The organism is Kitasatospora sp. NPDC049258 (genome assembly GCF_040678895.1).
GTDB lineage: Bacteria > Actinomycetota > Actinomycetes > Streptomycetales > Streptomycetaceae > Kitasatospora.
The window spans coordinates 57,080-114,750 of sequence record NZ_JBFAQT010000019.1 but is presented as its reverse complement, the minus strand read 5'-3'; the positions used below and the strand labels follow the sequence as shown (position 1 = coordinate 114,750).

Annotated in this window: 47 protein-coding genes and 3 tRNA genes (2 of these 50 running past the window's edge); 10 read left to right on the top strand and 40 right to left on the bottom strand. The window is 73.3% G+C overall.

Translation table 11 applies throughout. The annotated features are described in order from the left end of the window. Positions 1–908: the 3' portion of an FAD-dependent oxidoreductase gene (locus tag AB0K43_RS18535; RefSeq protein WP_363640935.1), read on the top strand. Its footprint begins 163 nt before the window's first position; 908 of the gene's 1,071 nt are visible here — the last part of the coding sequence; its start codon lies off the left edge, out of view; it ends in the stop codon at positions 906–908. 492 nt (positions 909–1,400) lie between these two features. On the opposite strand, the gene lepA is transcribed toward AB0K43_RS18535, so the two are convergent. Then, positions 1,401–3,269, bottom strand: coding sequence for a translation elongation factor 4 (gene lepA / locus AB0K43_RS18530; RefSeq protein ID WP_363640933.1), 1,869 nt, complete (start codon positions 3,267–3,269; stop codon positions 1,401–1,403). Positions 3,270–3,459: 190 nt separating this feature from the next. Here lepA and AB0K43_RS18525 point away from each other — a divergent pair, with 190 nt between their 5' ends. From AB0K43_RS18525 to AB0K43_RS18515, 3 genes are all read left to right on the top strand, one after another. Beyond that, positions 3,460–3,765, top strand: a complete 306-nt coding sequence (locus AB0K43_RS18525; protein ID WP_363640931.1) for an antibiotic biosynthesis monooxygenase — start codon at positions 3,460–3,462, stop codon at positions 3,763–3,765. 171 nt (positions 3,766–3,936) lie between these two features. Further along, the gene (gene rpsT / locus AB0K43_RS18520; protein WP_350640779.1) at positions 3,937–4,203 is read left to right on the top strand and encodes a 30S ribosomal protein S20; all 267 of its coding nucleotides are present in this window, start codon (positions 3,937–3,939) and stop codon (positions 4,201–4,203) included. Positions 4,204–4,609: 406 nt separating this feature from the next. Further along, positions 4,610–5,326, top strand: a complete 717-nt coding sequence (locus AB0K43_RS18515) for a hypothetical protein (protein WP_363640929.1) — start codon at positions 4,610–4,612, stop codon at positions 5,324–5,326. Between the two features lie 50 nt (positions 5,327–5,376). Here AB0K43_RS18515 and holA read toward each other — a convergent pair whose 3' ends face one another. After that, positions 5,377–6,372: a DNA polymerase III subunit delta gene (holA, locus tag AB0K43_RS18510; RefSeq protein WP_363640927.1), complete on the bottom strand. Its 996-nt coding sequence runs from the start codon at positions 6,370–6,372 to the stop codon at positions 5,377–5,379. An 81-nt stretch (positions 6,373–6,453) separates the two neighbouring features. Here holA and AB0K43_RS18505 point away from each other — a divergent pair, with 81 nt between their 5' ends. Continuing rightward, positions 6,454–6,717, top strand: a complete 264-nt coding sequence (locus tag AB0K43_RS18505; protein WP_363640924.1) for a hypothetical protein — start codon at positions 6,454–6,456, stop codon at positions 6,715–6,717. A 122-nt stretch (positions 6,718–6,839) separates the two neighbouring features. Continuing rightward, positions 6,840–7,709, top strand: coding sequence for a helix-turn-helix transcriptional regulator (locus AB0K43_RS18500; RefSeq protein ID WP_363640922.1), 870 nt, complete (start codon positions 6,840–6,842; stop codon positions 7,707–7,709). 64 nt (positions 7,710–7,773) lie between these two features. Here the strand turns inward: AB0K43_RS18500 and AB0K43_RS18495 are convergent, their stop codons facing one another. From AB0K43_RS18495 to AB0K43_RS18480, 4 genes are all read right to left on the bottom strand, one after another. Beyond that, a complete protein-coding gene (locus tag AB0K43_RS18495; RefSeq protein ID WP_363640920.1) occupies positions 7,774–10,344 on the bottom strand; it encodes a ComEC/Rec2 family competence protein in 2,571 nt (856 codons plus the stop codon). Between the two features lie 137 nt (positions 10,345–10,481). Continuing rightward, positions 10,482–11,402, bottom strand: coding sequence for a ComEA family DNA-binding protein (locus tag AB0K43_RS18490; RefSeq protein ID WP_363640918.1), 921 nt, complete (start codon positions 11,400–11,402; stop codon positions 10,482–10,484). A 211-nt stretch (positions 11,403–11,613) separates the two neighbouring features. Further along, complete coding sequence (locus AB0K43_RS18485; protein WP_363640916.1) at positions 11,614–12,459, bottom strand: DegV family protein; 846 nt, start codon at positions 12,457–12,459, stop codon at positions 11,614–11,616. A gap of 116 nt (positions 12,460–12,575) precedes the next feature. Beyond that, positions 12,576–13,367 carry a hypothetical protein gene (locus AB0K43_RS18480; protein WP_363640914.1) on the bottom strand — a complete coding sequence of 264 codons (792 nt, stop codon included), beginning with the start codon at positions 13,365–13,367 and terminating at the stop codon, positions 12,576–12,578. 204 nt (positions 13,368–13,571) lie between these two features. Between AB0K43_RS18480 and AB0K43_RS18475 the strand changes: the two genes are divergently transcribed. Continuing rightward, positions 13,572–14,102, top strand: a complete 531-nt coding sequence (locus tag AB0K43_RS18475; RefSeq protein ID WP_363640912.1) for a WYL domain-containing protein — start codon at positions 13,572–13,574, stop codon at positions 14,100–14,102. 151 nt (positions 14,103–14,253) lie between these two features. Here AB0K43_RS18475 and leuS read toward each other — a convergent pair whose 3' ends face one another. From leuS to AB0K43_RS18420, 11 genes are all read right to left on the bottom strand, one after another. Further along, complete coding sequence (leuS, locus tag AB0K43_RS18470) at positions 14,254–17,136, bottom strand: leucine--tRNA ligase (RefSeq protein WP_363640910.1); 2,883 nt, start codon at positions 17,134–17,136, stop codon at positions 14,254–14,256. Between the two features lie 234 nt (positions 17,137–17,370). Then, positions 17,371–18,660 (bottom strand): hypothetical protein, encoded by a 1,290-nt coding sequence (locus tag AB0K43_RS18465; RefSeq protein ID WP_363640908.1) that lies wholly within the window; start codon positions 18,658–18,660, stop codon positions 17,371–17,373. A 193-nt stretch (positions 18,661–18,853) separates the two neighbouring features. Continuing rightward, positions 18,854–18,926, bottom strand: a tRNA-Ala gene (locus tag AB0K43_RS18460). 223 nt (positions 18,927–19,149) lie between these two features. Then, a tRNA-Ala gene (locus AB0K43_RS18455) sits at positions 19,150–19,222 on the bottom strand. Between the two features lie 37 nt (positions 19,223–19,259). Next, positions 19,260–19,332, bottom strand: a tRNA-Ala gene (locus AB0K43_RS18450). A gap of 106 nt (positions 19,333–19,438) precedes the next feature. After that, entirely contained in the window at positions 19,439–20,086 is a 648-nt protein-coding gene (locus tag AB0K43_RS18445) for a histidine phosphatase family protein (RefSeq protein ID WP_363640980.1), read from the bottom strand. Further along, positions 20,083–20,520, bottom strand: coding sequence for a ribosome silencing factor (gene rsfS, locus AB0K43_RS18440; RefSeq protein ID WP_363640906.1), 438 nt, complete (start codon positions 20,518–20,520; stop codon positions 20,083–20,085). Before rsfS ends, AB0K43_RS18445 begins: the two co-directional genes overlap by 4 nt. A 108-nt stretch (positions 20,521–20,628) precedes the next feature. Further along, positions 20,629–22,386, bottom strand: coding sequence for a LytR C-terminal domain-containing protein (locus AB0K43_RS18435; RefSeq protein ID WP_363640904.1), 1,758 nt, complete (start codon positions 22,384–22,386; stop codon positions 20,629–20,631). A 16-nt stretch (positions 22,387–22,402) separates the two neighbouring features. Continuing rightward, positions 22,403–23,029, bottom strand: coding sequence for a nicotinate-nucleotide adenylyltransferase (gene nadD, locus AB0K43_RS18430; RefSeq protein WP_363640902.1), 627 nt, complete (start codon positions 23,027–23,029; stop codon positions 22,403–22,405). A gap of 97 nt (positions 23,030–23,126) precedes the next feature. After that, positions 23,127–23,279: a hypothetical protein gene (locus AB0K43_RS18425; RefSeq protein WP_350640765.1), complete on the bottom strand. Its 153-nt coding sequence runs from the start codon at positions 23,277–23,279 to the stop codon at positions 23,127–23,129. Between the two features lie 182 nt (positions 23,280–23,461). Further along, positions 23,462–23,608, bottom strand: coding sequence for a hypothetical protein (locus tag AB0K43_RS18420; RefSeq protein WP_363640900.1), 147 nt, complete (start codon positions 23,606–23,608; stop codon positions 23,462–23,464). A gap of 204 nt (positions 23,609–23,812) precedes the next feature. Between AB0K43_RS18420 and AB0K43_RS18415 the strand changes: the two genes are divergently transcribed. Next, complete coding sequence (locus tag AB0K43_RS18415; RefSeq protein ID WP_363640898.1) at positions 23,813–24,895, top strand: M48 family metallopeptidase; 1,083 nt, start codon at positions 23,813–23,815, stop codon at positions 24,893–24,895. A 31-nt stretch (positions 24,896–24,926) separates the two neighbouring features. Here AB0K43_RS18415 and AB0K43_RS18410 read toward each other — a convergent pair whose 3' ends face one another. From AB0K43_RS18410 to AB0K43_RS18300, 23 genes are all read right to left on the bottom strand, one after another. Continuing rightward, complete coding sequence (locus AB0K43_RS18410; RefSeq protein WP_363640896.1) at positions 24,927–25,982, bottom strand: hypothetical protein; 1,056 nt, start codon at positions 25,980–25,982, stop codon at positions 24,927–24,929. A 64-nt stretch (positions 25,983–26,046) separates the two neighbouring features. After that, a complete protein-coding gene (locus AB0K43_RS18405) occupies positions 26,047–26,622 on the bottom strand; it encodes a hypothetical protein (RefSeq protein ID WP_363640894.1) in 576 nt (191 codons plus the stop codon). Positions 26,623–26,728: 106 nt separating this feature from the next. Then, positions 26,729–28,033: a glutamate-5-semialdehyde dehydrogenase gene (locus AB0K43_RS18400; RefSeq protein WP_363640892.1), complete on the bottom strand. Its 1,305-nt coding sequence runs from the start codon at positions 28,031–28,033 to the stop codon at positions 26,729–26,731. Between the two features lie 102 nt (positions 28,034–28,135). Next, entirely contained in the window at positions 28,136–28,639 is a 504-nt protein-coding gene (locus AB0K43_RS18395) for a hypothetical protein (protein ID WP_363640890.1), read from the bottom strand. A 78-nt stretch (positions 28,640–28,717) separates the two neighbouring features. Next, a complete protein-coding gene (gene proB, locus AB0K43_RS18390; RefSeq protein ID WP_363640888.1) occupies positions 28,718–29,854 on the bottom strand; it encodes a glutamate 5-kinase in 1,137 nt (378 codons plus the stop codon). 166 nt (positions 29,855–30,020) lie between these two features. After that, positions 30,021–31,496 (bottom strand): GTPase ObgE, encoded by a 1,476-nt coding sequence (gene obgE, locus AB0K43_RS18385; protein WP_363640886.1) that lies wholly within the window; start codon positions 31,494–31,496, stop codon positions 30,021–30,023. A gap of 110 nt (positions 31,497–31,606) precedes the next feature. Continuing rightward, on the bottom strand, positions 31,607–31,864 hold the full coding sequence (rpmA, locus tag AB0K43_RS18380; RefSeq protein ID WP_030233756.1) for a 50S ribosomal protein L27: 258 nt from the start codon (positions 31,862–31,864) through the stop codon (positions 31,607–31,609). Positions 31,865–31,876: 12 nt separating this feature from the next. Then, the gene (gene rplU / locus AB0K43_RS18375; protein ID WP_350640756.1) at positions 31,877–32,194 is read right to left on the bottom strand and encodes a 50S ribosomal protein L21; all 318 of its coding nucleotides are present in this window, start codon (positions 32,192–32,194) and stop codon (positions 31,877–31,879) included. A 235-nt stretch (positions 32,195–32,429) separates the two neighbouring features. Next, positions 32,430–35,981, bottom strand: a complete 3,552-nt coding sequence (locus AB0K43_RS18370; protein WP_363640884.1) for an Rne/Rng family ribonuclease — start codon at positions 35,979–35,981, stop codon at positions 32,430–32,432. A 453-nt stretch (positions 35,982–36,434) separates the two neighbouring features. After that, positions 36,435–37,199 carry a TIGR03936 family radical SAM-associated protein gene (locus AB0K43_RS18365; RefSeq protein WP_363640882.1) on the bottom strand — a complete coding sequence of 255 codons (765 nt, stop codon included), beginning with the start codon at positions 37,197–37,199 and terminating at the stop codon, positions 36,435–36,437. A 155-nt stretch (positions 37,200–37,354) separates the two neighbouring features. Next, a complete protein-coding gene (locus AB0K43_RS18360) occupies positions 37,355–38,509 on the bottom strand; it encodes a hypothetical protein (protein ID WP_363640880.1) in 1,155 nt (384 codons plus the stop codon). Positions 38,510–38,580: 71 nt separating this feature from the next. Continuing rightward, positions 38,581–40,506 carry a TIGR03960 family B12-binding radical SAM protein gene (locus AB0K43_RS18355; protein WP_363640878.1) on the bottom strand — a complete coding sequence of 642 codons (1,926 nt, stop codon included), beginning with the start codon at positions 40,504–40,506 and terminating at the stop codon, positions 38,581–38,583. Positions 40,507–40,618: 112 nt separating this feature from the next. Then, on the bottom strand, positions 40,619–41,818 hold the full coding sequence (gene rodA, locus AB0K43_RS18350; protein WP_363640876.1) for a rod shape-determining protein RodA: 1,200 nt from the start codon (positions 41,816–41,818) through the stop codon (positions 40,619–40,621). Then, positions 41,815–44,058, bottom strand: coding sequence for a penicillin-binding protein 2 (gene mrdA, locus AB0K43_RS18345; protein WP_363640874.1), 2,244 nt, complete (start codon positions 44,056–44,058; stop codon positions 41,815–41,817). Before mrdA ends, rodA begins: the two co-directional genes overlap by 4 nt. Before the next feature lie 28 nt (positions 44,059–44,086). Then, complete coding sequence (gene mreD, locus AB0K43_RS18340; protein ID WP_363640872.1) at positions 44,087–44,734, bottom strand: rod shape-determining protein MreD; 648 nt, start codon at positions 44,732–44,734, stop codon at positions 44,087–44,089. Between the two features lie 2 nt (positions 44,735–44,736). Further along, the gene (mreC, locus tag AB0K43_RS18335) at positions 44,737–45,675 is read right to left on the bottom strand and encodes a rod shape-determining protein MreC (RefSeq protein ID WP_363640870.1); all 939 of its coding nucleotides are present in this window, start codon (positions 45,673–45,675) and stop codon (positions 44,737–44,739) included. A 121-nt stretch (positions 45,676–45,796) separates the two neighbouring features. After that, positions 45,797–46,822 (bottom strand): rod shape-determining protein, encoded by a 1,026-nt coding sequence (locus AB0K43_RS18330; protein ID WP_363640978.1) that lies wholly within the window; start codon positions 46,820–46,822, stop codon positions 45,797–45,799. A gap of 361 nt (positions 46,823–47,183) precedes the next feature. Then, positions 47,184–47,597 (bottom strand): nucleoside-diphosphate kinase, encoded by a 414-nt coding sequence (gene ndk / locus AB0K43_RS18325; RefSeq protein WP_363640868.1) that lies wholly within the window; start codon positions 47,595–47,597, stop codon positions 47,184–47,186. A gap of 111 nt (positions 47,598–47,708) precedes the next feature. After that, positions 47,709–48,044: a DUF4233 domain-containing protein gene (locus AB0K43_RS18320; protein ID WP_363640866.1), complete on the bottom strand. Its 336-nt coding sequence runs from the start codon at positions 48,042–48,044 to the stop codon at positions 47,709–47,711. Positions 48,045–48,046: 2 nt separating this feature from the next. After that, positions 48,047–49,450 carry a folylpolyglutamate synthase/dihydrofolate synthase family protein gene (locus AB0K43_RS18315; protein WP_363640864.1) on the bottom strand — a complete coding sequence of 468 codons (1,404 nt, stop codon included), beginning with the start codon at positions 49,448–49,450 and terminating at the stop codon, positions 48,047–48,049. Positions 49,451–49,580: 130 nt separating this feature from the next. Continuing rightward, complete coding sequence (locus AB0K43_RS18310) at positions 49,581–52,379, bottom strand: penicillin acylase family protein (RefSeq protein ID WP_363640862.1); 2,799 nt, start codon at positions 52,377–52,379, stop codon at positions 49,581–49,583. Positions 52,380–52,488: 109 nt separating this feature from the next. Then, the gene (locus tag AB0K43_RS18305; protein WP_363640860.1) at positions 52,489–53,016 is read right to left on the bottom strand and encodes a hypothetical protein; all 528 of its coding nucleotides are present in this window, start codon (positions 53,014–53,016) and stop codon (positions 52,489–52,491) included. Between the two features lie 628 nt (positions 53,017–53,644). Next, the gene (locus AB0K43_RS18300; protein WP_363640858.1) at positions 53,645–56,299 is read right to left on the bottom strand and encodes a valine--tRNA ligase; all 2,655 of its coding nucleotides are present in this window, start codon (positions 56,297–56,299) and stop codon (positions 53,645–53,647) included. 185 nt (positions 56,300–56,484) lie between these two features. Between AB0K43_RS18300 and AB0K43_RS18295 the strand changes: the two genes are divergently transcribed. Both AB0K43_RS18295 and AB0K43_RS18290 read left to right on the top strand, forming a co-directional pair. After that, positions 56,485–57,354: a hypothetical protein gene (locus AB0K43_RS18295; protein WP_363640856.1), complete on the top strand. Its 870-nt coding sequence runs from the start codon at positions 56,485–56,487 to the stop codon at positions 57,352–57,354. Between the two features lie 74 nt (positions 57,355–57,428). Further along, positions 57,429–57,671 carry the 5' end (the start) of a hypothetical protein gene (locus tag AB0K43_RS18290; RefSeq protein WP_363640854.1) on the top strand. 567 nt of this gene lie beyond the right edge of the window, so the window shows 243 of its 810 coding nt (coding positions 1–243); its start codon is at positions 57,429–57,431; the stop codon falls past the right edge of the window.

The following is a 57,671-nucleotide window of genomic DNA, read 5'->3' as shown; positions in this document are numbered from 1 at the left end:
GGCCCGCGATCGAGCGGGTGATCCGCGGCCGCCGGATCACCCACCTGCGGGCCCGGGCCACCGAGCTGGACCTGGCGGGCCGCAAGGTCCTGCTGGATTCGGGCGAACGGGTCGGCTACGACACCCTGGTGTACGCGCTGGGCAGCCGAACCGCCCGGCAGAGTGTCCCCGGGGTCGCCGAGCACGCGCTGACCACGGAGCGGGCCGCCGAGATCCGCCGCAGGATCGCCGCGGCGCCCCGGCCCGGCACCCTCGCGGTGGTCGGCGGCGGTGCCACCGGCATCGAGCTGGCGGCCGAGCTGGCCGAGGCGCACCCCGCCTGGCGGATCCGGATCGTCGCCGCCGGAGCGGTCGGCGGCTGGTTCTCCGCCAAGGGCCGGGCCCACGTGCTGCGGGTGCTGGAGCGGCTGGGCGTCGAGGTGCACGAGCACACCGAGGTCACCGCCGTCACCGCGGACGGGCTGAGCACCGCCGGCGGCCCGGTGGCGGCCGACCTGGTCGCCTGGGCCGCCTCGCTGGAGCCGCACCCGCTGGCGGCCGAGGCCGGCCTGACCGTCACCGAGCGGGGGCAGGCCGTGGTCGACGGCTACCTGCGCTCGGTCTCGCACCCGGAGGTGTACGTGATCGGCGACGCCGCGGCCGTCACCGTCCCGGGCACCGGCGCCCTGCGGATGGGCTGCGCCACCGCCCAGCCGATGGGCCTCTACCTGGGCAAGCGGCTGGCGGGGAAGACCTCCGAGCCGTTCGCCTTCCGGTACGGCGTGCAGTGCCTGAGCCTCGGGCGGCGGGAGGCCCTGATCCAGCTGATCCACGGGGACGACTCGATGCGGCCGGCCGCCGTCACCGGGGCGCCGGCCCGGCTGACCAAGGCCGCCATCGTCAACGGCGTGGTGCTGGCGCTGCGTTGAGGCCGGCCCGCCCCACCGGAAGATCTTGCCGAAGTCCGACCTGCTGGCACAGTCCGGCACATGATGATCACCGAAGACGCCTACGAGGTCCGCTACGGCTGGACCACCCGGGCCGCGCTGCCGGCCGGCGCCGGCCTGCTCCTCGTCCCACTGGTCCTGTTCGTCGGCCTGTCCGGCAGGTACGAGATCGCCGGGTACTCGTTCCGCGGGTGCCTGCTCCACCCGGTCCTGCCGGCCGTGGGGGTGCTCTGCCCGCTGGTCCTCGGCTTCCGGGCGTTCTCCGGCAAGGTGGCACTGCGGGTGGATGCCGAGGGCATCACGCTCGGCGGCCGGCCCGGGCGCTACGCGGCGACCACGGCGCACCTGCCGTGGAGCGAGGTGGCCGGCGTGTCGCTGTGGCTGGCCCGGTCCCCGGCTCCGAGCGGCCCGGGAACGGGCCTGGGCCGCCCACCGTCTCGCGACGGTGGGCGGCCCAGGGCCTGCTCCGGAGTGCTACTTCTTCTCCTTCGGGGCATCCGCGTCGGTGGACAGCGCGGCGATGAAGGCCTCCTGCGGGACCTCCACGCGGCCGACCATCTTCATCCGCTTCTTGCCCTCCTTCTGCTTCTCCAGCAGCTTGCGCTTACGCGAGATGTCACCGCCGTAGCACTTGGCGAGGACGTCCTTGCGGATCGCGCGGACCGTCTCACGGGCGATCACCCGGGAGCCGATGGCGGCCTGGATCGGCACCTCGAACTGCTGGCGCGGGATCAGCTTCTGCAGCTTGCCGGCCATCATCACGCCGTAGTTGTAGGCCTTGTCCTTGTGCACGATCGCGGAGAAGGCGTCCACCGCGTCGCCGTGCAGCAGGATGTCGACCTTCACCAGGCTGGCGCTCTGCTCACCGATCGGCTCGTAGTCGAAGGAGCCGTAGCCGCGGGTCTTGGACTTCAGCTGGTCGAAGAAGTCGAAGACGATCTCGGCCAGCGGCAGCGTGTAGCGCAGCTCGACCCGGTCCTCGGAGAGGTAGTCCATGCCCTGCAGGTTGCCGCGGCGGGTCTGGCACAGCTCCATGATGGCGCCGACGAACTCGTTCGGGGCCAGGATGGTGCCGCGCACGACCGGCTCGTACACCTCGGCGATCTTGCCGGTCGGGAACTCGCTCGGGTTGGTGACGGTGTGCTCCGAGCCGTCCTCCATCACCACCCGGTAGATCACGTTGGGCGCGGTGGAGATCAGGTCGAGGTTGAACTCGCGCTCCAGCCGCTCCCGGATGATCTCCAGGTGCAGCAGGCCGAGGAAGCCGCAGCGGTAGCCGAAGCCGAGCGCGACCGAGGTCTCCGGCTCGTAGACCAGCGCGGCGTCGTTCAGGCGCAGCTTGTCGAGGGCGTCGCGCAGCAGCGGGTAGTCGCTGCCGTCCAGCGGGTAGAGGCCGGAGAACACCATCGGACGCGGGTCCTTGTAGCCGCCCAGCGCCTCGGTCGCACCCTTGTGCATCGAGGTGATGGTGTCACCGACCTTGGACTGCCGGACGTCCTTCACACCGGTGATGATGTAGCCGACCTCGCCGACGCCGAGGCCGTCGGCGACCTTCGGCTCGGGCGAGATGACGCCGATCTCCAGCAGCTCGTGGGTGGCGCCGGTGGACATCATCGCGATCCGCTCACGCTTGGTGAGCTGGCCGTCGACCACCCGGACGTAGGTGACCACGCCGCGGTAGGAGTCGTAGACCGAGTCGAAGATCATCGCGCGGGCGGGGGCGGCCTTGACGCCGACCGGGGCCGGGATCTGGTCGACCACGTGGTCGAGCAGGTCCTCGACGCCGAGGCCGGTCTTGGCGCTGACCTTGAGGACGTCCGCCGGGTCGCAGCCGATGATGTGCGCCAGCTCGGCGGCGTACTTCTCGGGCTGGGCGGCCGGCAGGTCGATCTTGTTGAGCACCGGGATGATCGTGAGGTCGTTCTCCAGCGCCAGGTACAGGTTGGCGAGGGTCTGCGCCTCGATGCCCTGGGCCGCGTCGACCACCAGGACGGTGCCCTCGCAGGCCGCCAGGGAGCGGGACACCTCGTACGTGAAGTCCACGTGGCCGGGGGTGTCGATCATGTTCAGGATGTGCGTGGTACCGGCGTTCTCGCCGGTCCGGGGGGCCCACGGAAGGCGGACCGCCTGCGACTTGATGGTGATACCGCGCTCACGCTCGATGTCCATCCGGTCGAGGTACTGGGCGCGCATCTGCCGGGGGTCGACCACACCGGTGATCTGCAGCATCCGGTCGGCGAGCGTGGACTTGCCGTGGTCGATGTGGGCGATGATGCAGAAGTTGCGGATCACCGCCGGGTCGGTCCGGCTGGGCTCTGGCACGTTGCTGGGGGTCGCGGGCACCTTGGTCCGATTCTCCGTTGGTCCGGGGGCCGGGGTCTGCGGGTCATCTCTGACCGCCTTCCCGGCGACCGGACGGTCTCGTCCGATCGATATGGTTGCGCCCATCTTCCCACGAGCCCGGCGTACCGTGCCGGTCAGCTCGTCCCGGCGCCTTCCCCGGGCGGCCGCGGATGCGGCAGGATGCCCCTCCATGATCCTGGAGAGCGTGCTGCTGGACGTCCGGCCCGGGCAGGAGGAGGCCTTCCTGGCCGCGTTCGGGCGGGCCCGGCCGCTGATCTCGGCGCAGCGCGGGTTCCGCTCGCTGGAACTGCGGCGCTGCCTGGACGAGGGGCGCTCCTCGCGGTTCCTGCTCCAGGTGGGGTGGGAGACCCTCGAGGACCACACCGAGGGCTTCCGGCGCTCGGCCGAGTACCAGGAGTGGCGGGCCCTGCTGCACCACTTCTACGCGCCGTTCCCCGAGGTCGAGCACTACGGGGAGCCGGTGCTCCGGGGCTAGGGCTCGGCCCGCGTCCGGGCCCCGGGGGCGGCCGAGCCGGTTTGGGGCGGGGCCGGGGCCCCTGCTAGCCTGGGTCGCTGCACCTGGCCTCGGCATGCCCTCTCGGCTGGTTCGACGGCCGCCGGGTGCAGACCCGTTCCACATCGAATTCACACAGACTGAGGCTCCTTCGTGGCGAACATCAAGTCCCAGATCAAGCGCAACAAGACCAACGAGAAGGCGCGCCTGCGCAACAAGGCCGTCAAGTCCTCGCTGAAGACCGCTGTGCGCAAGGCCCGCGAGGCCGCTGCCGCCGGTGAGGTCGAGAAGGCCACCGAGCTGGCGCGCGCCGCCTCCCGTGCCCTCGACAAGGCCGTGAGCAAGGGCGTCATCCACAAGAACCAGGCCGCCAACAAGAAGTCGGCGATCACCAAGCGCGTCAACAACGCCGCCGCCTGATTCTCGCTCCACGCACCACCACCGGGCCCGAGCCCGGACGGACGGCGTAGCCGGCGGCCCTCTACCCGCCCCGCGCCGACCATGCCTCGACGGCCGCTCCGGCCCTCTATCCGGAAGCCCGAGGCGCACGACTCCGTACCGCACGCGGCCTGCGTTCGCCACGCGGGTGCGGTACACAGCAACAGATCGACAGGCGTCGCAGCCGAGCCCAATTCCCCGGGCAGCTGCGGCGCCTGTCGGCGTTTGCGGGGCCTGGCACGGCGGTGGGCACCGGTATGGTTCGGTGCGACCGTCGAAACCGCAGTGCAGGACAGGCCAGCTGGGGGCACCGATGCCGACACCACCACCGCCGAACGTGCCCTCCTCGCCCTACGGGGCCGCGCCGGCCCATCAGGTGGGACATCAGGTGGGGCGGCAGGGCGGCCCGCCGCCGACCGGGTACGGGCCGACGCCGGGCGGGTCCGCCGTCCGGCCCCCGAAGGGTGGCGGCCGCGGGCTGCTGTGGGGGGTGGGCGGCGCGGTGCTGGCGTCGGCGGTCTGGGTGGCCGCCGTCCTGACCGTCCCCGGGATCGTCACGCGCGGCGAGGCCAAGGCACCGGACCTGGCCGCCTACGAGGTGGTGGGGAACCTGTGCGAGACGGTCAAGCTGGCCAAGTTCAGCCAGCTCTACTCCGCGCAGAGCGGGACGCCCTACCACTACACGACCAGGCACGCGGCGCTGGACGACATGTACTGCAGCCAGTACCGCAAGAAGCTCAGCAGCGACAGCGACTACGTCTCGCTCTACCTGGACGTCCAGCTCCACCGGAAGGTGGACCCCCGAGCCGAGTTCGAGGCGCAGCGCTCGGGGTTGCAGCAGCGCAAGTACGAGATCAGCGCGGTGCCCTCGCTCGGCGACGACGCCTACCTGGGGTACCTGGACGACACCAGCGGCTCGGACAAGACCTGGCACTACCTCACCCAGGTGCTCTACGTCCGCCAGGGCGGCATGACCTACTACGCCAGCTGGTCCGGCTCGTACCAGGAGGGCAAGTCGGCGGTGGTGCCGAGCCGGGAGGAGATCCGGCAGGCCCTGCTGATCGACAGCCGGGACGCCCTCAAGGCGCTCGGCGGCCGGGTCTGAGCCGCCAGGGTCCGTCAGGGGGCGACGGGGCTGCCTGGTACGGGCGGTGCCTAGTACGGGCGGGCGCCGGCCCGGGAGGCGCGGGCGACGGCGACCACGGCCCGCTCCAGCGCGTAGGCCGGGTCGTCGGAGCCGCCCTTGACGGCGGCGTCGGCCTGGGCGATCGCGGTGAGCGCGGCGGCGACGCCGTCACCCGTCCAGCCGCGCATCTGCTGGCGGACCCGGTCCACCTTCCAGGGCGGCATGCCCAGCTCCCGGGCGAGGTCGGCGGGGCGCATGTTCCGCCCGACGGTGGCCAGCCGGCCGATGCTGCGGACGCCGGCGGCCAGCGCGTAGGTGATGCCGGTGGGCGGCTGCCCGACCGCGAGGGCCCAGCGCAGCCGCTCCAGTGCCTCGGCCGCCCGGCCGGTGACCGCGAGGTCGGCCACCTCGAAGCCGGTGGCCTCGGCCCGGCCGCTGTAGTACGTGGCGACCGCCGTCTCGTCGATGGTGCCCTCGATGTCGGCGGTGAGCTGGCTGCAGGCGGCGGCGAGCTCGCGCAGGTCGCTGCCGAGCGAGTCGAGCAGCGCCTGGCTGGCCTCCGGGGTGGCGGCCCGGCCGAGCTGGCGGAACTCGTTGCGCACGAAGGCCAGCCGCTCACCGGCCTTGGTCAGCTTGGCGCAGGCCACCTCACGGGCGCCGGCCTTCTTCGCCGCGTCCAACAGGCCCTTGCCCTTGGCGCCGCCGGCGTGCACCAGCACCATGATCACCTCTTCGACGGGCGCGTCGAAGTAGGCCTTGACCTCCTTGACCGAGTCGGCCGAGAGGTCCTGGGCCGCCCGGACCACGATCACCTTGCGCTCGGCGAACAGCGAGGGCGTGGTCAACTCGGCCAGGCTGCCGGGCTGCAGCGCGCCGGGGGCGAGGTCGCGGACATCGGTGTCCGGGTCGGCGGCCTTCGCGGCCGCCACCACCTCGGCGACCGCGCGGTCGAGCAGCAGCTCCTCCTGGCCGACCGCGAGGGTCAGCGGGGCGAGCAGGTCGTCGGGTGCACTCTTCCTGGCCATCGCGTACCAGCATCGCACGAGCCGCGGACACCACCGGCACCTGCGTGCCGAGCACCCGAACGGGGGCTGGACAATGGTGCGATGACCGCGAACCACAGCCGCCAACTGCTCGTCCTGCCCGACCGCGACTGCGCCGAGGAAGCGGCCGAGCGGCTGTCCGGGGAACTGCCCGGGCTCGCGCGGCCGGAGCTGGTGCGGGACGCCCTGGCGGGTGAGGACGACGCCGAGGACGCCCAGTGGCTGGTGGTGCTGGAGGCTCCCGGGGCGGACGGCTGGTCGGCGGAGCAGCTGGTGCTCCTGGACGGGATCGCCGCCGGCCTCGACGGCTGGCGCGAGGAGGACTGACCGCCGCCCGCCCCGGCCGTGGCCACGGCCGGCTCGCTGCGCCCGCGCCGCCGGAGCCACCCGACCTGACAGGGATCGGCCGCCGCTGACCGTGCGTCGGGCCGGCCGGGCAGGATGGGCCCATGGAGATGGATCGCCGTGAACTCGCCGACTTCCTCCGCCGCTCCCGGGAACGGCTCCGCCCGCAGGACGTCGGCCTGCCGGACGGGCCCCGCCGCCGCACCCCGGGCCTGCGGCGCGAAGAGGTGGTCCAGCTGGCCGGGATGTCGGCCGACTACTACATCCGCCTCGAACAGGCCCGCGGCCCCCAGCCGTCCGGCCAGATGCTGGGGGCGCTGGCCCGGGCGCTGCGGTTGACCGAGGACGAGCGCGACCACCTGTTCCTGCTCGCCGGGCACCGCCCGCCGGCCGGCCGGCCCTCCGGCGAGCACATCAAGCCGGGGCTGCTGCACCTGCTCGACCAGCTGAAGGAGACGCCGGCCCAGATCGTCAGCGACCTCGGCGACCTGCTGGCGCAGAACGCCATCGCCACCGCCCTGTTCGGCGGGGTCTGCCCGCTGGATCCGGACAATCGCAACGTGGTCTGGCGCTGGTTCACCGACCCCGCCACCCGGGCCGCCTATCCGGTCGAGGAGCACGCGCACTGGGGCCGGGTGCACGTGGCGGACCTGCGGGCGGCCGTCGCCCGCCGGGCGGGCGACGCTCCCTCGGCCGCGCTGGTCAAGCGGCTGCGGGCGGCCAGCACCGAGTTCTCCGGCCTCTGGGACCTGCACGAGGTCGCCGTCCGCCGCTCCGGCCGGATGCGGGTGGTGCACCCGGTGATCGGCCCGGTGAACCTGGACTGCGAGACACTGCTCACCCCGACCGAGGACCAGCGCCTGCTGATCTTCACCCCGCCGCCCGGCACCTCCGACGCCACTCACCTGGAGCTGCTCCGGGTGGTGGGCACCGAGCGGTTCGACTCCGGGGGGCTGCGCCGGGAGCGGGTCTGACCGCCGTTGGTTGCACCGGCCGCACCGGCTGTAGCGGCGGTACCGGTCACTCCGGTCACTCCGGTCACTCCCGGAACGGGTGCGGGTGGACCGCGGTCGCCAAGGTGGCACCCGTGCCCAGAACGGCGATGTCACCGGAGAGGTCGGTGCGCAGCACCGTCGCCCCCTGGGCCCTGAGCCGGTCGACCGTGCGCGCCGAGGGGTGCCCGTACGGGTTGCCGGCGCCGCAGCTGATCAGGGCGAGCCGGGGGTGCAGGGCCGCGGCCAGGGCCCAGTCCTGGTTGGCCGAGCCGTGGTGGGCGACCTTGAGCACCTGAACCGCCGGCGGACGCACCTCCGGCGCCCGCCCAGCACCCGGCGCCTGCCAACCGCTCGACGCCTGCCCACCCCACGGTGGCGGTCCGCGCCGGAGCAGGGCCGCCTGGGCGGGCGGCTCCAGGTCACCGAGCAGGGCGATCCGCAACGCGTCCGCGGGTGGGCCCACGCTCGCGAGGACGGCGATGCTGGCGTTGTTCGCCCCCGGGGTGTCGGGACCCGGTGTGCCGTCCGGCCACAGCACCTCCCAGGACAGCTCGGGGCCGGCGGTCCGGCGCTCGCCGCGCTGGGCGCGCAGCAGTGGCACCCGGGCCGCGGCCGCCCAACCGGCCACCCGGCCCCGCTCCCCCGCCGGGGCGTCCAGGGTGGTGGTCTGGACGGCCCCCACCTGCCGCCCGCGCAGGACGCCGGGCAGGCCCTCGACGTGGTCAGCGTGGAAGTGACTGAGGATCAGGATCGGGATCCGGGTGATCCCGAGGTCGCGCAGGCAGGCGTCGGCGGCCTGGGGATCCGGGCCGGTGTCCACCACGACCGCGGTGTCGGCGGTCAGCGGGAGGACGGCCATGTCGCCTTGGCCGATGTCGCACAGGACGAGTCGCCACCCGGGTGGTGGCCAGCCGGTGGCGAGTCTGGTGAGGCCCGGCGGCCGCAGCAGCGCGATCGGCAACAGCAGCGCGCAGGCCACGGCGAGTGCCCGGCGGCGGCGCCGCCGACCCGGGTGCCGGTCGGCGGGCCGAGCGAGCAGCGCCGGGCCTGCCCAGCACAGCGCGAGTACCGTACCGGCCAGCAGCGCCGCTCCTGGCAGCCCGGCAGGCCAGGCGAGTTCGGCGCCGGGCAGCTCGGCGCCGCGGCGGGCGACCAGCACCAGCCAGCCGGCCGGCACCGCCGCCAGGTCCGCGAGCAGGCAGGCCGCCCGGTGCGAGAGCGGGTCGACGGCGAGCACGGCGAAGCCGAGCAGGGTGGCCGGCCCGACCGCGACCTCGGCCAGCAGGTTGCAGGGGATGGCGACCAGGCTGACCCGGGGCGCCAGCAGGATGGTGACGGGTGCGCAGAAGGCCTGCGCCGCCGCCGTGGCCGCCGCGGCGGTGGCCAGATGGTGCGGCCAGCCGCGGCGACGCAGCGCGGCCGCCCACCGCGGGCCGAGGGTGAGCAGGCCCGCGGTGGCCAGGGCGGACAGCAGGAAGCCGAAGGAGCGGGCGAGGTACGGGTCCCAGAGGATCAGCAGGAGTGCGGCGCCGGCGAGGGCGGGCAGTGCCGGCCGTGGGCGGCCGCAGGCCAGCGCGAGCAGCCCGATCAGGCCGGTGGCGGCGGCCCGCAGGACGCTCGGGTCCGGGCGGCAGACCGTGACGAAGGCGAGGGTCAGCGCGGTGCCGAGCAGGGCCGTGCCGCGCAGGGAGAGCCCGAGCAGCCGGGCCAGTCCGCCGCGCTCGGTAGTGCCGGCCCGGCTCGGGGAGCCCAGCAGGACTGCCAGCACGATACCCAGGTTCGCGCCGCTGACCGCGGTGAGATGGCCGAGGTCGGTGGCTCGGAACGCGTCTGCCAGCTCCTGCGGCAGCCGCGAGGTGTCACCGACCACCAGCCCCGGGAGCAGCCCGCCCGGATCGGCCGGCAGGTGCTCGCACGCCGCCCTGAGCCCGCCGCGCAGCCGGGCGGCCGCTCGCTGCGGGAGGCTGGGCGGAGCGAGCAGCCGTGGCGGACCGTGGACGAGCAGCAGCGCCGCGGTGTCGTGCCGGTCGGGGCCGGCCGGCAGCACCCGGACGTCCGCGCCGAGCCGGGTGGACGGGATCACCGATCGCCAGGCAGCGGCGTCCTGCGCGCGGACCATCAGGGTGACGGGCGTACGGGTGGCGGTCGGGGGTGGGTGGCCGGGGCCCTCCTGCCGGACCAGGTCGACCAGTGCCGCCACCGTGAGCAGTGGAGGAGCGGCCGCCGTGCCGCGGGCCCGGGGGCTGTGCGACCTGGGGTCACCCGCCACGGTCAGCTCCACCACGATGTCGGGGGTGGGGAGGCGCTCGGCCGTGGCGGCGGAATTGGGTACGGCGGTGGTGTCCGGGGCAGTGGTGTCCGGTGCGGCAGTGGTGTCCGGCACGGCGATGGGGGGCGGGTCGGCCAGGGCGGGGATGGGGCCGCGGTGGAGCTCCGCGGTGTGCAGGACGGCGGTGGCGGTGGCGGCGGCGCCGGTGAGCAGGGCGGCCGCCAGCAGCATCGCCCCCGGCCGGTGGCGGGCCTTCGGGAGGGCGAGGGCGAGCAGCGCCGCGGCCGCGCCCGGAGCGGCGATGAGCAGCAGCAGCGGATGGTGCCGGGGGTCGGTTTCGAGCACGGCCGCCGTGACCGCCCAGGCGCAGCCGGCGGGGAGGAGCAGCCGGAGGTCGGCCGGACGCGGGCAGCCCGGCCGGGCATCGGGACGTCGGGGAATGGCGGCACCTCCCTACGGGTCAGCGCGGGGCAGGACGGGATTCAGAGCGACAGCAGGGCCTTCAGCTCCTCGTACTTGTGGTCCCCGATGCCGCTGACCTGGCGGAGCTGGTCGACCGAGCGGAAGGCGCCGTGCTCCTGCCGGAACTGGATGATGCGCTGGGCCAGCGTCGGGCCGACCCCGGGCAGGGTGTCGAGCTGCTCTGCGGTGGCGCGGTTGAGGCTCAGCGGCCCGGCACGCGCGGTCGACCCGGTGACGGCGCCCTGGCCGGCCGGAGCACCGACCAGGATCTGCTCCCCGTCCGTCAGTACCCGCGCGAGGTTGAGGCTCTCGGTGTCGGTGCCCGGCACCGGACCGCCCGCGGCGGCCACCGCGTCGGCGACCCGGGAGCCGCCCGGCAGCCTGCGCAGGCCCGGGTGCAGCACTCGGCCGGCCACGTCCACCACGACGGCGGAGCCGTCCGCCCCCGCCCGGTCGACCGCGCCGGAGGGGGCGGCGGTGGGCGACGGGGTGCCGGGCGGACCGGCCCCCGCAGGCCGTTCCGGCGGTTCGGCGACGGCCGTCGTCGGCACGGCGACCGGCTGCGGACGGCCCAGCCAGAAGTGCTGGACGCCGTACCCCACCGCGAGCAGCAACAGCACGGACAGCCCCAGCACCGCTCGCCGGTCGACCAGCAGGCCGGGAGGCAGCCCCGGCCACCACCGGCCGGGGCCGGGGCCGGCCGGCGGCAGCGGTCGATCGGCGGCCGGTGGCCCAGGTGGCCCCTCCGGACCGCGCGCCGCCGGCCCGGGCGCCGGCTCGGGTGCCGGCTCGGGCGGCGGCTCCGGCGGCCTTCCCGCCGACAGCGCGGGCGCGCCGGCCCCGGCGGGCGGCGGCGGGACGGTGAAGAGGTTGGCCATCCGGTCCCGGACGGCTTCGGAGGTCTCTCGGCGACGGGCCGCGCCCGGAGTCATCGTTCTCATGCCCAGGACGTTAGGTCCGCCGCCGACCACCGGCGGAAACCGCCGGATTCCTGTGGACAAACCCGGCCTGTGGATAACTCACATCGCTCGAACGAGTGACAGCAGACGGGCACCACAACCCCGCACCCCAGCGCCCCAGCGGCCCCAGCACCCGCCAAAGCCCCAGCCCCAGCCCCTGCCCCTGCCCCTGCCCCTGCCCCTGCCGAGAGCCTCAGCGCGGCGAGACCACCACGGCCAGCAGCCCCGGCCCCACATGCGCGCCGATCACCGCGCCCACCTCGCCGACGTACAGCTCGCGCAGCCCCGGCACCCGCTCCCGCAGCCGCTCCGCCAGCGGTTCCGCCCGGTCCTCGGCGGCCAGGTGGTGGACCGCGATGTCCACCTCCCGCTCGCCCGCCTCCGCCACCGCGATCTCCTCCAGCCGCGCGATCGCCCGGGAGGCGGTGCGGACCTTCTCCAGCGGCTCGATCCGCCCGCCGGACAGGTGCAGCAGCGGCTTGACGGCCAGCGCGGAGCCGACCAGCGCCCGTGCGGCGCCGATCCGCCCGCCACGGCGCAGGTACTCCAGGGTGTCCACGTAGAAGTAGCTCCGGGTCTGCTCCGACCTCCGCCGGGCCTCGGCGGCGGCCTCCTCGATCCCCAGCCCCGCCTCCGCGGCCTCCGCGGCGGCCAGCACGCTGTGCCCCAGCGCCATCCCGACCAACCGGCTGTCCACCACCCGCACGGGGATCCCCACCTCGGCGGCCGCCAGCTGCGCGGCCTCGAAGGTGCCCGAGAGCTCGGCCGAGATGTGCACGGAGACGATCCCGCGCGCACCGGCCTCGGCGGCGGCCCGGTAGGCGGCGGCGAAGGTCTCGGGGCTCGGCCGGGAGGTGGTCACCCGGTGCTTGGCGCGCAGCGCCTCGGCCACGTCCTTGGGGGAGATCTCCACGCCCTCGGCCAGCACCTCGTCCCCGACGACGACACTGAGCGGTACGACCTCGATCCCGTGCCGGTCCACAGCGTCCTGCGGCAGATAGGCGGTGGAGTCGGTGACAAGAGCGAGGTGGCCGGGCATGTGCCGGAGGTTACTCCCCGTCGGGCCCCGAGGACAGCGCCGCCGACCGCCGCCGTCGGCCCGGCAGGTCGGCGGGACGGCCCGGCCGTCCCCGGACGTCAGGCCCCTCGGCCCGGCTAGGGCGTGTCTGACAAGCCCCGGCCCACCGACGATCCGCCCGCGTTCGGCTTGCGCAGCCGGTCGGCGAGCCGGGCGAGCGGTTCGGCGAGCCCCAGCACCTCCTCCGCACTGGGCCGACGCCCGGCGGCCCCGAGCCCCTTACGCCCGTCCGCCCCGGCCCCTGCCCCGGCCCCTGCCGAAGCCGGATCCGCGCCAGCACCAGCACCAGCACCAGCAGACGATGCCGCCCCCACCCCCGTGTCCCAGTGCCGCAGCGCCCCCGCCTCGTTGGCGCACTCCTCCGTCAGCCGGCTCAGCTCGTCATCGGCGAACCGCCGCATCCGGTCCTGCGCCGCCCAGCGCAGCGACTCGGCGGAGTGCGTGATCCGCTCGGCCCGCTCCCGCAGCTCGGCCAGCTTGGCGGTGACCCGGGTCTCGTCCGGCTCCCGCTCCAACATCCGCAGCTCGGCGTCGAGTTCGGCCGCGTGCGCGTCGAGCCGGGCGAGCAGCTGCATCGCCTCGCCGAGCTGCCCGTCCTGCGGGAGCCCGGCCGCCAGCACCTGCCGTGTGCTGTCCAGCGCGGTGCGCAGCGAGAGCCTGACGGCCGCCAGCCGGCCCTGTGCACCCGGCTTGGTGAAGGTCTTCGCCTTGAGGGTGACGTTCTCCACCGCGCGGCGGGCGTTGGCCTCGTGCCGCTCCACCTTGGTGGCGACGGCCTTGGCCGCCTTCACCGTGCCCACCACCGCCATCGCCAGCAGCGCCGCCCCGAAGAGCAGTACCAGCACGACCACCACACCGAGCGCGTCCATGGAGAGCCCACCTTCTTCCACCGCTGCCACCGGGCCCGGCCGCCCGGGTGCGGCCTGCTGCGACTGCCGATGTCTCCACCGTAGCCGCCGATCCGCCCCCGTTGGAGGCGTGGACGGCCCGCAGCCCCAGAGATCAGGGGCGGCTCAGGGACGGCTCAGGGGCACCCCCACCCCCTACCGGCCAGGAATGCCAGACTGGCCGCCATGCTGGAGACCTCGGCCCGCCTGCTGCGGCTGCGCTTCGACTACCGCGCGCACGACGGCAGCGAGAGCCGGCGCGAGACGGAACCGCACCGGCTGGTGCACACCGGCGTGCGCTGGTACCTGGTCGCCTGGGACACCGGCCGGGCGGACCGGCGGAACTTCCGGGTGGACCGGATGTCGCTGCGGCCCCCGGCCGGGCCGCGTTTCACGCCCCGTCAGCCCCCCGAGCAGGACGTCCGGGACTTCGTCTCCTGGGAGGTGGCACTCGGCCGGTACCGCTACCAGGCCCGGTTCACCGTCCAGGCGCCCGCACACGTCGTCGCCGAGCACATCGCGCCCACCTCCGGCCTGGTCGAGCCGCTGGACGAGCACAGCTGCACCCTGCGGGCGGGCTCCAACTCGCTCAACGGCCTGGCCGTGTACGTCAGCCTGCTCGGCCACGACTTCACCGTCCACGAGCCGCCGGAGCTGGTCGAGCACGTCCGGCTGATGGCGGGCCGGCTGCGTGCCGCCACGCCCACCCCGGACTGAGCCGCGCCCACCCGACTCAGCCGCGCCCACCCCCCGGACCGCCGCGAGCACCGCCGACGGCCCCACCCCCACAACCAGCACCCCGAAACCACCGGGCGCCGGCCGCCTCCCGAGCGGGAGGACGACCGGCGCCCGGTACGACACGGCGGGGTCAGCCGGTGACGATGTTCACCAGCTTCGGCGCCCGCGCGATGACCTTGCGGACCGGGGCGTCACCGATCGCGGCGACCACCGCCGGATCGGCCAGCGCCAGGGCCTCCAGCTCGGCGTCGGAGATCGAGGGCGCGACCTCCAGCCGGGCCTTCACCTTGCCCTTGATCTGCACCACGCACACGACGCTCTCGTCCACCACGTACGCCGGGTCGGCGACCGGGTAGTCCGCGAAGGCCAGCGACTCCTCGTGGCCCAGCCGGCGCCACAGCTCCTCGGCGATGTGCGGGGCCAGCGGAGCGATCAGCAGCACCGTCGACTCGGCCACCGACCGGGGCGTGGAACCGCGCTTGACCAGGAAGTTGTTCAGCTCGATCGCCTTGGCCACCGCCGTGTTGAAGCGCAGGCCGGCCAGGTCGCCGCGGATGCCGTCGATCGCCTTGTGCAGGGCACGCAGGGTCGCCTCGTCCGGCTCCTCCTGCGACACGACCAGCTCGCCGGTGGTCTCGGAGACGATGTTGCGCCACAGCCGCTGCAGGAAGCGGAACGGACCGACGACGGCCCGGTCGTCCCACGGGCGGGAGACGTCCAGCGGGCCCATCGACATCTCGTACAGGCGCAGCGTGTCCGCACCGTACTGGTCGGCGAAGTCGTCCGGGGCGATGGCGTTCTTCAGGGACTTGCCCATCTTGCCGGCCTCGCGGCGGACCTTCTGGCCCTGCCAGAAGAACTCGTCGTCGATCTCCTCGACCTCGGCGGCGGGCACCGGGAAGCCCCGGTCGTCGCGGTAGACGTCGGCGGTGATCATGCCCTGGTTGAACAGCTTGTGGAAGGGCTCGACCGAGGAGACGTGACCCAGGTCGTGCAGCACCTTGTGCCAGAAGCGGGCGTACAGCAGGTGCAGCACCGCGTGCTCGGCGCCGCCGACGTACAGGTCGACGCCGCCGGCCGGCTTCGCCTCCGTCGGGCCCATCCAGTAGGCCTCGTTGGCCGGGTCGACGACCTTCTCGCGGTCGGCCGGGTCGATGTAGCGCAGCTCGTACCAGCAGGAACCGGCCCAGTTGGGCATGGTGTTGGTCTCGCGACGGTAGGTCTTCACCCCGTCGCCCAGGTCCAGCTCGACGTTGACCCAGTCCTCGTTGCGCGACAGCGGGGTCTTCGGCGAGGAGGCCGCGTCGTACGGGTCGTAGGTGTGCGGCGAGTAGTCCTCGACCACCGGCACCTCGACCGGCAGCATCGACTCGGGCAGCGCGTGCATCGCGCCGTCCTCGCCGTAGACGATCGGGAAGGGCTCGCCCCAGTACCGCTGGCGGCTGAACAGCCAGTCGCGCAGGCGGAAGTTGACGGTGCCCTCGCCGATGCCGCGGGCGGCCAGCCAGGCCGTCACGGCGGCCTTGGCCTCGACCACGCCCAGGCCGTCCAGCGACAGGTCCTCGTGCGCCGAGTTGACGATCACGGAGTCGTAGGTGTCGAAGGCGTCGTCCCACGTGTGCGGGTCCTCGCCGCGGCCGTCGGTCGGCGCGACCACGCAGCGCATCGGCAGGTCGAAGGCGCGGGCGAAGGCGAAGTCGCGGTGGTCGTGGGCGGGCACGGCCATGATCGCGCCGGTGCCGTAGCCCATCAGCACGTAGTCGGCGACGAAGACCGGGACGGGCTCACCGCTCACCGGGTTGGTCGCGTACGCGCCGGTGAAGACACCGGTCTTGACCTTGGCGTCGACCTGGCGCTCGACGTCCGACTTGGCGGCGGCCTCGGCCCGGTAGGCGGCCACGGCCTCGGCCGGGGTGGCGGCGCCGCCCGTCCAGTCCTGGTGCGTGCCGGCCGGCCAGGCCGCCGGCACGATCGCGTCGACCAGCTCGTGCTCGGGCGCCAGCACCATGTAGGTCGCGCCGAACAGGGTGTCAGGCCGGGTGGTGAAGACGGTGATCGGGTCCGCGGCGGGCACGGCGAAGTCGACCCGGGCGCCCTCGGAGCGGCCGATCCAGTTGCGCTGCTGCAGCTTGATCGCCTCGGGCCAGTCCAGCTGGTCCAGGTCGGAGATCAGGCGGTCGGAGTAGGCGGTGATCCGCATCATCCACTGGCGCAGCTTGGACTTGAAGACCGGGAAGTTGCCGCGCTCGGAGCGGCCGTCCGCGGTGACCTCCTCGTTGGCCAGCACGGTGCCCAGCCCGGGGCACCAGTTGACCGGCACCTCCTTGGAGTACGCCAGCCGGTACTCGCCCAGCACCTCGTCCCGCTCGACGGCGGACAGCTCGGACCAGGCCCGGCCGTCCGGCAGCGCCCGCGAACCGTCGGCGAACTGTGCGACCAGCTCGGCGATCGGGCGGGCCCGGCCGGCCTCGGTGTCGTACCAGGAGTTGAAGATCTGCAGGAAGATCCACTGGGTCCAGCGGTAGTAGTCCGGGTCGATCGTGGCGATCGAGCGCCGCGAGTCGTGGCCCAGGCCCAGCCGGCGCAGCTGGCGGCGCATGTTGGCGATGGCCGCCTCGGTGGTGATCCGGGGGTGCTCGCCGGTGGCGACGGCGTGCTGCTCGGCGGGCAGGCCGAAGGCGTCGTAGCCCAGCGTGTGCAGCACGTTGTGGCCGGTCATCCGCTGGTAGCGGGCGTAGACGTCGGTGGCGATGTAGCCCAGCGGGTGGCCGACGTGCAGGCCGGAGCCGGAGGGGTACGGGAACATGTCCATGATGAAGCTGTGCGGCTTCGCGGAGACGTCGCCGGCCGAGCCGTCGGCCAGCGGGCCGACCGGGTTGGGGGCGTCGAACGTCCCCTCCTTCTCCCACAGGTCCTGCCAGCGGGACTCGATCTCGGCGGCCAGCGCGGCGCCGTAGCGGAAAGGCTCGGTGGCGGCTTCGGCCGCGCCGGAAGCAGGGGTCGTCTCGCTCATGGTCCTTCGGGCTCCATCGTCATCGTCAGGCGAACCGGGCAGCGTCCCCGGGCAGGCCCCGGGCCCCCGAACCGGGCCCGAAAGCAAAAAGGCCCCTCACAGGAGGGGTCGCCACGCCGACTCCGGCCTCGCCCCGGGGGCGTCGGCCGGTCCTGGTCAGCGCGGCCGGCTAAGGAGCAGGCGCACGGTTCGCATGGGGTCAGGGTACCGCAAGGCCGGGCGGCCCCCGGGCGACTATCCGGCGCGCACCGCCGCGTCGAACTCGCGCAGCGCCCGGGCCACCCGCCCCGACTGCATACCGGCCGCCAGCAGCCGGGCCCGGTCGGCGATCCGGTCCGCCTCCTCCTGCTCCCCGGTGCGCCGGTAGGAGTCGGCCAGCCGGACCATCAGCAGCGCCTTGGCCCGGGCCCGCTCCGGTGCGAGCGCGTCGACGGCGGAGCCGAGCAGCCGGCGGGCCTGCTCGTGCTCGCCCAGGAAGAGGTAGCCCTCCCCCACCATGCCCTCCAGGTCGGCCCGCTCCTGGCCGTGGTCCGGCTCGCCGTCCAAGGCCTGGAAGGCCCGCTCGGCGACCGCCTCGGCGCTGATCTGCTCGCCCTTCTTGCCGTGCGCCCGGGCGATCCGGCCCAGTTGCAGGGCCCGCTCACGGGGCGTCAGCACCTCGTCGGCGGCCCGCAGCGCGGTGGAGAGCATCGCCACCGCGTCCAGCCCGCGCCCGCCGGAGTTGTAGGTGGCCTGCACGGCCAGGCAGCCGACCACGCTGACCCCGAGCCGAGGGTCGCCGCAGACGTGCGCGGCCCGCAGCGCGGCCACGAAGGCCCGCTGGGCCGCCGCGTCGCTGCCCATGTCGTAGCTGGCCCAGCCGACCAGCCGGGCCAGCCGGCCGGCCGCCCCGTACAGCTCACGGCCGAGCGGCTCGTCGTAGCGGCCGAGCTCCAGCAGCTTGCCGACCATGGCCAGCTCGGCCCGGGCCGGTCCGAGGATCAGCCCGCCGCCGTACGCGCGCTCCAGGCGCTGCTTGCTGTCGTACGAGAGCCGCAGGTCGGCCAGCTGCTCGGGGGCGATCCGCAGCGCCCCCTCGCCGCCGGTGACCTCGGGCGGCGGGGAGGCCCAGTGCCGGGCGGCCTGCTCCAGCTCGTCGCCGCGGAACAGGTCGGTGAGCCGGACCGGCGCCGCGTCCGCGCCGGCCTCCCGCAGCGCGGTCTGCGCGGTGTCCGCCGTCCACGGGTCGGTGAGCAGCCGCGGCGAGAGCACCTTGGCACCCCGGCCGCCGCCCATCTGGCCCCAGAGCTGCTCGTAGGTGACGGCGATGCCGACGGTACGGCTGAGCACCTCGCAGACGGTCTGGTCGTGCGGCGAGCGCGGCACCATGCCGCGGTCGCGCCACTTGTACGGAGCGGTGGAGCTGATCGCGAGCCCGGGCGGGAGCATGGCGCTCACCTCGCGGGCGAGCCGCTCCGGGCTCCAGCCCAGCTGGTGCAGTATCCGCGCCAGCTCTTCGTTCCGTTTGCGTGCCAGATCGGCCATGGCACGACCGTAGCTGGCCGACCACGTGGCCCGGTAGGGCCCCCGGCCCCGCCCCGGCCCGGAGCGGCCCGGCGACCCGGCGAGCCGGTAGCGGGGCGGGCCGGGCGCGCGGGGCCGCCCTGACGCACCGACCGGCTGACGGAATGCCAGAAGGGCCGCCTCCCGGAGGAGACGGCCCTTCTTCCTTCTGCTGTGGAGCTATGGAGAATCGAACTCCAGACCTCCTGCATGCCATGCAGGCGCTCTACCAACTGAGCTATAGCCCCTTGTTGCTGCTGTCCCCGGCATTTCCCCCGGCGACATCGCCAACAATACACGGTCCCGGGGGTGCCTCCCTAATCGCTTTCCACCGCCCCGCCACCGGCTCCCACCAGGCAGGCCGCCGGCGCGACCCGGAGGCGGGCAGGGCCCGGGCCCGCGTACCGGGGACGGGTCCGGAGAACGCCGAAGGCCGCCACCCGGATCGGGTGGCGGCCTTCGCAGCTCCTGTGGAGCTATGGAGAATCGAACTCCAGACCTCCTGCATGCCATGCAGGCGCTCTACCAACTGAGCTATAGCCCCGCGACACATGCGGCCCTCGCGGACCACCGGTGCGGAGTGGAGCTATGGAGAATCGAACTCCAGACCTCCTGCATGCCATGCAGGCGCTCTACCAACTGAGCTATAGCCCCGCGTTCCCGCGATTCCCGCTTTCCTCTCGGTCTGCGTTCCTCGCTGCGAACGAGGAAGACTCTAGCTGGTCAGAGCCGGAACTGCGAAATCGCCCCTAGTTCACCGTCAGGTCTCGTCACCGATGACCGGCTGCGGGAGGGTGCCCGCGTTGTGCTCGAGCAGCCGCCAGCCGCGCGCGCCCTGGCCGAGGACCGACCAGCAGCAGTTGGAGAGGCCCCCGAAACGCTCCCAGTGCACCGCGTCCAGGTCGAGCAGCCGGCCCAGCATGGTGCGGATGGTGCCACCGTGGCTGACCACCACCAGGGTGCCGTCCTCGGGCAGCTTCCCGGCCGCATCCAGCACCACCGGCACCGAGCGGTCCGCGACCTCGGTCGCCAGCTCCCCGCCGCCGCGCCGGACCGGCTCGCCCTGCGCCCACGCCTCGAACTGCTCCGGGAAGCGCGCCCGGATCTCGGCGTTGGTCAGCCCCTGCCACTCGCCCGCGTAGGTCTCCCGCAGGCCCTCGTGGTGGTCCACCGCGAGGGCGGTGACCTTGGCCAGCTCGGCCGCGGTGTCCCGGGCGCGCTGGAGGTCGGAGGAGATCAGCAGGTCGGGCTGCAGGCCCGCGAGCAGCCTGGCCGCGCGCCGGGCCTGCTCCAGGCCCTGCTCGGTCAGCGGGATGTCGGTGCTCCCCTGGAACCGGGACTCCAGGTTCCAGGAGGTCTGGCCGTGCCGCCAGAAGACGATGCGCGGCCCCCGCGCGGCGCGGCTCAGCTCTCGTCCCCGGAGACGGCGTTGCCGGCGGCGTCGGTGACGGCGTTCTCGGGCCGGTTGCGGGTGGCCACCGCGTCGGCCGGCAGCGGCACCTCGGGGCAGTCCTTCCAGAGCCGGTCGAGGGAGTAGAAGGAGCGCTCCTCGGAGTGCTGGACGTGCACCACGATGTCCAGGTAGTCGAGCAGGATCCAGCGGCCCTCGCGCTCGCCCTCGCGGCGGACGGGCTTGATGTCCAGCTGCTCGCGCAGCTGGTCCTCGATCTCCTCCGCGATCGCGCGGACCTGCCGGTCGTTGGCCGCCGACGCGATCAGGAAGGCGTCGGTGATCGACAGCACCTCGCTGACGTCGAAGGCGATGATGTCGTGGGCGAGCTTGTCGGCCGCCGCCTGGGCGGCGACGTCGAGGAGCTGCTGGCTGTGGTCGGTGACGGTCACGTTGTACTTCCCGCTCGGTGGCAATATCGCCTTCCAGGATCTCACGAACGGACCGGGGCCCGGATCGTCCGATCCGGGCCCCGGGTACGAGCTGCGCGCGAGCGGCGGCTACTGCGCCTTCGGCGGCTGGTAGTCCTTGCCCAGGACCACCACCAGGTCCGCGTTCTGCGGGTCGGCCACCTTCTTCAGCACGGTCTCCGGCAGCCCGAGCGCACCGGCCAGGGCCTTGCCGTCGGCCGCCTTGGCGTCGTCCGTGTAGCGGATCTCGGTGGTCGCCTGGGCCGGCGCCTTCGCGGAGCTGGGCACCAGCTCCAGACCGGCGTTGACGGCCTGGACGCCCGCGGCGGCGGCGTTCGGGTCGCTGCCCGAGGCGTTCACCACCGACACCCGCGAGGTGGCGCTGCCCCCGGTCACCGCACCGGCCTTCACGGTGCCGCCGAGGATCTCCTTGACCTGCTGCCCGGCGGTGGCCTCGTCCAGCGTGCCGTCCGGCTTCACCTTGAGCGTGCTGCCGGTCAGGTGCCCGTCCTTGGCCTGCCCGGCCAACAGCGCGAGCACCCCGCCGAGCTTGTTCTCAGGCAGCGACGGGTCCAGCACCGCGTTCATCCGGTGCACGTCGTCGGTCGCCTCCGCCAGGTCGGTGGGCATGGTGCGCAGCACCGCGTCCAGCACCTTGCCGAAACGGGCCAGCTGGGCGTCCCGGCCCTCGGTGGGCGCCTGGTAGGTGGCGTAGGCCACGGAGGCCTTGCCGCTCAGCAGGACGCCCTTGCCGGCCGTGGCCAGCACCTTGCCGTCGGGCTTGTTCCCGTCGTGCACGTCGACGTCGGCGTCCACCCGCACGCCGCCCAGCTGGGCCACCAGGAGCTCCAGGTACGGGGTGTCCAGCCGCCAGGTGCCGGCCACCGGGGCGCCCAGCACGGTGCTCAGCCCCTCCCGGGCGCCCGAGGCACCGACGGCGTCCAGCGACTGTCCCACCGTGGTGGTGGTGGCGTCCCCGCTGCCGGGCAGCTTGAGGGTGTCCGGCAGCATCAGCACCGAGCCCTTGTGGCCGGCCGGGTCGTTCACCAGCAGGGCGGTGGAGACCTTCCCCTGCAGGTCGCGCAGGTGCACCACGTTGACCTGGCGGTCGCCGGCCACCGCGGCCGCGTCGTTGCCGCCACCGAGCTTGCCGGCCCACCACAGGTAGCCGAACACGGCCGCGCCCGCCACGGCGAGCACCGCCAGCAGCCCGATCAGCCGGTTGCGCAGGCGGCGGCGGCGCTCGGCCCGGACCTCGCTGCGCGACTCGGCGAACTTCAGCCAGTCGATGACGTCCTCGGACTCCTCCGCCGGCTCGTCCACGAAGGTGAACTCGCCGGTGGTGTACGCGTCCTTGGGCGCCCTGGCGTTCCGGCGGCCGCCGACCTGCTCGGAGGGCTGCTCGGGCTCGGCGCCCGCCGCGGCGGGCGGGGCCGGCCGCGGGCGCGGCGGTCCGGGCGGCGGCGCCTGCTGGGCCGGTGCCTGCTGGGCCTGCCGCGGCGGCTGGACCTGCTGCACCTGCTGCACCGGCGGCTGGACCTGCGGCGGCTGCTGGACCTGCTGCTGGGCGTAGGGATCCTGGACGTACCCCTGCTGCTGCCCGTACGGGTCGTAGACCGGCTGGTACGGCTGCTGCTGGTAGTACCCCTGCTGGTACTGCTGCTCCTGCGGCGCGTACCCCTGCTGCTGCCCGTACGGGTCCTGGCCCTGCTGCTGGTAGGGCTGCTGCTGGTAGTACCCCTGCTGCGGCTCCTGGGGGTACTGCTGGTACGGCTCCTGGTAGGGCTGCTGCTGGTACGGGTACCAGGCCTCGTCGTCCTGGCCGCCGCGGTCTGCCGATCCGGTCACGCCGCCCCTCCCGGGATCAAGGCTGGGCCGGCGCGTAGAGCGCCCGCTTGTCGATGTAACGCACCACGCCGTCCGGCACCAGGTACCAGACCGGCTCGCCCTTGGCGACCCGGAGCCGGCAGTCGGTGGAGGAGATGGCCAGCGCGGGCACCTCGACCAGGGAGACCCTCCCGACCGGGAGACCGGCGTCGGAGAGAGTGTGCCCCGGGCGGGTGCAGCCGATGAAGTGGGCGAGCTCGAAGAGCTCCTCGGAGTCCCGCCAGGAGAGGATCTGGGCGAGGGCGTCGGCGCCGGTGATGAAGAACAGCTCGGCGTCCGGGTGCAGCGCGTGCAGGTCGCGCAGGGTGTCCACGGTGTAGGTGGGGCCGTCCCGGTCCATGTCGATCCGGCTGACCGAGAACTGCGGGTTCTCCGCGGTGGCGATGACCGTCATCAGATAGCGGTCCTCGGCGAGCGAGACGCTGCGGTCGTCCTTCTGCCACGGCTGCCCGGTCGGCACGAAGATCACCTCGTCGAGGTGGAACGCGCTCGCCACCTCGCTCGCGGCGACCAGGTGGCCGTGGTGGATCGGGTCGAAGGTGCCGCCCATCACGCCGAGTCGCCTCTTCGCCACGCCGCGCGCGGCCCGGGCCTGCTCTCTCATGGCGCCACACCTTACGCGACCGCGATTGCCGCGAGGAAAGTGCGGGGCGGCGGGGCCCCGGCCCGGGGCCCCGCGAGTGCCCCGGTACCGCCCGGGGTCAGCGGTCGCGGTTGAAGCGGGTGGTCACGAAGAGCAGCAGCAGCAGGATGAACAGCGCACTGCCACCGGTGAGGTACGGGTTGAGGCTGTCGTGGTTGCCGCCCTCGGACTCGGCGAGCTGGGTGAGGGCGGACAGTGCGGCGTGGCTCATGGTCGGCAGGACCTTCTCGGCTCGGTGACGGACCAGGGGTGCGGGCCGGCTCGGCCTGCGCGCTCATCGTACGGGGGGCGCCCCCGCAACCGCGCGGCGGCCCACCGCGTCCTCAGGACGGGGCGGCGGGCCGCCGGACGGGCCGTCAGCCGACACCCGGTCAGCGGCCCGGGCGGGCGGGCTCAGTTGTTGCGGCCGGCCCGCACCAGCAGCCAGGCCAGCAGTCCGACCCCGACGAAGGACGCGACCACGATGATCCGCAGGAAGAGGCCGGGGCCGGCCTCGGTCGAGATCGGGCCGGCCAGGTGGGCCAGGGTGGCAGGGGACATCGGGGTACTCCTCGGTGCTGCGGGGCGGCCCGGCCCGGTCACCGGGGCCGGCCCTGCCAGGGTAGACCGGCTTACGGCCGCCCGGCGGCAGCACCCCCGCCGGGCACGACGGGGACGAGTGCGGGCACACGGACGTTGGAGCCAACAGCAGCGGGGGCCGGCCGGGGAGCCGGTGCCGGCATCGACCAGGGAGGTACTCACAGCATGTCCGATCTGACCAAGGAGACCGCGCCGAGCCGGCGCCGCCAGCGCTTCCCCGAGATCTCGACCCGGGCCTGGGAGCACCCGGCGGACCGCTCGGCGCTGGTGGCCCTGCGCAAGCTGAGCGGCTTCGACGAGGTGCTGAAGAAGCTCGCCGGGCTGGTCTCCGAGCGCAGCGTCCGGCTGATGTTCCTGGCCACGGCGGTGCGCACCTCCGAGCGCCAGTTCCCCGAGCTGTACAACATGGTCCGCGACGCGGCGTACGTGCTGGACCTGGAGCAGGTCCCCGACCTGTACGTGACGCAGGACCCGACGGTGAACGCCATGTGCATCGGCATGGACACCCCGATCATCGTGCTGACCAGCGGTCTGGTCGAGCTGCTGGACGAGGAGGAGCTGCGGGCGGTGATCGGCCACGAGGTCGGGCACGCGATGTCCGGCCACGCGGTCTACCGCACGATGCTGCTGATCCTCACCAACATCGCCACCCGGATCGCCTGGATACCGCTCGGCAACCTCGCGATCACCGCGGTGATCACCGCGCTCAAGGAGTGGTTCCGCAAGGCCGAGCTGTCCTGCGACCGGGCCGGCCTGCTGGCCGGCCAGGACCTGCAGGCCTCGATGCGCGGCCTGATGAAGCTGGCCGGCGGCCACAACCTCGCCGAGATGAACGTGGACGCCTTCCTGGAGCAGGCCGAGGAGTACGACCGGGCCGGCGACCTGCGGGACGGCGTGCTCAAGCTGCTCCAGGTGCTGCCGCAGACCCACCCGTTCGCGGTGGTCCGGGTGGCCAAGCTGAAGAAGTGGGCGGAGAGCGAGGAGTACCGCTCCGTCCTGGCCGGCGCCTACCCGCGCCGGGGCGACGACCGGGACAGCTCGGTCGGGGCGCAGTGGAAGGCCGCGGCCGACTCCTACTCGCAGTCGGTCAAGGAGAGCAAGGACCCGCTGATGGGCCTGCTGCGGGACGTGGCCGGCGGGGTCGGCACGGTGGGCGGCAAGCTCCGCGACACCTTCGCGGGTGCCCGTAGCGGGGCCGGCGCCGACGGCGCGGCGGACGGCACGGCGGCCGAGGGCGCCACCGGCTGACCGCGGGCCGCCCGGGGTGCCCGGCCCGGCCTCAGCCGGTGATCGGGCCGAGCACCCCGCACAGCTGCCAGGCCGGGCGGGCGTGGTCGGCCGGGCTGGCCGCCACCGAGCCACCGCCGGCCGCACCGGCCAGCAGCGGCTGCAGGTAGGCGGAGCTGTCCGTGCCGCAGGCGGTCGGACCGGCCTGGACCACCGCGTCCACGATCCGCAGCCGCCCGGTGCCGATGTCACCGTGCTCGAACTCGAAGCGCAGCTCGCGACGGACCGAGAACAGGCTGGCCGGCGCGTCGGCCGTGCCGGCCGGGCGCAGCGCGTAGACCAGGGTGTGGTCGGCGACCACGTCGAGCGTCCCGCTGTCCACCTCGGTCACGGTGACCGCACCGGCCACCTTCACGCCCTGCGAGGCCAGCGCCACCTTGCCCGGGTCGAAGCGCACCAGCCACCCGGTGGCCGCGTGCCGCTGGTCGTCCCTCGGCGTGCTCACGCTGTCGTCGTACTGGGTCTGCTCGCCCGCCGTCACCAGGGCCCGCGCCTGACCGGTCTCCGACTGCGCCAGGGTGGCCGGCGCCAGCGCGGAGGCCGTCAGGTAGCGCTGCGCCGTCTCCAGCGCCCGGGCCACCTCGCCCCGGGTGAAGTGCGCGGTGGCGGCCGCGGCCGGTACGCCGAGCCCGGCGGCTCCGTCCCCGAAACTCGTGGCCAGACCTGCGAACGGGTGCGCCGGGTCGGCCACCGCGGCGACCGGGCCGGTCGGGCTGAGCGCCATCACGGTGGAGGTCAGCTGGTTGCCGCTCGGCACCGTGCCCGGCCGGTGCGGGGAACTCACCCCGAAGTAGACCGCGGCCGCGAACGCCAGGACCACCACGAGCAGCAGCGCGACGGCCTGCCGGGGCAGCGAGCCCAGCGCGCCGAAGCCGATCCTGGGCCGGGTGGCCCGGGGGTGGTCGCCCCCCAGCCGCTCCTGGGCGGAGAGCTCCTGGATCCGGGCAGCCCGCACGAACGATTCGTCGAAGACCACGGATCGAAACTCGTCCTCGTTACCGGAACCGCCCTCGGGGGTACCCTCGGGAGGCTCGCGCGGGTCACCCATACCACCAGGGTAGACGCGGGCCCGGCCCGGTACGAGGGGGTGTGCGCAACTTCTGCCCGCCGGCTCAGCCGGTCGGCAGGCCGGCCACCACCGGTGCCCGGTCGACCGCGGCGCCCGTGCTGCTGCCGCTCTCCGGCCGGCGCGGTGAATCCTCGGCCCCGCCACCGGTGCCCCGGTAGATCGCGGCGACCGCCACGGCCACCACGCCGAGACCCATCACCACCGCCAGCACCCAGGCCACCGGCCGGTGCCAGCGCTGCTGCGCGACGTCCCGGCCCCGGTGGGACCCCACCCGTCCGTACCGGGCCGGGCGGCCCCGGCGGGAACGCCGCCGGGAGCGGTCCAGACCGGACCACGGGTCCGGGTAGAGGCGATCGTCGTCGAGACCGCGCGGGTGCGGGCGCAGCTCCAGCGGCACGCCCTCCCCCGAGGTCGTCAGCTCGTAGCCCCGACCGGTGCCGACCGCGTCCGGCTCGAAGCGCGCCTCGGCGGCGGCCAGCTGCCGCTCCAGCGCGCTCGGCTCATGGACCGCGGCGGACCGGACGAACGCCTCGTCGAAGACCACGGTGGCGAACTCGTCGTCCGCACCACCGTGATCGGCGCCGTCGGGGTACGGCGAACCCCCCACATCGTCAGCCACGGATTCAGCGTATTACCGGGCGGCCCTTTTGTCTGGGTCTCCCGACAGTTGCTCCGTCACACGGGTGGCCCGGTGCTCCCCGCAGGGGCCCCGCCTCCGCTCCGGCTCAGGACCCCACGGTCTGCGTCGCCTCGCCCCGGACGTGCCCGTCACCGGTGACGATGTACTTGGTCGAGGTCAGCTCGGGCAGGCCCATCGGCCCGCGGGCGTGCAGCTTCTGGGTGGAGATGCCGATCTCCGCGCCGAAGCCGAACTCACCGCCGTCGGTGAACCGGGTGGAGGCGTTGACCGCCACCGTGGTGGCGTCCACCAGCTGGGTGAACCGGCGGGCGGCGGCCTGCGAGGTGGTCACGATCGCCTCGGTGTGGCCGGAGGACCAGCGCCGGATGTGCGCGACGGCCGCCTCCAGCGAGGGCACCACCGCGGCCGCCAGGTCGAGCGAGAGGTACTCGGTCTCCCAGTCCTCCTCGGTGGCCGGCAGCACGGTGGCCGGCGAGCCCTCGGCGGCCTTGAGCACCGCCTCGTCCCCGTGCACCGTCACGCCGGCCCCGGCGAGCGCCGCCAGCGCGAGCGGCAGGAACTCGTCGGCGACGTCCTGGTGCACCAGCAGGGTCTCCGCGGAGTTGCAGACGCTGACCCGCTGCGCCTTGGAGTTGAGCAGGATGCCCACCGCCATCGCCAGGTCGGTCTGCGCGTCCACGTACACGTGGCAGTTGCCGGTGCCGGTCTCGATCACCGGCACGGTGGAGCCCTCCACCACGGTGCGGATCAGCGAGGCGCCGCCGCGCGGGATCAGCACGTCGACCAGGCCGCGGGCCCGCATCAGCTCCTGGACCGAGTCGCGGCTCTCGCCCGGCACCAGCTGGACGGCGTCGGCGGGCAGGCCGGCCCCGGCCACGGCGTCCCGCAGGACGGCGACCAGCGCCGTGTTGGAGCGGTACGCGGAGGCCGAGCCGCGCAGCAGGACGGCGTTGCCGGACTTCAGGCAGAGCGCGGCGGCGTCCACCGTCACATTGGGGCGGGCCTCGTAGATGATGCCGACCACGCCGAGCGGCACCCGGACCTGGCGCACGTCCAGGCCGTTGGGCAGGGTGTAGCCGCGCACCACCTCGCCGACCGGGTCGGGCAGCCCGGCCACGTCCCGGACATCGGAGGCGATCGCCGCGATCCGCTCCGCGGTCAGCGTGAGCCGGTCGACCACCGACTCGGCGGTGCCCGCCGCGCGCGCCCTGGCCACGTCCTCGGCGTTGGCCGCGGTGATCTCCGCGGTGCGGTCGACCAGGGCGTCCGCGATCGCCAGCAGCGCTACGTCCTTGGCCCGGCGCGGCAGTGGGGCGAGCTCGGCGGCCGCCTCCCGGGCACGGCGCGCGGCGGCGAGGACGGGGCTGTCGGTGGTGGCGTGGTCGCTCATGCCGAAAGGGTAGCGAGTCCGGCGGCGCCACCCGGCCCGCGTCCCGTCCGGTGAGACGCCGTCCCACCGGCCGCCCCACCCTCGCCCGGGCCCGCGGCCGGGTCAGTACGGGTGCACGCCGCCCAGCTGCGGCGAGGGGTCGCCGAAGCCCTCGGCGACCCGCTGGTGGTAGGTCGGGCGGTCGACCACCTCCAGGCCGACGATCTCCCACGGCGGCAGGTTGGCCGAGCCCTTGTGCTCCCCCCACAACCGCAGCGCGATGGCGGCCGCGTCGTGCAGGTCGCGGGCCTCCTCCCAGTAGCGGATCTCCGCGTGGTCGGCGGCGTACCGGGCCGTCAGGAAGAACGAGTGGTCGTGCGCGAGCCGCTCCAGCGCCGCGCGCAGCTCCCCCAGCGGGGTGGCCCGGCCGGCCACGCTGAGCACCACGTGCCACAGCCGGCCCTGCTCGGGCTGCGGCTGCTCGTCCTCCTCGCGCGGATGCAGCTCCCGGACACTCTCCTGCGGCTGGTGCTGCGGCCCGTCCCCCGCGCCGCGGCCGCCCGTGATGCTGGTCAGCCTCCGCCCCGCCGTCTCTCCGGGCAGCGCTCCCGGCAGCCTGCGTCCCACCGGCGGCCTCCTGTTCGGCGACGACACTGTCCGGACCCGGCCGGGCCCGCCTGACCCTCTCCCCCTCGGAGCCTTCCGTCAGCCGCGCAGGACGACCAGGTCGTCACGGTGGACGACCTCGCGCTCGTACTCGGCTCCGAGCTCCTGGGCCAGTTCTCGGGTGGACCGGCCGAGCAGACGGGGCAACTCCCTCGCATCAAAGTTGACCAGTCCGCGGCCGACGATGTGGCCGTTTTCACCAAGAAGGTCCACCGGATCACCCGCGGTGAAGTCCCCGTCCACCCGGGTCACCCCGGCGGGCAGCAGCGACTTCCCTCCGTGCACCACCGCGTCCACCGCACCGGCGTCCAGGTGCAGGGCGCCGCGCGGGGTGGAGGCGTGCTCCAGCCAGAGCAGCCGGTCGGCGGAGCGGCTGCCGGTGCGCCGGAACAGCGTGCCGGTGGGGCGCCCGGCCAGCGCGTCGGCCGCCTGGCTCGCGGCGGTGAGCACCACCGGGATGCCCGCACCGGTGGCGATCCGGGCCGCCTCGATCTTGGTCACCATGCCGCCGGTGCCGACCCCGGCCTTGCCGGCGCTGCCGATCTCGATGCCGTCCAGGTCCTGCGGGCCGCGCACCAGCTCGATCCTGCTGGTACCGGCCCGGCTGGGGTCGCCGTCGTAGAGCCCGTCCACGTCGGACAGCAGCACCAGCAGGTCGGCCCGGACCAGGTGGGCCACCAGGGCGGCCAGCCGGTCGTTGTCACCGAACTTGATTTCGGCGGTGGCGACGGTGTCGTTCTCGTTGACGATCGGCATCGCGCCCATCGCCAGCAGCTGGTCCAGGGTCCGGTAGGCGTTGCGGTAGTGCGCCCGCCGGCTGGCGTCCTCGGCGGTCAGCAGCACCTGGCCGACCCGTACGCCGTACCGGGCGAACGAGGCGGTGTAGCGGGCCACCAGCAGGCCTTGGCCGACGCTGGCGGCGGCCTGCTGCCGGGCCAGGTCGCTGGGGCGCCGCTCCAGTCCGAGCGGGGCCAGGCCGGCCGCGATCGCGCCGGAGGACACCAGCACCACATCCGGCGCGTCGGGCCGGTTGCGCACCTTGGCGAGGGCGTCGACCAGCGCGTCCACCCGATCGGCGTCCAGGCCGCCGGCCGCGGTGGTGAGCGAGGAGGAGCCGACCTTGACGACGATCCGCCGTGCGGCCAGCACCTCCTGCCGCAGTGTCTGATCGGTCATCAGTGCCCTCCGGGTCGTACGGGATCGAGCCCATGGCTCGGACCGCAATCTACGCGATCCGGCCACCGCCGCCGTACGCCGTTCCACCCCCCGGGACGGCCGGAGCACGGCCCGGTGGCGCCGGCCAGGAGCGCGGGGAGGACCCCAACGCCCCTGGCCGGGTGGCTCAGTGGTCCTCGTCGTCGCCTTCGAGGACCTGCCGGCCGGAGGAGAGCGCCTCGAAGGCGAGGTACTCGGTCTCCGCGGCGTCGCGCCCCTTCTGCTTCTCCCGGCGGCGGTCGACGGCCGGCCGCTGGGTCTCCATCCGGTGGTCCTCGCCACGGCGGCCCAGCATCTCCGCGCCGGCGGCCATGGTCGGCTCCCAGTCGAAGACCACGGCGTTGTCCTCGGGGCCGATGATGACGGTGTCGCCCTCCTTGGCACCGACCTTCCACAGCTCCTGCTCGACACCGAGCCGGGCCAGCCGGTCGGCGAGGTAGCCGACCGCCTCGTCGTTGGCGAAGTCGGTCTGGCGGACCCAGCGCTCCGGCTTGATGCCGCGGATGCGGTAGGCGCCGTCCTCCTCGCTGATGGTGAAGCCGGCGTCGTCCACCGCGGTGGGCCGCAGCACGATCCGGGTCGACTCCTGCTGCGGCTTGGCCGCCCGGGCCTCCGAAACGATCTGCGCCAGCGCGTAGTTGAGCTCGCGCAGGCCCTTGTGGGCGAGCGCGGAGACCTCGAAGACGCGGTAGCCGCGCTCCTCCAGTGAGAGCCGGGTGAGGTCGGCGATGTCCTGGCCGTCCGGCACGTCGACCTTGTTCAGCGCGACCAGCCGCGGCCGGTTCTCCAGCCCGCCGTACGCGGCGAGTTCGGCCTCGATGGTCTCCAGGTCGGTGAGCGGGTCGCGGCCGGGCTCCAGGGTGGCGCAGTCCAGTACGTGCACCAGCACCTCGCAGCGCTCGACGTGCCGCAGGAACTCCAGGCCCAGACCGCGGCCCTGGCTGGCGCCGGGGATCAGGCCGGGGACGTCGGCGATGGTGTAGACGGTCTCGCCGGCGGTCACCACGCCGAGGTTGGGGATCAGCGTGGTGAAGGGGTAGTCCGCGATCTTCGGCTTGGCCGCGGAGAGCACCGAGATCAGCGAGGACTTGCCCGCGCTCGGGTAGCCCACCAGCGCCACGTCGGCGACGGACTTGAGCTCCATCACGATGTCGCCGGCCTCGCCGGGCTCGCCGAGCAGGGCGAAACCGGGGGCCTTGCGGCGGGCGGAGGCCAGCGAGGAGTTGCCGAGGCCGCCGCGGCCGCCGGCGGCGGCGACGAAGCTGGTGCCGTGGCCGACCAGGTCGGCGAGCACGTTGCCCTGCTTGTCCAGCACCACGGTGCCGTCGGGAACGGGCAGGACCAGGTCCTCGCCGCTGGCGCCGGTGCGGTGACCGCCCGCGCCGGGCTTGCCGTTGGTGGCCTTGCGCTTGGGAGAGTGGTGGTACTCGAGCAGGGTGGTGATGTTGGCGTCGACGGTGAGGATGACGCTGCCGCCCTCACCGCCGTTGCCGCCGTCGGGCCCGCCGAGCGGCTTGAACTTCTCCCGGTGCACGGAGGCGCAGCCGTGGCCCCCGTTACCCGCGGCGACGTACAGCTCGACGCGGTCCACGAAGGTGGTCATGGGATGTGCCTCCAGTGCGAAGAAAGTATGTTCCTGCGGTAAAACACGGAGGGTGGACCGGGTCATCCCGGCCCACCCTCACTGTGAGTCTTGACGCAAGGTCAGCAGACTCAGGCCTCGACGGCCACGATGTTGACGACCTTGCGGCCGCGACGGTTGCCGAACTGCACCGCACCGGCGGTCAGCGCGAACAGGGTGTCGTCGCCACCGCGGCCGACACCGGCACCCGGGTGGAAGTGGGTGCCGCGCTGGCGGACGATGATCTCGCCGGCGCTGACGACCTGGCCACCGAAGCGCTTGACGCCGAGGCGCTGGGCGTTCGAGTCACGGCCGTTGCGGGTAGAGCTTGCGCCCTTCTTGTGTGCCATCTCGCTATCCCCTTACTTGCTGACGGAGTCGATGCTGGTGATCCGCACAGCGGTGTGCTGCTGACGGTGACCCTGGCGGCGACGGTAGCCGGTCTTGTTCTTGTAGCGCAGGATGACGATCTTCTCGCCCTTGGTCTGGTCCACGACCTCGGCGTGAGCCTTCACGCCGGCGAGCACCCACGGGTCGGAGGTGACAGCTTCACCGTCGACGATGAGGATGGTCGAGAGCTCGACCGAGTCACCCGGCTTGGCCTCAATACGGTCAATCTCCAGCACGTCGCCGACGGCGACCTTGTGCTGGCGGCCGCCTGCGCGAACGATCGCGTACATGCGGTACCTGCTTTCTGTACTCGGTCGGAACTCGCCGATGCCAGCCACCTGGGTACGGACACAGGGGCCTCCCCCGGGCCAGAAGGACTGAACCCGGGAGGTGATCTGCTCGGGAGCGCGGCGTTAAACACGCCAAGGGTCAAGAATACGGACCGGCCCCCCTCGGGGCAAACCGGGCCCTACCCGGCGCCGGCCGGGCCCTCCCCGCGGGGTGGACCCGGCCGGCACCCGGGGCTTACTCGGACGCCGTATCACCTTCGGCGGCCGCGGCCTTCTTGGCCGCCGCGCTGGTCCGCTTGGTGGCGGTCTTGCGGGCGGTGGTCTTCTTCGCCGCGGCGGTCTTCTTCGCCGCCGTCGCCGTGGTCTTCTTGGCCGCCGCCTTGCGCGGCGCCCGCTTCTTCGGCGCCGGGGCCTCCTCGGTCTCCTCGACCTCGGCGGCCGGCTCCTCGACCGGCTCGGCGACGGGCGCCTCGGCCTCGGCCGGCGCGGCGGCCTCGACCACCGGGGCGGCCGGCTCGACGACCGGCTCGGCCACCGGCTCGGCCTTCTGCTGGTCGGCCGCGGCCGACAGCGCGGCCTCGACCACGGCGTCGGCGCGGGCCTGCAGCACCACGATCTCGGCCTCGCCCGGGGCGCCGGCCGGAGCCGTGGCCTTGCGGACCGCGCGGCGGCGGGTGCGGCCGGCGGCCGGCGCGGCGGCCGGGATCTCGACCAGGCTCGGCTGCGCGGCGGGCACCTCGGCCTCGACCGGCGCCGCCGGCTCCTCGACCGCGATCTCCAGCTGCTCGCCGGCCTCGGGCACGACGATCTCGAAGGTCTCCTCGGCCTCGCCCTCGAACTCGTCCTCGGTGGTCTCCAGCGCCTCCGGCTCGCTCTGCCCGGCGCCGCCCTTGCCCCGGCGCCGGCGCTTGCCGCCACCGGCAGACTCACCGGCCGTACCGGTCTGGCCGCCACCACCGCCGCCGTGGCTGTGCGGCTGGTCCATGTGGACGATGACGCCGCGCCCGTTGCAGTGCACGCAGGACTCGGAGAAGGACTCCAGCAGGCCTTGGCCGACCCGCTTGCGGGTCATCTGGACCAGGCCCAGCGAGGTGACCTCGGCCACCTGGTGCTTGGTGCGGTCCCGGCCCAGGCACTCCAGCAGGCGGCGGAGCACCAGGTCGCGGTTGGACTCGAGCACCATGTCGATGAAGTCGATCACGATGATGCCGCCGAGGTCGCGCAGCCGCAGCTGGCGCACGATCTCCTCGGCCGCCTCGATGTTGTTGCGGGTGACGGTCTCTTCCAGGTTGCCGCCCTGACCGACGAACTTGCCGGTGTTGACGTCGACCACGATCATCGCTTCGGTCCGGTCGATCACCAGCGAACCGCCGCTGGGCAGCCAGACCTTGCGGTCCAGCGCCTTCATCAGCTGCTCGTCGATCCGGTAGGTCGCGAACACGTCGACGTCCGAGGTCCAGCGCTGGAGCCGGTCCGCGAGGTCGGGGGCGACGCCGCCGACGTACTCGTGGATGGTGTTCCAGGCCTCGGAGCCGCTGACGATGACCTTGCTGAAGTCCTCGTTGAAGATGTCGCGGACGACCCGGACGGTCATGTCCGGCTCGCCGTAGAGCAGCGCCGGGGCGTTGCCGGTGGCGGCCTTCTTCTGGATCTCCTCCCACTGCGCCTGCAGGCGCTGCACGTCGCGGGTCAGCTCGTCCTCGCTGGCGCCCTCGGCGGCGGTGCGCACGATCACGCCCGCGTCGTCCGGGACGATCTTCTTGAGGATCTGCTTGAGCCGGGCGCGCTCGTTCTCCGGGAGCTTGCGGCTGATCCCGGTCATCGAGCCCTCGGGCACGTAGACCAGGTAGCGGCCGGGCAGCGAGATCTGGCTGGTCAGGCGGGCGCCCTTGTGGCCGATCGGGTCCTTGGAGACCTGCACCAGCACGGACTGGCCGGACTTCAGCACCGACTCGATCCGGCGCGGACCGCCGTGGCCCATCGCACCGAAGTTGACCTCACCGGCGTACAGCACCGCGTTGCGGCCCTTGCCGATGTCGACGAAGGCGGCCTCCATCGACGGCAGCACGTTCTGGACCTTGCCCAGGTAGACGTTGCCGACGTACGAGGTGGCCTGCTCCTTGTTGACGTAGTGCTCGACCAGCACGCCGTCCTCCAGGACGCCGATCTGGGTGCGGGCGCCGTTCTGGCGGACCACCATCACCCGCTCGACCGACTCCCGGCGGGCCAGGAACTCGGCCTCGGTGATGATCGGCACCCGGCGGCGGCCCAGCTCGCGGCCCTCGCGGCGGCGCTGCTTCTTCGCCTCCAGGCGGGTGGAGCCCTTGATGGACTGCACCTCGTCCGGGTCGAAGGCCGGCTCGGTGGAGCGGCGGCGCGGCTCGCGCACCTTCACCACCGTGCGGACCCCGTCCTCGGTGGTCTCGGCGGCCACGTCCACGCCGCTCTCGCCGCTGCGGCGACGACGACGGCGACGGCGGCGCGAGGAGGACAGGCCGGCGGCCAGGTCGTCGTCGTCCTCCTCGTCCTCCTCGGCGGCGGGCTGCTCCTCGGCCTGCTCGGCCGCCACCGTCTCGGTGTCGGTCTCGGTGTCGTCGCTCTCACCGCGGCGGCGGCGACGGCCGCCCCGGCGACGGCGACGGGACGGGCGGCCGTCCTCGTCCCACTCGGCCTCGGTCTCCGGACCGGCCGCGGGGGCCTCCACCGGCGCCTCCACGGCGACCGGCTCGGCCTGCGGGGCCCGGGTCTCGGCCGGCACCCGGGCCTCCTGCACCCGGGGCTCCTGCACCCGGGCCTCCGGCTGCGGGCGGCTCTCCGGGCGGACCCGGACCGAGGTCCGGACCCGGCGGCGGCGGCCGACGCCGCTGTACTCGAACTCGTCCTCGGAGACCTCGGCGGCGGGCGCGGCGGCCTTCGCCGGAGCGGCGGCCTTGGCGGCCTTCGCGGGCACGGCCTTCGCGGGCGCCGCCTTGACAGGCTGCGCGGCGGCGGCCGGCTCGGCGGCCTGGGTGGGCGCGAACGCGGCGGGCTCCTGGAAGACCGGGGCCTGGAAGATCGCGGTGGACGGGCGCACGGCGCGGCGGCGGACCCGCTGCGGCGGCTCGGCCTCGGCGGGCGGGGCGACGACCGGGGCGGCGGCCTCGGCGGGCGCCTCGGGCTCCTCCTCGGCCTCCTCGACCGGCTCCTCGGCGGCGACCGGCTCGGCGGGGGTCTCCTCGGCCACGACCGGAGCCGACTCGACCACCCGGCGGCGGCGCGGGCGACGGGCCGGCGCCTCCTCGGCGACGGGCTCGGCCGCGGCCGGCTCGGCCACGGCGGGTACCTCGGCGGCCGGCGCCTCGACGGCGGTGTCGGCGACCGCCTCGGCGGCCGGCGACTGGACCGGGGCCTCGGCGCGCTTGCGGGTGCGGCGGGCCCGGACCGGCTTCTCGGCGACCGGCTCGGCCTCGACCGGGGCCTCGGCGGCCGGGGTCTCGGGTTCGGTCACCTCGACGGCGGCGGCCTCCGGCGCACCGGCCGGGGACTCGACGCGCTTGCGGGTCCGGCGGGCCCGGACCGGCTTCTCGGCGACCGGCTCGGCCTCGGCCGGAGCTTCGGCGGCCGGAGCCTCGACGCCGGGGGCGTCGGCAGGCACGACGGTCTCCGCGGCCTCGGCGGCAGCGCCCTGCGGCGCACCGGCCGGGCGGGACACCGCCCGACGGCGGCGGCGGGGTGCGGCGGCGGAAACGCCGTCGGCATCGTGGTCGGCCGGTTCCGCAGCGGACTGCGGTTCGGTGTTCTCGAGCATGCGGGTGGATCTCCCGTCAGGCCCCCGGGCTCCGCATCCGAGCACGGCCGGCCACCGGGGTTCCGGTCGGTCGCGATGATCGCGGACCGACTCCCACGGCGCCGCCGTGCGGACGCGAGGCCGCACAGGGGCTCGTAGTCTCGCTCGGCGCCCCGCACGGTGCGGGGTGTCGAAAGTCTTCTGGTCTTGGCCAGTGTTCTCAGTTGTCCGGGCCACTCCGGACCCGACCTGGTTGGCTGCCAGGCGGGCCCTCCGGCCCGGTTGCGGGCCGGAGGAAGGATCCTCGGGCGCACCGACCATCCGGGTCGGCAGGCCGCAAGGGCTGGCCTTCATGTGCGACGGCGCTCGCTCCCCTGGGGAGCCGCGGGGCCCGTGGAGCCGCAGGACCGGAGTTGCTCCGGACCGGGGCTCCCGCCCACTCGGCGGACGCGGATGCGCGCAGCCAGGAGGCCTCTACTGGCCGTCCGTGGCCGCTGCGCGGTCGAGCGCCAGCGGGTCGGTCACCGTGCCGGACTCCTGGTCGAGCGGCCCCTGCGCCAGCCTGGTCACCTCAGCGGGGACCGGCGGCGCCAGGTCGGCCGTCACACGGAGACCGGACAAAACGTCGTCGGGTCGTACGGCGGGTGTGGCGTGTCGTACTACCAGCCGCAGTATCGCACAGGGACCGGCAGTCCGAACATCACCGGTACCGTCCGTACCGGTGTCGTTACCATTCCCGACCTGGGCCGGAATAACCTCCAGCGCCGCGACGGCACCGCGCGCGTCGAAAATCCGCATGCCGTTCTTGGTCTGCCGCTGCACCTCGACCGCCTCCGCGGCCAGGAACAGGCCGATCGCGCGGCCGGCCTCCTCGTGCGGCACGCCGTCGAGTTTCAGCTGCCACTCGGAGGCCTCCAGGCGCTCCACGAAGTTGGGCGTGCGCACCTCGACCGCGTCGATCACGTCCAGGCCGGGCGGCAGTGACTCGTCCAGCTGGGCGCGCAGTTGCTCCGGGTCGCGGGCCTCGGCGAGGCCGATCTCCAGGTACTCGGCCTCACTGGCCACCCCGGTGGGGGCGGCGTTGGCGTACGAGACCTTCGGGTGCGGGGTGAAGCCCGCGGAGTACGCCATCGGGACGGCGGAGCGGCGCAGCGCGCGCTCGAAGGCCCGCTGGAAGTCCCGGTGGCTGGTGAAGCGCAGACGGCCGCGCTTGGTGTAGCGAAGACGGATGCGCTGCACCGTCGGAGCGGGCGGCGGACCGTCGGGCGTGCGGCGTGCCAGGGTCGCTCAGTCCTTAGTCAGTTGGCCAGGCCGGCCCGCCACCTCATCGGGGCTCCGGCCGGACCTCTGTCAGGACAAGGGTACGCGGCCCGGAGGCACCGGTTGCGCCCCGCTCACCCGACCAGCGCCCGGCGCAGCTCCCGGGAGGCCCGGCGGACCTCCTGGCCGAGCCGGCGCAGCTCCGCCCTGGCGGGCCACCACAGCTCGCGCCGCACCCAGCGGCACGGCCGCACCACCAGGTACCGCCAGGCCCGCCCGGCCAGCCGCCAGGCCCGCACCAGGGCCCGCCACAGGGCGCCCAGCACGGGGCCCAGCAGGTGCCGCCACAGCCACGCCAGCGGCAGCACCAGCAGGTACCCGAGCACCGTGCCGACCGCCACCCCGAGGGCCCCGGCCAGCCACTCGAGGGCCGCGCCGACGGCCCGACCCGCCCGCACCAGGCCCCGGCCGAGCGGTGCCAGCAGCCGGCGACCGCTCCAGCGGCAGGCCGCCACCAGCCCCCGGGCCAGCCGCCCGAGGGCGGCCGCCGACCGGCGGGCGCAGCGCACCAGGGCCCGGCCGAGCGGCACCAGCAGGTACCGGCCGAGCGCGCCGACCGGCGCCGCCACCACGTACCGCAGCAGCCATCCGCAGGCGGCGGCGGTCCCCCGCAGGGTGGCGAGCAGCGCCCGACCGAGCGGTGCCAGAACGTACCGGCCCACCAGCACCAGCGGCAGCACCAGCAGCACCTGGCCCAGCCGGGCCGCGCCGGGGCCCAGCCGGCGCAGCAACCGGGCGAGGGCCCGGGCGGGGGTGGCCGCGCCGGCCGCCAGGAGCCGCAGCAGCCGGCCGCAGGCCTGCGCCAGCAGCGCCACCCCGGCGAGCACCGCGAGCACGCCCGGGGCGAGCACCCGGCGGGCCAGGAATCCGAGCCCCGCCGCGAACGCCCCGGCCAGCCACCCGGCGCCCCGGCCCGCGGCGCGCAGCAGCCACCACAGGCCCCGCCCCAGGGGCAGCAGGCAGCGGCGGTGGATCCAGCGGAGCGGGCGCAGCACCAGGAGGGTGCCCAGCAGCCGCAGCGCGCGGCCCAGCGGGGTCAGCAGGCGCCGGTACAGGTACCGGGCCGGGCGCCTGAGCAGCCACTCCACCAGCTGCTCCAGCACCCGCCGCAGCGCCCGGCCGGCCACCGTGAGCGCCTCCCAGCCGAAGCGCAGCGGCAGCACCACCACCAGCGCCAGCACCCGCGCCACCCAGGTCAGGTACCCGCCGGGCCGCTGCTGTCCGTCCATCCGCTCCCCCGCCCCACGACGACGACGTGCCCCGCCCGACATCCGTCGGGCGGGGCACGATCAGGTCCGGGTTACTTTACGACCGTCAGCGGCAGCAGCTTCTTGCCGGTGGGGCCGATCTGGATGGCCGTATCCATCTGAGGACACACCCCGCAGTCGAAGCACGGGGTCCAGCGGCAGTCCTCGACCTCGACCTCTTCGAGGGCGTCCTGCCAGTCCTCCCAGAGCCAGTCCTTGTCGAGGCCGCTGTCCAGGTGGTCCCAGGGCAGCACCTCCTCGTAGGTGCGCTCGCGGGTGGTGTACCAGGCCACGTCCACGCCGGTGCCGGACAGGCCCTTGTCGGCGCAGGCCATCCAGCGGTCGTAGCTGAAGTGCTCGCGCCAGCCGTCGAACCGGCCGCCGTCCTCGTAGACGGCCCGGATCACGGCGCCGATCCGGCGGTCGCCGCGGGAGAGCAGGCCCTCGATGATGCCGGGCTTGCCGTCGTGGTAGCGGAAACCGATGTTCTTGCCGTACTTGCGGTCGCCGCGGATGGAGTCGCGGAGCTTCGCCAGCCGGGCGTCGGTGTCCTCGGCGCTCAGCTGCGGGGCCCACTGGAACGGGGTGTGCGGCTTGGGCACGAAGCCGCCGATGGAGACGGTGCAGCGGATGTCGTTCTGGCCGGTGACCTCGCGGCCCTTCTGGATCACGTTCTTGGCCATCGCGCCGATCTGCAGCACGTCGTCGTCGGTCTCGGTCGGCAGGCCGCACATGAAGTACAGCTTCACCTGCCGCCAGCCGTTGCCGTACGCGGTGGCGACCGTGTTGATGAGGTCCTCCTCGGACACCATCTTGTTGATCACCTTGCGGATCCGCTCGCTGCCGCCCTCGGGGGCGAAGGTGAGGCCGGACCGGCGGCCGTTGCGCGAGAGCTCGTTGGCGAGGTCGATGTTGAAGGCGTCGACCCGGGTGGACGGCAGCGAGAGGCCGATCTTGTCCTCGGTGTACCGGTCGGCCAGGCCCTTGGCGATGTCACCGATCTCGGTGTGGTCCGCGGAGGACAGCGACAGCAGGCCGACCTCCTCGAAGCCGGTGGCCTTGAGACCGCGCTCGACCATCTCGCCGATGCCGGTGATGCTTCGCTCCCGCACGGGGCGCGTGATCATGCCGGCCTGGCAGAAGCGGCAGCCGCGGGTGCAGCCGCGGAAGATCTCGACCGACATCCGCTCGTGCACGGTCTCGGCCAGCGGGACCAGCGGCTGCTTGGGGTACGGCCACTCGTCGAGGTCCATCACGGTGTGCTTGGAGACCCGCCACGGCACGCCGGCCCGGTTGGGCACCACGCGGCCGATCCGGCCGTCCGGCAGGTACTCGACGTCGTAGAACCGGGGCACGTAGACCGCGCCGGTGCGGGCCAGCCGCAGCAGCACCTCGTCCCGGCCGCCGGGGCGGCCCTCGGCCTTCCAGCCACGGATGATCTCGGTCATGTCCAGCACGGCCTGCTCGCCGTCGCCGATCACGGCGCAGTCGATGAAGTCCGCGATCGGCTCGGGGTTGAACGCGGCGTGGCCGCCGGCCAGCACGATCGGGTCCTCGACGGTGCGGTCCTTGGACTCCATCGGGATGCCCGCGAGGTCCAGCGCGGTGAGCATGTTGGTGTAGCCGAGCTCGGTGGAGAAGGAGAGCCCGAACACGTCGAAGGCCTTCACCGGGCGGTGCGCGTCCACGGTGAACTGCGGCACCGCGTGCTCGCGCATCAGCGCTTCGAGGTCCGGCCAGACGCTGTAGGTGCGCTCCGCGAGCACGCCCTCGCGCTCGTTCAGCACCTCGTAGAGGATCATGACGCCCTGGTTCGGCAGGCCGACCTCGTAGGCGTCGGGGTACATCAGGGCCCAGCGCACCTCGCAGGCGTCCCAGTCCTTGACGGTCGAGTTGAGCTCGCCGCCGACGTACTGGATCGGCTTCTGGACGTGCGGGAGGAGGGCCTCCAGGCGTGGGAAGACCGATTCGACTGGCATGCGGTGAGCCTTTGGCGACGGGAACAGGACGACTCTCAAGGGTAGCCGAGTCGGACCCTTCGAAATTCTGACGCCCGCGGCCCAGGGGGTCGCGGGCGTCGGGGCGCGGGCCTCAGATCCCTATCGGCCGTTGCGAGCGGACCGACTGGAGCAGCCCGACCGCGATCCACACCGCGAACATCGAGGATCCCCCGTACGAGACGAAGGGCAGCGGGATGCCGGCCACCGGCATGATGCCGAGGTTCATCCCGATGTTCTCGAAGGCCTGGAAGGCGAACCAGATCACCACGCCGGCCGCGACGATCGTGCCGTACAGGTCGGTGGCCTGCCGGGCGATCCGGCAGGCCCGCCAGAGGATCACGCCGAGCAGGCCGATCAGGGCCATCCCGCCGATGAAGCCGAGCTCCTCGCCGGCCACGCTGAACACGAAGTCGGTCTGCTGCTCGGGGACGAACTGGCCGGTGGTCTGGGTGCCGTGGAACAGGCCCATGCCGCCGAGCCCGCCGGAGCCGATCGCGATCCGGGCCTGGGCGGTGTTGTAGCCGACCCCGCCCGGGTCGAGGGAGGGGTCGGCGAAGGCGGCGAAGCGGTCGATCTGGTACTTGCTCAGCACGCCGAGCTTCCAGATCGCCACCGCACCGCCGGCGCCGACCGAGATCAGGCCGAGCACCCAGCGGTTGGCCGCACCCGAGGCGAGCAGGATGCCCATCACGGTCACCGCCATGACCATCACCGAGCCGAGGTCCGGCATCAGCATGACCACGCCCATCGGGACGGCCGCCACCACCAGGGAGTGGATCACGCTGCGGCTGGGCGGGAACTCCCGCTCACCGGCGTCGACCCGGGCGGAGAGGACCACGGCCATGCCCAGCACGATGCCGAGCTTGGCGAACTCGGCCGGCTGGATCGAGAACCCGCCGCCGAACTGGATCCAGGAGTGCGCGCCGTTGATGGTCGAGCCCAGCGGGCTGAGCACCGCCAGCAGCATCAGCAGCACGGCGAGGTAGACGAACGGCACGGCGGTGCGCAGCCGCCTCGTCCCTATCATCACCACCACCCCGCACAGCACCAGGCCGATCAGCAGGTTGGTGAGGTGCCGGTAGAGGAAGTACTGCGGGTCGCCGTGGGTCAGCGAGTCGCGGCCGCGGGTCGCCGACCAGACCAGCAGCGAGCTGCCCAGCGAGAGCGCCAGCGCGGCCAGGATCATGATCCAGTCCACCCGGCGCAGCGGGGCGTCCTTGGCCAGCGCGCGCGAGATCGAGCCGCGCTGGGGGCTGAGCCGGACCTGCCGGTACGAGCCGTAGGAGGTCATGCCCGGCTCCTTCCGCCGGTACGGGTGGGTTCGAGCGCGGCGAGTGCGACCGGGTACGGCTCGGCGGCGCCGCCGCTCGGCGGGGCCTGGTCCAGGAAGGTGGAGCCGGCCGGGAAGGCCGCGCCGTCCTGGAAGGAGGCGGGCTTGACGATCGCGGTGCCGTCCGGGTTGAACTTGGGCAGCTCGGCCTGCGGCTTCGGCAGCAGGGCCTTGCCGTTGTCCACGTTGCCCTTGTCGTCCACGCCGTACAGCGCCTGGTAGATCCGTCGCACGGAGTCACCGGAACCGCCGGAGCCGGTGCCACCTTGGCTTATCGTCATCACGACCGCGTAGTCGCCGCTGTAGGTGGTCAGCCACGAGGTGGTCTGCTTGCCGGCGACCTCGGCGGTGCCGGTCTTGGCGTGCAGCTCGATCTTGCCCTGGGGCCAGCCGGCGCCGGTGAACTTCCAGGCGGCGGTGCCGCTGGTGATGACGCCCGCGGTGGCCTGGTTGATGTAGCTGAGCAGCTTGTTGTCGGCCGGCAGCTTGCCGTCCTCGTGCGGGGCGATGTCCCGCACCAGGGTGCCGTCGGGGCTGACGATCGCCTTGCCGACGGTCGGGCGGTAGAGCGTGCCGCCGTTGGCGAGGGCGGAGTAGATCCGGGCCATCTGCACCGGCGTGACCAGGGTGTCGCCCTGGCCGATCGCGAAGTTGACGCTGTCACCGGCGCGCATCTGGTTGCCGTCGACGCAGTTCTCGCGGGCGATCTCGTCGGTGTACTCGTGGCCGCCCTTGGCCGCCTGGGCGCACCAGGCGTCCTTGTTGGCGTCGAAGAAGGACTGCTTCCACTGCCGGTCCGGCACCCGGCCGGGCACCTCGCTCGGCAGGTCGATCCCGGTCTTGCTGCCGAGGCCGAACTGGTGGGCGGTCTTGAAGAACCAGTCGTTGGGGTTCTTCGGCTTGATGCCGCCGTCCTTCATCCACTGGTCGTAGGCCAGCCCGTAGAAGACCGTGTCGCAGGAGACCTCGAGGGCCTTCTCCAGCGTGATGTCGCCGAAGCTCTCGCTCTCGAAGTTCTTGAACTCGCGACCGCCGATGGTCAGGCTGGTCGGGCACGGGTAGTGCCCGTCGAGCGAGTACCCGGCCTGGACGGCCGCGGTGGTGGAGATGACCTTGAAGGTCGAGCCGGGGGCGGACTGACCCTGTATGGCGCGGTTGATCAGCGGGTAGTTGGAATCCTTGCTGGTCAGGTTCTGGTAGTCCTTGGCCGAGATGCCGCCGACCCACAGGTTCGGGTCGAAGGTCGGTGCGCTGGCCATCGCGATGATCCGGCCGGTGTGCACGTCCATCACCACGGCCGCGCCGGAGTCGGCCTCGTAGTTCTTCTTGGTCTCCTTGTCGTACACCTTGCGGGCGTCGACCATCGCCTGGGCCAGCTGGTCCTCGACCACCTTCTGGACCCGGGCGTCGATGCTGGTGACCAGGTTCTCGCCGGGCTTGGCCGCGGTGCGTCCGGCGCTGCCGATCACCCGGCCGAGGTTGTCGACCTCCAGCTTGTCCACGCCGGTGGTGCCGCGCAGGTCGTCGTCGTAGACGGACTCCAGCCCGGCCCGGCCGATCTGGTCGGACGGCAGCCTGCGCTCCCGGCCGGACTTGTCGGCGGACTTGGTGACCTCGTCGTCGGTGACCGGTGAGAGGTAGCCGAGGACCTGGGAGGCATTGGCGCCCTCGACGCCGGTGTAGCGGCGGACGGCGGTGGGCTGGGCGGTGACGCCGGGGAAGTCCTCGCGGCGTTCCATTATCTGCATCGCCTGCTGGGTGGTGGCCTGCTGGGTGACCGGGATCGGCTGGTACGGCGAACCGTTCCAGCACGGTTGCGGGGTCTTGGCGTCGCAGAGCCGGACCTTGTCCTGGACGTCCTTGGCGGGCAGGCCGAGCACGTCGGCCAGCCGGGCCAGCACGCCCTTGCCGTGGTCCTTCTGCTGCAGCAGCGAGGTGCGGCTGACCGAGACGACCAGCTTGGTCTCGTTGCCGGCCAGCACCCGGCCGGAGGCGTCCAGGATCTCCCCGCGGATGGCGGGTTCCACCACCTCGCGGATGTGGTTGCCCTGGGCCTTGGCCGCGTACTCGTCGCCGGTGCGGATCTGCAGGTACCAGAGCCGGCCGCCGAGGGTGGCGAGCAGCGAGAGGACCAGGATCTGCAGCACCACAAGACGGATCGTCACCCGTTGGGTGCGGCCGGTCTCCGGGATGTTGCTCACGGGGCAGTGACTCCTATCACCGTGCGGCTCAGGGGCGCTTGGCGAGGTTCAGCGGACGCTTCTTCTTGGTGGTGACCGGCATCGCCGAGGCCTCCCGGGTGGTCCGGTAGCGGGCCAGCGAGCCGAGGCCGGAGCCGCCGCCGTCCCCGGTGCCGACCTCGGCCAGGGCCGGGCCGTGGTCGAAGCGGCGGGCCAGCAGCATCACGGCGGGGACCACGAACGGGGCCAGCAGCACGTCGTAGAGCAGGGCGCTGAGGACCAGGCCGGTCAGGCCGACGTGCCGCGCCGCGGTGTCGCCGACCAGGGCGCCGACCGTGGCGTACAGCAGGGTGGAGACCACGGCCGCGCCGGCCACCACCAGCAGGGCGCTGAGCGCCGAGCGCTGCCGGCCGGCCTCCGGGCGGAGCAGGCCGGCGGCGTACCCGACCAGGCAGAGCACCAGCGCGTAGCGGCCGATGGCGTGGTCGGAGGGCGGCGCCAGGTCGGCCAGCAAGCCGCCGGCGAAGCCGACCAGGCAGCCGCCGCTCGGCCCGTAGACCAGGGCGAGGCCCACCACCACCAGCATCAGCAGGTCGGGGGTGGCCCCGGGGAGTTGGAGCCGGCCCAGCACGCTGACCTGGACGACCAGGGCGAGCAGCAGCAGGGCGGCGGGCAGCAGGATCCGGCTAGGACGCACGGTCAGTTCCCCCCGGCGGGCTTGGTGGGCGGTGCGGCGGCGCTCGGCTGGGCCGGGGCCGCCGGGGCGGCGGCGCCGGTGGGCGCGGGCGGCAGGACGGCGTCCCGCGGGTCGGTGCGCGGCGGCACGACCACCACGCCGACCAGGTCGAGGCGGGTGAACTGGACGAAGGGTTCGACCAGCACGGTCTTGGTGAGCTGGCCCGGGGTGGCCTGGACCTCGACCACCTTGCCGACCGGGACGCCGGGGACGAACGGGCGCCCGCTGTGCGAGCCGAAGGTGACCAGCCGGTCCCCCGGCTTGACCTGGGCCTTGCCGTTGAGCAGCTGGACCTTCATCGGGCTGGTGCCCTGGCCGGCCGCGAAGCCGATCTCGTCGCTGCTCTCGATCCGGGTGCCGGCGGTGAAGCCGGGGTCGGAGGCGAGCAGCACGGTGGCGGTGGTCGGGGCGACGGTGGTGATCCGACCGACCAGGCCCTGGCTGTTGATCACCGTCATGTCCCGGGTCAGCCCGTCGTCGCTGCCGGCGTCGATGGTGATGGTCCAGGAGAAGCCCTGGGCGGCACCGATCGCGATCACCTGGGCGGCCTTGACGGTGTAACCGCCGGCGCCGGCCGTGCGGAGCATCTCGTCGAGCTGCTTGGTCCGGCCGGCGGCGGCGTCCGAGGAGGCGAGCCGCTGGCGCAGCTCGGTGTTCTCCCGGGTGATCAGGTCGAGCCGCTCCTGGTGGGTGCCCGCGTCGCGGACCGCCCGGACGTAGCCCGCCACCGGGTCCACCACCCCCGCCGCCCCGCGCTCGACCGGCCCGAGTGCTCCCGCGGCGGCCCTGCGGGCACCGTTGAGGGGGGAGCTCTCGCCGCCCTTGATGTCCACGGTGATCAGTGCGAAGGCGACAGCCACCAGCAGGATGAGCAGTAGTCGGCTCTCTCGTGTGTCCCTCACGGTGCTGGAACTGCCCCTTCAGTGCCGGGCCCCCACCCGCTGAGAAGGAGGGTGGGGACCATTCAGTTGACGAACGCTCTGTACGTACTAACGACCGGCCGGATGCTTTGTCGCGGCCGGGTCACCGTCGCGGCTGGGCGTCGAGGACCTGCTGCAGGGCCTCGAACTCCTCCACACACTTGCCCGCGCCCAGCGCGACCGAGTCCAGCGGGTTCTCCGCGATGTGGATCGGCATGCCGGTCTCCCGGCGCAGCCGCTCGTCCAGCCCGCGCAGCAGCGCGCCGCCGCCGGTGAGCACGATGCCCCGGTCCATCACGTCGCCGGCCAGCTCGGGCGGGCACTGGTCGAGGGTGGTCTTCACCGCGTCGATGATCGAGTTGACCGGCTCGTCGATCGCCTCGCGGACCTCGGCGGCCGAGATCACCACGGTCTTGGGCAGGCCGCTGACCAGGTCGCGGCCGCGGATCTCGGCGTGCTCGTCCTTCTCGCCCTCGAGCGCGAAGGCGGAGCCGATGGACATCTTGATCTGCTCGGCGCTGCGCTCACCGAGCAGGAGGCTGTACTCCTTCTTGATGTGCTGGACGATCGCGTTGTCCAACTCGTCACCGGCCACCCGCAGGGACTGCGCGGTGACGATGCCGCCGAGCGAGATCACCGCGACCTCGGTGGTGCCGCCGCCGATGTCCACCACCATGTTGCCGGTCGGCTCGTGCACCGGCAGGCCGGCCCCGATCGCGGCCGCCATCGGCTCCTCGATGATGTGCACCTGGCGGGCGCCGGCCTGCGAGGAGGCCTCGATCACGGCCCGGCGCTCGACCCCGGTGATGCCGGAGGGCACGCAGACCACGACCCGCGGGCGGGCCAGGTAGCGGCGCCGGTGGATCTTGAGGATGAAGTAGCGCAGCATCCGCTCGGTGATCTCGAAGTCGGCGATCACGCCGTCCTTGAGCGGGCGGATGGCGACGATGTTGCCGGGCGTGCGCCCGATCATCTTCTTCGCCTCGGAGCCGACCGCGAGGATCCCGCCGGTGTTGGTGTTCACCGCGACCACGGACGGCTCGTTGAGCACGATCCCCTTGCCCCTGACGTACACCAGCGTGTTGGCAGTGCCGAGGTCGATCGCCATGTCACGGCCGATGAACGACAGGTTGTTGGCCATGGGGTGTGGAGTGCCTTCCCGGGTTCGGTATGGATGGCGGGGCGGGAGCGGGCCGACCGCGGCGCGCCCGCAGCAGGGCTGACATCAGCTGAGCAGCCGTACCGGGCCCATGAGTTGTGTCCATCGTAGCCACGCCGGTCGAGGTGTTCGGCGGGCCACGGCATACGGTCCATTCTCCGTGGGCCGGTCGGCTTCTCGCAGGATTGGGACGCCGTGTCGGAGGTCCCAGTTCCGTATTTGACGATGAAAAGGTGAGATTCGCCCGGTCGGATCAGCAGGTGGGACGGGGTGCGGGCGCCCTGGCCCGGCCCGCCGGGCCGTGCCTGGCGGGCGGGCCGAGCGACGCGGCCTAGGCGTGCGCGGGGAAGAAGATCTTGATCTCGCGCTCGGCCGACTCCGGGGAGTCCGAGGCGTGGATCAGGTTCTCCCGGGTGATCGTCGCGTAGTCGCCGCGGATGGTGCCGGCGCCCGCCTGCAGCGGGTCGGTCGCGCCGGCCAGCACCCGGATGCCCGGGACGACGTTCTCACCCTCGACGATCAGCGCGATCGACGGGCCGGAGGTCATGAACTCGAGCAGCGGCTCGTAGAACGGGCGCCCGACGTGCTCGGCGTAGTGCTGCTCCAGCGTCGCGCGGTCGAAGGTGCGCAGCTCGACGGCGGCGAGCCGCCAGTTGGCCTTGCGCTCGATCCGGCTGATGATCTCGCCGGCCAGGCCACGCTTGACGGCGTCGGGCTTGAGCAGGACGAGCGTGCGCTGGGACACGGTGCGGCTCCAGGGGAATCGGTACTGCAGGGTGTATGCGGCTACCCCAGAGATTACCTTGCGTGAGCAGCACATTCGTGCGGCCGGGGGCACCCCGGCCGCACGTGGGGATCAGGCCGCCGCGGCGGCCCGGGCGGCCTTGATCTCGTCGATCTTGCGGCCGTAGTGCACCGAGCACCACCACAGTGCGGCGAACACCAGCCCGAGCCCGTACATGGTCGGCAGCACCAGGCCGCTGGCGATCAGGCCGAGCTGGAGCGCCCAGCCGACCGCGACCGCGCCGGGGCGGTTGATCGCGCCGCAGAGCAGGACGCAGAGCAGGATGGCGACCCCGCTGACCGTCCAGATGACGGTGCCGGACACATCCGTGAGCTGCATGGCCACCAGGCCGGCGAACATCACCAGCAGGGCCTCGCCGATCAGGGTCGAGGAGCAGAGCGTGCGCATGGCTACTTGTTCCTTCCGAGCAGCAGGCGGGCCTCGCCCACGGTGATCACCGAGCCGGTGACGAGCACGCCGGTGCCGGTGAGGTCGCCGTCCTCCTCGGCCAGCGTGATCGCGGCCTCGATGGCGTCGTCGAGGCGGGGCTCGACCTGCACCCGGTCCTCGCCGAAGATCTCCACCGCGATCGACGCCAGCTGGTCCACCGGGGTCGCCCGGTGGGTGGTGTTCTGGGTGACGACCACGTCCGACAGGATCGGCTCGAAGGCCGCCAGCAGGCCGGAGACGTCCTTGTCGCCGCTGGTGCCGATCACGCCGACCAGCTTGGAGAAGCCGAAGGACTCGCCGATCGCGGCCACCGAGGCCTCGGCGCCGTGCGGGTTGTGCGCGGCGTCCAGGATCACAGTGGGGCTGCGGCGGACGACCTCCAGGCGGCCCGGGGAGCTGACCCCGGAGAAGCCCTCGCGGACCTTGTCCGGGTCGAGGTTGCCGCCGCGCGCGCCGCCGACGCCGAAGAAGGCCTCGACCGCGGCCAGCGCCAGCACGGCGTTGTGCGCCTGGTGGGCGCCGTGCAGCGGGATGAACACGTCCTCGTACTCGTAACCGCCTAGCCCGCGCAGGGTGATCAGCTGGCCGCCGACCGCGACCTCGCGGCGCACCACGCCGAACTCCATGCCCTCGCGGGCGACCGTGGCGTCGACCTCGACCGCGCGCTTGAGGATGGACTGCGCGGCGTCCAGCGGCTGCTGGGCGATCACCGCCAGGGCGCCCGGCTTGATGATGCCGGCCTTCTCGGTGGCGATCTCCCCGGTGGTGTTGCCGAGCCGGTCGGTGTGGTCCAGGCCGACCGGGGTGATCACCGAGACGGCGGCGTCGATCACGTTGGTGGCGTCCCAGCTGCCGCCCATGCCGACCTCGACGATGGCCACGTCCACCGGGGCGTCGGCGAAGGCCGCGTAGGCCATGCTGGTGAGCACCTCGAAGAAGGACAGCGCGATCGGCTGCTGCTCGTCGACCATCCGCACGTAGGGCTCGATCTCGCGGTAGGTCTCGACGAAGCGCTCGACGCTGATCGGCGTGGAGTCGAGGCTGATCCGCTCGGTCACCGACTCGACGTGCGGGCTGGTGTACCGGCCGGTGCGCAGCTCGAAGGTGTTGAGCAGCCGCTCCACCATGCGGGCGGTGGAGGTCTTGCCGTTGGTGCCGGTGATGTGGATCGACGGGAAGGCGCGCTGGGGCTGGCCCAGGATGTCCATCACCGCGTTGATCCGGTCGAGCGAGGGCTCCAGCTTGTTCTCCGGCCACCGCCGGGACAGCTCGGCCTCGATGGCGCGCAGCTCGCTGTCGTCGTCCGCGGGGTCCGCACCGCTGGGTCGGATGGTGTACGGGTTCTGCCCGGCCTTGTCACTCACGGGCCCAGTGTAGGGAGCCCGGCGGCGACCGCGGACCAGGGTGCGGCGGCGCCCGGCTCCCTCGGGCCCGCCTCCGGCAGAGCCACGGGGCCCGGCAGCCGGCGGCAGGCCGGCCCCGGGCCCCGGTCGTTCAGCGGTGCGTGCGGAACTGGACGACCTGCTGGTAGGTCGGCCGGTTCTGCCAGGTGGTCTTGGCGTCCGTCACCCCGCCGAGCGGGCGCTGGATGACGGTGTCCGCGCACCACTGGTCGCCCGCGGCGCAGTCCGGGTCACCCGGGTAGACCTGGGCCGGGGTCTGCGCGGCCGCCCTCTTCAGGCTGTCCAGCAGCACCGTGCGGCAGGCCGCCAGGTCGCCGCCGCCGCAGAACGGGCGGGCCAGCGGGCCGGCCACCGGCTCGCCCAGGGTCGCCCGCAGGTCCTTGTCCAGGTAGCTCCACCAGCCGTACTGGAAGGCCGACCCCTTGTGCGGGATCGACTCGTTGGCACTGGAGGTGCCGCTGGTCGGGCCGCTCTGGCCGCCCGAGGGCGACTCGTTGATCTGCAACGCGCCGGTGAGGGCGGCGAACAGCGGGTCGCCGAGCCCCGGCCGGAAGACCCCGTCCGCGAGCAGCGGCCACCAGGCGTCCATGGTGCGGATCGCGTCGGCGTCGGCGTAGGCGTGGCTGCCCGCCGAGGTCTCGGTGCGCCGCCCGCCCGCCGCCAGCCAGCTGTCCAGCCGCTGCACGGCGGTGGCGGTGGCCGGGTCGGTGACCGGCCCGCCGTGGATCACCCGCAGCAGCTCGGGCAGCACGTCCTCGGCCCGCAGGTCGGTGGTGGCCGCGCTCTCCATGGCCTGGGTGAGCGAGACCCGGGTGACCTTCGCCGGGCCCCGGACCAGCGCCGCGACCCGGTCGTCCAGCAGGTTGCCCCGGTGCACCGAGCCGTTGCCGAAGCCGGCCGCGGCGAAGGACTTGGCCTGCTTGTTGTTCCAGGAGATGTAGTAGTCCTGGTCGGCCGACTGCGGGTGCTCGGCCGCCGGGGTGTACCGGGCGGTGTTCGCCACCGGGTCGAAGTCCCGCCACTCGTAGGCGGGTTCGGCCATCACCGGCAGCCCGGCGTCGACCCCGGGGGCGCGCACGGGGTTGCTGCCGGAGTTGTAGTAGGCGGTGTGCGCCGCGTCCGCGTAGAACCAGTTGAAGGTGTAGTTGATGCTCTGCGCGGCCTGCTGGAAGCTCGCGGTGTCGTGCACCGCGCCCGGGTCGTTGAGCATCTGGAAGCCGATGATGGAGTCGGCCTCGTGGCGGTAGGTGGAGCGCAGCTCGGTGAACGCCACCGGCTTGCCGCCGACCGTGCCGCGGGCCTGCACCAGCCCGTACCTGGACCGGTACATCACCAGCGTGTAGGAGCCGACCGCGGTGGAGTCCGCGGTGGTGGGGGCCCAGGCGTTCTTGCGCTCCAGCCGCTCCAGCGGCAGGCACTGGCCGTGCCAGAGGTAGGAGTTGGCCGCCGTGGTGACGGGCGATCCGTCGGTGGTGCACAGCGGCACCGCGTAGCTGTCGGTGATGTCCTGGCCGGCCGAGGTGGCGCTCCAGGCGTAGTCCTGGCCGCGGCCGAGCTGGACGTAGAAGCTGAGCCCGGCGAAGGCCGCGCCGCGGGCGCTGATGCCCGGGCCCTGGATCTCCTCCAGCATCAGCAGCTGAGGGGCGAAGTAGCCGGTCTGCGGGCCGAACACGGCGATCGGGTGGCCGTCGTCGGTGTGGCTGCCGGAGACCACCAGGGCGTTGGACATGCCGTGCTTGGCGGTGAGCAGGTTGCCGGGCAGCACCCCCGGGGCCGCGGTGGCGCTCTGGCCGGCCGAGCCGGTGGCGTCGTAGATCAACCGCTCGGGGAGCACCGACCCCGGGTCCGGCAGGGCCAACCCTTGCGGATCGTCCGGCGGCAGCGCGTACGGGAACTGCTCGCCGTTGTGCAGGGTCAGCACGGCCTCGGGGTCGTCGGCCTCGCGCAGCGACTTCCAGACCGCGTCGCCGGCGTCCTTGCCGTACTTCGCCTCGGCGGCCAGCCGGACCTGGGCGGAGGCGAGTTCGCCGCCGCCGCCCGCGCCGAACAGGGCGCCCACCACGGAGGCCAGCGCGACCAGGTCGGTGAGCTTGAAGGGCTCGATCCCGCCCGCGTTGGTGATCGGGTTGATGTGGCCGGTGAGGTCGTACTCGCCGGGGAAGTAGCGACCGTTGTAGGACTCGGTGACGTACTTGTTGATGCCGTCCAGGTACGCCCTGGCGTCGTCCAGGGCCTGCCGGGCGCGGTCTCCCTGGCCCGCGATGGCGTCGATCTGGCTCTGCAGCTCCGCCTCGGTGTACGGGGCGGCCTGCCAGAAGCTCTGCTCCAGCTCGCGGTTGGCCGCCGCGCCGCCGGCGAAACCGGAGAGCTGGCCGCGGCCGACGTGCCGGAACAGGTCCATCAGCCAGAGCCGGTCCTGCGCGGCGGCGTAGCCCGCGCCGAACTCGGTGCCGTACCGGGTGGTGCCGGTGATGTGCGGGGCGCCGGTGGCCTTGTCGCGGACGATGGCCACGTCCGGGCGGGGGCGGGAGGTGCTGGCGACCTGGTCGGCCGGCACCCCGAAGGAGGCGTCGTTGAAGAAGTTGCGCAGGGTGGCCTCGGTCAGCCCGGGGTAGGCGGCGGCCAGGTTGGCGTACGGGCCGAGCTGGTCGTCGGTGTGGGCGGGGCGGGTGCCGAAGACCTTGTTGGCGAGGATGTCGGCGAGGGTGGCGTTGCCGTTCTCGCCGGGCGGCAGGATGTCCAGGCAGCGGCCGCCGCAGTAGTCGTTCGCGGCGGCGGCCGCTGCGGGGGCACGGGTGGGGGTCGGGGCGGCGGCCAGGGTGGCGGCCGCGAGGAGGGCCACCGTGAGGCCGGCGGCCGGGAGCCTGAGCGCGTGGGGGCGTCGATGCATGCCAGCTCCTCCGTCGAAGCTTCAGAAGTCGACGGTAGGACGGTTACTGACCGGTTGCCTAGTGGCGTGCATGCCACTTCTGGCGCGCGCTGACAGATTGTCAACTACGTTACGGGTGCCGGGCCTCGGGCACCTGGGGCGCGGTGCGGCCGCTGTGCCGGCGGCGCAGCTCGGCCGCGATCTCCTCCGCCTCGCCCTCCGGGAGCAGCGGCAGCATCATGGCCACCGCCTGCAGCAGGCCGCCGAGCAGGTACGTGGTGTCCGGCGTGCCCGCCACCAGCGCGCGCACCGTCCCCACGTCCCCGGCGGCCACCGACTCCAGCAGCAGCGCGGCGTCCACCGAGTCCTCGTCCACCACCACCGCCGAGGTGTCCACCGGCGCCCGGCGCACCAGAGCGCGCAACACCCGGTCGCCCACCTCGTGCGCGTAGGCCTTGCGGACCGCCTCGGCCGCGATCCACACCAGCAGGGTGGTCACCTCGCGCTCGGCGTGCTCGGCCAGCAGCCGGTCCAGCTCGCGGTCGAAGGCGAGCTGATTGCCGTGCCGGAAGGCCAACAGCAGCACCGCCGCCCGGGCCTTGACCGCCTCCACCGCCTCCGCGGGCAGTTCGTCGGCCAACTCCGTGGTCACCACCATGCTCGCGCCCTCCCGCCAGTCGCACCGCCCGAATGGGAACGTGGGCAACACCGTACACATCCGAACTGGGAACGTACGGGAACCCGCTCATACGGACCAGCGGAAAACAATCCCAGGGGCTTTGGGGGCGGATCCGTCCGACGCTTTCCGGTGCGTTGCGCCGCGGCCCGCCAAATGCCGTGAATGGCGGCCGAGATCGCCACTCGACCGGGCAACTCCCGCACCACCGGTATCCCCCGAATCCGCCGCGACCACCGCCGTCGGCCGCTCCCTGGGGCCCTCGGGGCGCCGCCGCCCGGATGCGACCGAGTGGTCGGGCAAAGCTCTTCGCACACATCCGTATCGGGCGCGGGCGCCTTCGGAATACCGCCGAACGAGGGATCCAAAGGCCCCGAATACGGCCGGCGGCAGCGCAGTTGCACAGCAGTTGCGCACCCACCGGCAAGCACCGCCGGCAAGCACCCGACCGGGCCCGGGAGCGCCTTTGGGTGGTATTGGCGAAATCGGCAACCCGCGCCCGGACACCGGAAGTTATCGCTGTTTCGCCACCCATTGCGGCGCCCCGCCGAAACGGCCGAGGGCCCGCCACCCGGTGCGGGTGACGGGCCCTCGGCCCCGGCGGAGCCGGTCAGCCCTGCGGCAGCGAGGCCAACTGCGCGGTGATCCGGGCGATGTCGGCCTCGGCGGCCTCCTGGCGGCCGCGGATCTTGGCCACCACGTCGTCCGGCGCCTTGGCGAGGAAACCCTCGTTACCGAGCTTGGCGGTGGTCTGCGCCTTCTCCTTCTCGGCCGCCGCCAGGTCCTTGGCGAGGCGCTTGCGCTCGGCCGCGACGTCGATGGTGCCGGAGAGGTCGAGCGACACCTTGGCGCCGGCCACCGGCAGCGAGGCGGTGGCCGAGAAGCCGGCCTCCGGCTCGGTCAGCCGCAGCAGCGAGCGGATCGCCGCCTCGTGCGGGACGAGGGCGGTACCGGCCAGCTCCAGCTGGGCCGGGACCCGCTGGCCGGGCTTCAGCCCCTGGTCGGAGCGGAACCGGCGGACCTCGGTGACCACCTGCTGCAGGGTGGCGATCTCGGCCTCCGCGGCGGTGTCCCGGAAGCCGCTGTCCTTCGGCCAGTCGGCGACCACCAGCGACTCGGCCCCGGTGAGCGTGGTCCACAGGGTGTCGGTGACGAACGGGACGATCGGGTGCAGCAGGCGCAGCGTCACGTCCAGCACCTCGCCGAGCACCCGGCGCGAGGCGTCGGCCTGCGCGCCACCGGCAGCCAGGGTGGTCTTGGAGAGCTCGACGTACCAGTCGAAGACCTCGTCCCAGGCGAAGTGGAACAGGCCGTCGGACAGCTTGGCGAACTGGTAGTCGTCGTACAGGGCGTCGGCCTCGGCGACGGTCGCGTTCAGCCGCGAGAGGATCCAGCGGTCGGCCGCCGTCAGCTCCTCGGGGGCGGGCAGCGGGCCCTCGACGGTGGCGCCGTTCATCAGGGCGAAGCGGGTGGCGTTCCAGATCTTGTTGCAGAAGTTGCGCGACCCCTGCACCCAGTCCTCGCCGATCGGCACGTCCGCGCCGGGGTTGGCGCCGCGGGCCAGGGTGAAGCGGACGGCGTCGGCCCCGTAGGCGTCCATCCAGTCCAGCGGGTCCACCGCGTTGCCGAAGGACTTGGACATCTTCTTGCCGAACTGGTCGCGGACCAGACCGGTGAGCGCGATGGTGTGGAACGGCGCCCGGCCGTCCATCGCGTACAGGCCGAACATCATCATCCGGGCGACCCAGAAGAAGATGATGTCGTGGCCGGTGAGCAGGACGTCGGTGGCGTAGAACTTCTCCAGGTCCGGGGTCTGCTCCGGCCAGCCCAGGGTGGAGAACGGCCACAGCCCGCTGGAGAACCAGGTGTCCAGCACGTCGGTGTCCTGGGTCCAGCCCTCGCCGGTGGGCGCCTGCTCGTCCGGTCCGACGCAGACGACCTCGCCGTTCGGGCCGTACCAGACCGGGATCCGGTGGCCCCACCAGAGCTGGCGCGAGATGCACCAGTCGTGCATGTTGTCGACCCAGCTGAAGTAGCGGCCCTCCAGCTCCTTGGGGTGGATCTGCACCCGGCCGTCCCGGACGGCGGCGCCGGCCTCGGCGGCCAGCGGGGCGACCTTGACCCACCACTGGAGCGACAGCCGCGGCTCGACCACGGTCTGGCAGCGCGAGCAGTGGCCGACCGCGTGCATGTAGGGGCGCTTCTCGGCGACGATGCGCCCCTCGGCGCGCAGCGCGCCGACCACCGCGGAGCGAGCCTCGAAGCGGTCCAGGCCGAGGAACGGGCCGTGCACGGTGATCACACCGCGCTCGTCCATCACGGTCAGGTTCTCCAGGCCGTGGCGCTGGCCGATGGCGAAGTCGTTGGGGTCGTGGGCCGGCGTCACCTTGACGGCGCCGGTGCCGAACTCCGGGTCGACGTGCTCGTCCGCGACGACCGGGATCCGGCGGTCCGTCAGCGGCAGCGCGATGGTGGTGCCCACCAGGTGCCGGTAGCGCTCGTCGTCCGGGTGGACCGCCACGGCGGTGTCGCCCAGCATGGTCTCGGCCCGGGTGGTGGCGACCACGATGGACTCGTCCCCGTCGCCGTAGCGGATCGAGACCAGCTCGCCGGGCACCTCGTCGTGCTCGACCTCGATGTCGGAGAGCGCGGTCAGGCAGCGCGGGCACCAGTTGATGATGCGCTCGGCGCGGTAGATCAGGCCGTCGTCGAAGAGCTTCTTGAAGATGGTCTGGACGGCCTGGGAGAGGCCCTCGTCCATGGTGAAGCGCTCGCGCGACCAGTCCACGCCGTCGCCGAGCCGGCGCATCTGGCCGAGGATCTTGCCGCCGTACTCCTCCTTCCACTGCCACACCTTCTCGACGAAGGCCTCCCGGCCCAGGTCGTGGCGCGACAGACCGGAGGAGGCGAGCTGCTGCTCGACCTTGTTCTGGGTGGCGATACCGGCGTGGTCCATGCCGGGCAGCCAGAGCGCCTCGTAGCCCTGCATCCGCTTGCGGCGGGTCAGCGCGTCCATCAGCGTGTGCTGGAAGGCGTGCCCGAGGTGCAGCGAACCGGTCACGTTCGGCGGCGGGATGACGATGGTGTACGCGGGCTTGTCGCTCTTGGCGTCGGCGGTGAAGTAACCGCGCTCCACCCAGCGCTCGTACAGCTCGCCCTCTACCTCCGCCGGGGCGTAGGTCGTCGGGAGGGTGGCTGCGTCGTCCCCGGGGGCTGTGTTGAACCCCTTGGGGCTGTCGGGGCGCTGGTTCGTCGTGTCGGTCACGACACACAGTTTACGTAAGAGGGGGGCCCGGTTACGAACCGCGCCGGGCCGGGCCGCCCGGCCGCGGGGCGGGCGGCGTACGGTAGCGTGCCCGAATACTCGTACGCCACAGTCCGCGCGCGTGCCCGCGAACGGGTCACGCCGCAACGAGGCCGCTCCACGAGCGGTGGGGGAGATCGACGCCGATGTACGGCCAGGGCCAGGGTCAGCAGTATCCGCAGGGGCAGCCACCGCAGCCGTACGGGCAGCCACCGTACGGCGCCCCGCAGCCCGGGTACGGCCAGCCGCCGCAGTACGGCGCCCCGGCCCCGCAGCCCGGCTACGGCTACCCCCAGCAGCCCGTCCCGCAGTACGGCGCCCCGCAGCCCGGCTACCCGAACGCGGCGCCGCAGCAGCCCCAGTACGGCGGCGGCTACCCGCAGCCGCCGCGCAAGGGCAACACCGGCCTGGTGGTCGGCCTGGTGATCGGCGCCCTGGTGCTGGTCGGCGGCGGCCTCGTGGCGATGAAGCTGACGGACAAGGGCTCCTCCGACGGCGGCACCGGCGGCAGCGGCGGCGGCAAGGGCTCCACGGCCACCGCCAAGTACAAGCTGAGCGCCCCGGAGAGCCTGCCCGGCGGCTACAGCAAGAAGTCCGGCCAGGACGTGCCGGCCGGCGGCGGCCTCACCAAGGTCGAGGGCTCGCTCTCCGCGATGTACCAGAAGAGCGCCACCGACCTGATCAGTGTCGGCGGCAACTGGGGCACCGTCGACGACCCGGCCGCCGTGATGGCCGCGACCGCGAGCGCGATGAAGATGACCTGGAAGACCCCGCTCGCCGAGGTCGACGCCAAGGACCTCAAGGACCCGGGCGGCAAGATGCAGTGCGGCGTGGCGACCAGCGGCACCAGCGCGAGCTCCATCGACACCCCGCTGTGCATCTGGGCCAACCACTCCACGGTCGGCACGGTGGTGTTCACCAGCATCTCGCTGACCGGCTCCGGCTCCACCCTGTCCGCGGCCCAGGCCGCCGACCGGTCGCGGCAGATCCGTGACGCCATGGTGGTCGCCAAGTAGTCCCCCTCCGGGCCGGCCGCTCACCCGGCCGTCCCGTACGACCCGTCCCCATCCCACAACGGAAGCGATACCCGGTGTCCGAGCAGAACCCCTACGGCGGTCAGCCGCCCGCCCAGCCCTACGGTGCCCCGCCGCCGCCGGCCCAGCCCTACGGCGCCGCCCCGGCGCAGCCGTACGGCGACCCCTCCCAGCCGCAGCAGCCCTGGGGCTCGGTGCCCCCGCAGGGTGGCGCACCGTACCCGGGCTACCCCGGCTACCCCGCCCAGCAGCAGAAGAAGTCCCGCAAGACGCTCTGGATCGTGCTCGGCTGCGTCGGC

Excerpts from the sequence above, each read along its gene's own strand:
- proB (WP_363640888.1), bottom strand. The coding sequence starts at position 29,854 with ATGACCGATCAGACACTGCGGCAGGAGGTGCTGGCCGCACGGCGGATC.
- AB0K43_RS18485 (WP_363640916.1), bottom strand. The coding sequence starts at position 12,459 with ATGCCCGGCCACCTCGCTCTTGTCACCGACTCCACCGCCTATCTGCCG.
- AB0K43_RS18410 (WP_363640896.1), bottom strand. The coding sequence starts at position 25,982 with ATGGGTGACCCGCGCGAGCCTCCCGAGGGTACCCCCGAGGGCGGTTCC.
- rplU (WP_350640756.1), bottom strand. The coding sequence starts at position 32,194 with ATGTACGCGATCGTTCGCGCAGGCGGCCGCCAGCACAAGGTCGCCGTC.
- AB0K43_RS18425 (WP_350640765.1), bottom strand. The coding sequence starts at position 23,279 with ATGAGCCACGCCGCACTGTCCGCCCTCACCCAGCTCGCCGAGTCCGAG.
- rpmA (WP_030233756.1), bottom strand. The coding sequence starts at position 31,864 with ATGGCACACAAGAAGGGCGCAAGCTCTACCCGCAACGGCCGTGACTCG.
- AB0K43_RS18420 (WP_363640900.1), bottom strand. The coding sequence starts at position 23,608 with ATGTCCCCTGCCACCCTGGCCCACCTGGCCGGCCCGATCTCGACCGAG.
- AB0K43_RS18465 (WP_363640908.1), bottom strand. The coding sequence starts at position 18,660 with ATGGCCGATCTGGCACGCAAACGGAACGAAGAGCTGGCGCGGATACTG.
- AB0K43_RS18370 (WP_363640884.1), bottom strand. The coding sequence starts at position 35,981 with ATGCTCGAGAACACCGAACCGCAGTCCGCTGCGGAACCGGCCGACCAC.
- AB0K43_RS18295 (WP_363640856.1), top strand. The coding sequence starts at position 56,485 with ATGTACGGCCAGGGCCAGGGTCAGCAGTATCCGCAGGGGCAGCCACCG.
- AB0K43_RS18525 (WP_363640931.1), top strand. The coding sequence starts at position 3,460 with ATGATCCTGGAGAGCGTGCTGCTGGACGTCCGGCCCGGGCAGGAGGAG.
- rodA (WP_363640876.1), bottom strand. The coding sequence starts at position 41,818 with ATGACCTCCTACGGCTCGTACCGGCAGGTCCGGCTCAGCCCCCAGCGC.
- leuS (WP_363640910.1), bottom strand. The coding sequence starts at position 17,136 with ATGAGCGAGACGACCCCTGCTTCCGGCGCGGCCGAAGCCGCCACCGAG.
- AB0K43_RS18415 (WP_363640898.1), top strand. The coding sequence starts at position 23,813 with ATGTCCGATCTGACCAAGGAGACCGCGCCGAGCCGGCGCCGCCAGCGC.
- AB0K43_RS18480 (WP_363640914.1), bottom strand. The coding sequence starts at position 13,367 with ATGGACGCGCTCGGTGTGGTGGTCGTGCTGGTACTGCTCTTCGGGGCG.
- AB0K43_RS18355 (WP_363640878.1), bottom strand. The coding sequence starts at position 40,506 with ATGCCAGTCGAATCGGTCTTCCCACGCCTGGAGGCCCTCCTCCCGCAC.
- AB0K43_RS18360 (WP_363640880.1), bottom strand. The coding sequence starts at position 38,509 with ATGGACGGACAGCAGCGGCCCGGCGGGTACCTGACCTGGGTGGCGCGG.
- AB0K43_RS18475 (WP_363640912.1), top strand. The coding sequence starts at position 13,572 with ATGCTGGAGACCTCGGCCCGCCTGCTGCGGCTGCGCTTCGACTACCGC.
- AB0K43_RS18505 (WP_363640924.1), top strand. The coding sequence starts at position 6,454 with ATGACCGCGAACCACAGCCGCCAACTGCTCGTCCTGCCCGACCGCGAC.
- AB0K43_RS18500 (WP_363640922.1), top strand. The coding sequence starts at position 6,840 with ATGGAGATGGATCGCCGTGAACTCGCCGACTTCCTCCGCCGCTCCCGG.
- nadD (WP_363640902.1), bottom strand. The coding sequence starts at position 23,029 with ATGAGAGAGCAGGCCCGGGCCGCGCGCGGCGTGGCGAAGAGGCGACTC.
- AB0K43_RS18305 (WP_363640860.1), bottom strand. The coding sequence starts at position 53,016 with ATGGTGGTGACCACGGAGTTGGCCGACGAACTGCCCGCGGAGGCGGTG.
- AB0K43_RS18320 (WP_363640866.1), bottom strand. The coding sequence starts at position 48,044 with ATGCGCACGCTCTGCTCCTCGACCCTGATCGGCGAGGCCCTGCTGGTG.
- AB0K43_RS18490 (WP_363640918.1), bottom strand. The coding sequence starts at position 11,402 with ATGAGAACGATGACTCCGGGCGCGGCCCGTCGCCGAGAGACCTCCGAA.
- AB0K43_RS18400 (WP_363640892.1), bottom strand. The coding sequence starts at position 28,033 with ATGAGCGACCACGCCACCACCGACAGCCCCGTCCTCGCCGCCGCGCGC.
- obgE (WP_363640886.1), bottom strand. The coding sequence starts at position 31,496 with ATGACCACCTTCGTGGACCGCGTCGAGCTGTACGTCGCCGCGGGTAAC.
- holA (WP_363640927.1), bottom strand. The coding sequence starts at position 6,372 with ATGGCCAGGAAGAGTGCACCCGACGACCTGCTCGCCCCGCTGACCCTC.
- AB0K43_RS18310 (WP_363640862.1), bottom strand. The coding sequence starts at position 52,379 with ATGCATCGACGCCCCCACGCGCTCAGGCTCCCGGCCGCCGGCCTCACG.